Raw genomic sequence first — 56,407 nt, forward strand, 5'->3', positions numbered from 1 at the left:
AAAAAACGGGAACGCGCACAAAATAAAGATTTCGCTAAAATTACATATTTCTTTGTGATCTTGTTTATTGCATTGATGGGGTACCTCGTTTATTTCACAACTGTAAAAGCCAAGACGTTTGTCAATAGTCCTTATAATCAAAGGCAGGATTCTTTTGCACAAAGCGTTGTCAGAGGAGATATTACAGATAGAAATGGCAATGTACTTGCAACAACGGAAGTGGACGAAGACGGAACAGAGACAAGAACGTATCCGTACGGCTCGCTGTTCTCCCATGTTATCGGATATAATGATTCACAGTTTGGAAAAACAGGACTTGAGTCCGCGCAGAATTTTGATCTTCTTACTTCAAATGCATTTTTTATGGAAAAGATTCAAAATGAATTTAAAGGAGAAAAAGATCAGGGAGACACAGTTGTTACAACACTTGATGCAGAACTTCAGCAGGCTGCCTATGATGCGCTCGGAGAGAACAAAGGAGCGGTTATTGTGATGGAGGCAGACACAGGGAAAATACTTACTCTTGTTTCAAAGCCTGATTTTGATCCGAATACGCTTGCTGAAAACTGGGAGATCCTAAATACGGATGAGGAAAACAGTCCGCTTTTGAATCGGGCTACGAACGGGTCTTATGCTCCGGGTTCTGTATTTAAAATTGTGACTGCTCTTGCTTATATGCGGCAGGATACGGATTATAACTCGTATTCTTATGACTGTCAGGGATCCATTACAGAAGACAATGTCACAATTCGCTGTTTTAACGGAACGGTACATGGATACGAAGATTTGAGAAGTTCTTTTGCAAACTCATGTAATGCATCATTTGCAAATATCGGCTTAAGCCTTGACGTGGACGGCTATCGGGAAACGGCGGAAAGCTTATTGTTCAATAAGAAACTTCCAAGCGTTATGGATTATACAAAAAGTTCCTTCGTGCTTGATTCGAAGTCCGGTTCCGCAGAAATTATGATGACGGCAATGGGACAGGGAAAAACAATGGTAAGTCCGTATCATATGGCGCTGATCACGGAGGCGATTGCAAACGGCGGTACATTGATGCAGCCCTATTATGTAGATAAAGTGACCAATTACACCGGTACGGAAGTGAAAAAGAATGTTCCGAAAAGTTATAAACGGATCATGACGTCAGAAGAAGCGGCACAGTTAAAAGAGTACATGGCGGCTGTTGTAAGTGAAGGAACCGGTTCGGTATTAAGCGGAAGGTCATATACGGTCGCGGGAAAAACAGGAACGGCTGAATATAGTATGACAGACGGAGAAAAAACGCATTCATGGTTTACGGGATTTACAAATGTTGACAATCCGGAACTTGTGATCACTGTTATTACAGAAGGTTCCGACGGAAGTGCAGGAGGAAAAGCGGTATCTATCGCAGGAGCTGTTCTGGATTCTTATTATAATCGGTGAAGTTTATGAGTCAGATAGAGTTTTATCATAATCTATATGTTAGTGAATGCTGGCAGAAGAAAAAGGGAAAAATAGTAAAAAGGCTGAAGGAAAATAAACTTCAGCCGCAAGTATATGTTATTACATTATCTCAGGGAGAACAAAATCAACTGGAATTTTTTTCAAGCGTCTTGCTAAAACAATCCATATTTGAACATTCAAAGCTTTTTGTGATCGGAATTGCAGATGGATATGATGAAGCGCTTTTCCTTGTTGAAAAAATTGTTCAAGACGTATATCAAGAAACCAAAAGTGCAAATGCAAGACAGTTTCTTTTAACAGATCAGGCTGAATACGAGAAAAAAGGGCGGTAGGCAAATGTTACATATCATACTCCTTATCTTAAAAATACTTGGATTTTTGATACTTGTTTTAGCAGGACTTATGTTAGTTGCAGTTATAACAGTTCTTTTTGCTCCGGCGGGGTATCGATTCGATTTAACTGCAGAAGAATTCGGGAAAAGTATTTTGGGAAAGCTGCGTTTCTATTGGATAAAACCGTTTATTTCGGGAGAAATCTGTTATGATAATGGGAATTTGACGTGGAATATAAGAGCGGCTTGGAAAAAGTTTGGAAATGCCGAAATACAAGGAAACGATAAAGACAAAAAAAATATAAGAAACGAAACCGATAGTTCAAAAAGAAAAGATCCGGAAAGAGAGAAAGATCAAGAGAAGGAAAAAAATTTTTCAAAGCCAGATGATACAAAGGGCGGGGAAGGCAGCGATACAAAAGTACTTCCCGAATCAAATACAATTGATACAAAAAGTATCCGTGAAATACAGACAGATGAAAAAAATACAGGTTTTGAGAGGGAAGCGGATGAAGTAAAAAAAATTCCGAAAAATAGAAAAAGTTCTTCGAAGTCATTTGGAGAGAAGATTAAATACACATTTCGGAAATTATGTGATAATATAAAAACATTAATAAAGAAAAAAGAAGTTCTTGAACAGTTCTTGAAAAATGAGATTCACAAAAATGCATTTTCAAAACTTATTAAAGAAACAAAACAATTCGCAATAAAATTACGTCCCCGAAAAGCCGCAATAAAAGCGAAGTTTGGATTTGAAGATCCGTCAGTTACAGGCTATATTCTCGCGTTAATAAGTATTATTTATCCTTTCTTGGAGGGGCAGACCGAGATTATACCGGATTTTGAACATAAAGTCTTTGAGATGGATCTGCATATTGAAGGAAAGATAAGACTTCTTTATTTGTTTTTATTTGCTTTTCATATGCTTATGGATAAGAATGTGAGAATAACGGTCACGCATTTGAAAAAATTAAAGTTATGATATTTGGAAGTTCAAACAGGAGGAATGAAAAAAATGGCAGACAGTAATAACAATTTTAAATCAACGGTAGAGGCTCTTTTTAAAGGTATGGATGCGGTCGTATCTTCAAAAACAGTTGTCGGAGATGCGATTCATATTAATGATACAATTATCCTTCCCCTTGTAGACGTTTCTTTTGGAATCGGTGCAGGTTCTTCTTCGGCAGATAAAAAAGAAAAAGGAATGGGGGGAATCGGAGGTAAAATGTCTCCGAGCGCCGTGATCGTTATACAGGGAGGGAAGACAAAGCTCGTAAATGTGAAAAACCAGGATACAATCACAAAAATTCTTGATATGGTTCCTGATGTTGTCGATCGTTTTACGGGAAAAGATGAACGTATGACAGAGAAGGAAGTAAACGATATTCTTGATGCCGAAATAGAAAAATAAAAAAGAAAAGTAAGCGGTATATTATTTTGAATGATATAATATAGTTCTGGATTTATAGGAATGTGCATAGGGTAGAATAAGAAGCTTCCCGAAAGTGAATACGATATATGAAAAAAATATGTGGCTTTGCATTATTTTGGATGGCGATCGGAATGTTTATAATGATGATGCTTCCAAACGTTATTTGGGGAGTTATTTTGATTATTTTGTTTCTGCTTGTCGGATATCGGCTTTTTTGCTGTTGTTAAAAAGAAAAATAAAGAAGCGGTATTATGTTTTTTCTTGAAACGTAAAAACAATGACATAAAAAACGGATCTGAATTTACAGATCCGCTTTTTCCGTGTCATTGTTTCCGATGATGTGTGTCTGATTAAGCGCGCTCAACGCGTCCGGACTTCAGACAAGATGTACAAACATACATTTTTTTGGAACCGCCTTCTGTTTTGACTCTGACGGATTTTACATTTGATTTCCACATTTTCGGTGTTTTTCTATGAGAGTGGCTTACATTGTTACCAAAATGAGCACCCTTTTCACAAATAGCACATTTAGCCATGACTGCACCTCCTAACAATCTGAACTCGTCATATAGACTCATAACACTGATATTCTATCAGAAACATTTCAGTATTGCAAGTATTTTTTAAAAAAAACGAATGTATATTGTAAAATGTTAGAAGTGATAGTATAATAAACATGTTATTTATGGCAAAATTGTGTGAAAGAACCGGAGGTATATATTATGAAAGGAAGTATGAGCACAGATCTTGGCATTATCACGGTCAATCCGGAAGTGATCGCCAAATATGCGGGTTCCGTTGCTGTTGAGTGTTTCGGAATTGTCGGAATGGCGGCTGTAAATATGAAGGACGGACTTGTGCGTCTTCTGAAAAAAGATAGTCTGACACATGGAATTCAAGTGACGATTTCTGATAATAATGAAATTACATTGAATTTTCATGTAATCGTTGCATATGGCGTGAATATCCTTTCTGTTTCTGACAATCTTATGAGCAATGTAAAGTATAAGGTTGAGGAGTTTACCGGAATGGCGGTAGAAAAGATCAACATCTTTGTTGAAGGTGTAAGAGTGATTGATTAAGGAGGATATTTTCGTGGCAGTGAAAACGATAAATACAGAGCTGTTCCGCAAGATGTTTCTTGCAGGTGCGGCCAATCTGGAAGCAAAAAAAGAATTTATAAATGAACTGAACGTATTCCCGGTTCCCGACGGCGATACGGGAACAAATATGACACTTACTATTATGTCTGCGGCAAAAGAAGTACAATCTCTTGAAAATGCGGATATGTTGACAATCGCAAAGGCAATTTCTTCAGGATCTCTTAGAGGAGCTCGCGGTAATTCGGGAGTAATTTTATCACAGCTGCTCAGAGGGTTTACAAAAGAGATCAGAGAACATAAAGAGATCGATGCGGTGATTTTGGCAAAGGCATGTGAACGTGCAACAGCAACAGCTTATAAGGCGGTTATGAAACCGAAAGAAGGAACGATCCTTACTGTTGCAAAAGGAATCTCAAGGAAAGCGGAAGAACTTGCGGAGACGACGGAAGATTTGGAAGTTTTCATTCCTGAAGTGATCAAATATGCGGAAGAAGTTTTGGCTCAGACACCGGAGATGCTCCCGGTATTAAAGGAAGCGGGAGTTGTAGATTCCGGAGGACAGGGATTGCTTGAAGTGATTCATGGGGCGTATGATGCATTTCTTGGAAAAGAAATAGATTATGCGGCAATCGAAGCAAGCGGCGGAACAAAAATGGTAAAACCTTCCCAGCAGGCGGAAGCGGATATTAAGTTTGGCTATTGTACAGAATTTATTATCATGACAGAAAAAGAATTTACAGATAAGAATGAAGCAGAGTTTAAAGCTTATCTTGAATCGATCGGCGATTCGATCGTTTGTGTTGCCGATGATGATATTGTGAAAATTCATGTACACACGAACGATCCGGGACTTGCGATTCAAAAAGCGCTCACATACGGTCAGCTTTCCAGAATGAAGATTGATAACATGAGGGAAGAGCATCAGGAAAAACTGATCAAAGACGCAGAAAAAGCGGCAGCTCAACAGGCATCTGAGAAGAAGAAAAAAGAACCGAGAAAGCCGGTTGGTTTTATAGCCGTATCTATCGGTGAAGGAATGAATGAGATTTTCAGAGAGCTCGGTGCAGATTATATCATTGAAGGCGGACAGACAATGAATCCGAGTACAGATGATATGCTCAGTGCGATCGATGAAGTGAATGCAGACCATATCTTTATTCTTCCGAACAATAAAAACATTATCCTTGCGGCGAATCAGGCACAGTCATTAACAGATGACAAAGATATTATTGTTATTCCGACAAAGACTGTTCCACAGGGAATTACCGCAATTATCAGTTACATGCCGGAAGCGGACGTAGATACAAATATTGAAGCGTTAGAAGAAGCAATCAAAAACGTAAAGACCGGACAGGTCACATATGCAGTCCGTGATACGCACATTGATGACAAAGAAATACATGAAGGCGATATAATGGGAATCGGAGATCGGGGAATTCTCGCAGTCGGACAGTCTGTTGAAGAGACGACAAAAGAGATGCTTGCACAACTCGTCGATGAAGAATCCGAATTGATCAGCCTGTATTTCGGACAGGACGTTTTGGAAGAAGATGCGGAAAATTTTGCGCAGGAAGTGGAAGAGTTGTATCCTGATGTAGATGTGGATGTACACATGGGAGGACAGCCGATTTATTATTATGTGCTCTCCGTAGAATAACAGAACAAAATTTTTATAACTAAGCAGTAATATATGATATAAAGAGGCGCTCTTCCATAAGGGGGAACGCCTCAAAATATATCAGATCACATAGGCAGATAGAAAAATAGGCGGGAATGAAAGTGGAAAAAAGAAAGATCAGTTCCTTAAAAGGAATCGGAGAAAAGACAGAAAAATTGTTTCAAAAAATCGGAGTAGATACAGTTGAAGATCTGATTCGTTATTATCCGAAAGGATTTGAGATTTTTGAAGATCCGATTTCTGTCGGTGAAGTAGAAGAAGGAAAAGTTTGTACAGTAGCAGGTATGGTTTTCGGCAGAATTCAAGTATCGACAAATTCTAAAATGCAGATAACAACATTACATTTAAAAGATGTGACCGGTACTTTAAAAGTTATATGGTATCGAATGCCGTTTTTGAGGAATACACTCGCAAAAGGCGGGACACTTGTTCTGCGCGGTCGTATCGTAAGAAAGAAAAATGAAATCGTAATGGAACATCCTGAAATATTCTATCCGTCATCAAAGTATGAGGAAAAAAGAGATACAATGCAGCCGGTATATAGCCTGACAGCCGGCTTGACGAATAATTCTGTCATTAAAGCTGTAAAACAAGCACTGTCTTTTTTGGATGATGAACAGGATATTCTTCCGGAAGAGCTTCGGCTTAAATACTCTTTTCCGAAATATGAAGAAGCAATTTACGCGATGCATTTTCCGAGAGAAAAAGAGGATTTTGTCCGGGCACGAAAACGGTTTGTGTTTGAAGAATTTCTTCTTTTTATTTTATCACTGCGTAGAATGAAGGAGTCCGAAAATCGCAGCGAAAATCCATTTCATTTTGCAGATCGTCCGGAGATAGAACAATTTTTAGGAGCTCTTCCATATCATCTTACAAATGCTCAGGAGAAAGTTTGGACGGAGATTAAAAGTGACATGCAAAGTGAAAACGTCATGTCGCGGCTTGTTCAAGGAGATGTCGGATCCGGAAAAACGATCATTGCATTTTTGGCGCTTTTGCTGTCAGCATTAAACGGATATCAAGGTGCGCTTATGGCGCCGACGGAAGTATTGGCGGTTCAGCACTATGAAAACATATCTGAAATGTTGGAAAAATATAAAATCCCGCTTCAAGCAGAACTTTTGACAGGGTCAATGACAATGAGTCAGAAAAAGAAAGCTTATGCCCGAATTGAATCAGGAGAAGCCGCTATTATAATCGGAACCCACGCGCTTATACAGGAGAAGGTTTTATATCGTAATCTTGCGTTAGTTGTTACGGATGAGCAGCATCGATTCGGGGTAAGACAAAGGGAAACACTGGCGCAAAAAGGGAAGACACCTCATATTCTTGTAATGAGCGCGACTCCGATCCCGCGGACGCTTGCAATTATCTTATATGGCGATCTTGACATTTCTATTATCAATGAAATGCCAAAAAACAGATTGCCGATAAAAAATTGTGTCGTAAATACTGAATATCGGGAAAAAGCATATCGTTTTATGAGAAAACAGGTTTTAGAGGGACGACAATGCTATGTGATCTGTCCGATGGTAGAGGAAAGTGAAAGTCTGGATGCCGAAAATGTTATCGACTACTCGCAAATGCTCGCAGAAGAATTGGGGGATGGTATTCATGTAGGCTGCCTTCACGGAAAAATGAAGCAGAAGGAAAAAGATGAGATAATGTCTGCATTTGGGAAAAATGAAATTCAGATACTTGTATCTACAACTGTTGTTGAAGTTGGGATCGATGTGCCAAATGCAACAGTTATGCTTATTGAAAATGCGGAGCGTTTCGGACTTGCCCAACTTCATCAGCTTCGCGGGCGTGTCGGAAGAGGCGGATATCAATCTTATTGTATTTTTATGTCTGCGTCTAAATCGGACGAGACAAAAGAAAGACTTGAAATCTTGAACCGCTCGAACGACGGTTTCTTTATCGCCGGGGAAGATCTGCGTCTTAGAGGACCGGGAGATCTGTTCGGAATACGTCAAAGCGGGATTCTTGACTTTAAGATTGCAGATGTGTTTCAGGATGCAGAAGTGTTAAAAATCGCCGGCGAAGAAGCAAATAAAATTTTAAAAAGAGATCCTGAATTAAAAGACCCTTCTTATAAAAAAATAAAAAATCATATCGATCATAAGATTCAACAGATTATGTTAGAAACGACGTTGTAATGGATGAAAGGTGTAAAAAATTGCCAGTTTAAAAATTGTTGTCCTCCATATACTATGAGCGTAACAAAACAAACGGAAGCAAATGTATCGTAACCGGCTGCATAGAAAGCAGATTACATACATGTGCAGCCGGAAGAATTGTTACAACAAACGAAAACGATAAATGTCGTTAAAATGCAAAAGGAGGAAATTGATCATGGCAAATCGTTCATCTAACAGAGCAGCAGTACCGGAGGCAAAGGGCGCTCTGGACAAATTCAAGTATGAAGTGGCAAGTGAGTTAGGAGTACCGTTGACAGACGGTTATAACGGAGACCTCACATCGAAACAGAACGGATCTGTTGGCGGATATATGGTCAAGAAAATGATCGAGCAGCAGGAAAAACAGATGGCAGGCAAATAACATCGTTTTTTCGATAAAAAAGCTCGTCCCTATTACAAAGAAAAAGACGTCCGGGATTGACCCGGACGTCTTTTTCTGATAAAATTTTGCGTAGTTGTTAAAGAAAACGAGGTGTCATTTTATGCGTGTAATTGCAGGAAGTGCAAGAAGTCTCAGATTAAAAACTTTAGACGGGATGGACACAAGACCAACGACTGACCGTATCAAAGAAACACTGTTCAATATGATCGGTCCGTCAATGTTTGACTGTGTATTTCTTGATCTCTTTGCGGGAAGCGGCGGGATCGGAATTGAAGCGCTCAGCAGAGGAGCTCGCGAAGCTGTTTTTGTAGAGAATAATCCGAAGGCAATGATGTGTGTTAAAGACAATCTGAAGTTTACCAAATTAGAAGGCAAGGCGGTTACATTGACTACAGATGTTATGAATGCGCTTTACAAGCTGGAAGGTGAAAAGGTATTTGATTATATTTTTTTGGATCCTCCGTATGACAGAGGATTCGAAAAGAGGGTATTAGAATATTTATCGGATTCAAGTCTTGTCTATGAAGATACCCAGATCATTGTGGAAGCGTCAAAAGAAACTGATTTTTCGTATTTACAGGATTTGGGATTTGAAATTATCAGAGAAAAAACGTATAAAACGAATAAGCACCTGTTTATCGAGAAGGCGGGGAAAGAGGAAGTATGTTAAGAGCAATTTATCCGGGCAGTTTTGATCCGGTTACTTACGGTCATATAGATATTATGCGAAGATCATGCAAAATTGTTGACGAATTAATTGTCGGCGTATTGAGCAATAAAGCAAAAATCCCGTTGTTTTCTGTAGAAGAACGTGTTAAAATGTTAAAAGAAGTGACAAAAGATCTTGATAATATCCGAATCGTTCCGTTTGATGGACTTTTAGTGGAGTTCGCTTCGCGTATGAATGCCGGACTTGTGATAAGAGGACTGCGGGCAATCACAGATTTTGAATATGAACTTCAGATGTCACAGACAAATCAAAAACTGGATCCGAATATTGAGACGATGTTTTTGACGACGAGTATTGAATATTCTTATTTAAGTTCTACAACAGTAAGAGAGATTGCTGCTTTTGGGGGAGATTTAACACAATTCGTGCCGGAGGCGGTAGCTTTGGAACTTGAAAAAAAGATGAATACAAAAGGAGAGTGTAACAAATGAGCAGCCGTATTGAGCAGATTATCGAAGAGATTGAAGAGTATATTGACCGAGACTGTAAATTCCAGCCGCTGTCAACTACCAAGATTATTGTGAATAAAGAACATTTAGAAGAGCTTTTGAGAGAACTTCGTCTGAAAACTCCTGACGAGATTAAACGTTATCAGAAGATTATCGCAAACAGAGATGCGATTCTTGCGGATGCACAGGCAAAGGCGGATGCGATGATTGAAGAAGCGCAGGTACAGACGACAGAGCTTGTCAGCGAGCATGAGATCATGCAGCAGGCTTATGCGCAGGCAAATGAGATTGTAACGCAGGCTACGGCACAGGCTCAGGAGATTATAGATAACGCAACGAGTGATGCAAATGCAATCAGGATCGGAGCAATCCAGTATACAGATGATCTTATGGCAAATGCCGAAAGTATTATCGGACATACACTTGATAGTTATACAACAAAATACGATGGTCTGATCAGCTCCCTCCAGGAATGTTATGAAACCGTTCGCGCAAATCGCGCAGAACTTGATATCCCAACAGAAGAAGAGTCCGGAATATATAATTCTCAGGACGATTTATTCTAGGGTGACGGATATTTCGACTATTTTTAATTATATATGATACAATAAAAGCAGACGCTTTTAAGAAAAAAGAGATGCCTTTCAAGCAAGATTGTTTGGAAGGCATCTTTTGTACCGGAAAGCAGCGGTATTGAAAGCCGATGTGCACATGTTCGACTTCCGGAGGACATCTTTTCGAAATGTGACAGATCTAGTGTCGGAAAGTGTTCAAAAATGGGAACTTTTGCAGTTATCTGGATGTAGCGTCCATTCATCTGAAATACATTTTCAAGAAGTATTAAAAATAGAAGAACTCTGTTCATTTGTCTGAAAAAGCGTTACAATCGTTTCAGAAGGACGGGGAGGTGTTCCAGAGATCAGAAAGAACAAACAGAGTGCATGGGTTTAGGTTTAGATGGAATGCAGAAAATGAACGGCGCGATTAATGTTGATTTCATGACTGAGGAAGAGATTCATCAGAAGCTAGAAGCGGGATATAAGGATATGGAAAGCGGAAAAGTTCGGGAGGCATCGATTGTATGATACAAAGCAAACGATAGAACAAGTAACAGACTTTGCAAAAAAAGCAACCGCTTTGGGATTTTATAAGCAATATCGGGTATCTGCGGAATTGGGTTCTCAGATTGCTGGCATGATGGAGAAAGAATTCATAGACTATTTAGAAGAGAATGGTGTTTCCGTATGGAAATAGAAAAAAGATATAAAATGCTGGCAGATACATAAAAAATGAGGGAAGCACATAGAATAAAACCGGTATGAGTTGTCCTTGACAAAGGAGTTTGTTGAGGATATCACTATACCTAGTGATCGCACTACGGAAACTTGAGAAGCCCGTAGTCCGGAAGGCCCCTGCGGGGGCCTTTCGTTATTGTATCAAGAAAACCACGCGATAGTCGCGTGGTTCCGTGAAAGCTTTAGCGGTGTATTCAGAAATAAAAACTCCTAATGTGTATAATAAAAACGTGACCTGCCAGTTACGTAAATAAAAACACATTAGGAGGACCGTATAATGTCAGAACAAAATACAGACGTAAAAAGCTTAGCACATACAAAATGGAATTGCAAATATCATGTAGTGTTTGCACCTAAATATCGAAGGAAAGTATTTTATAACGAAAAGAAAGAAGCAATTCGTGAAATAATCCGAACACTGTGCCAATGGAAAGGTGTTGAAATCATCGAAGGAGAAGTATGTCCGGATCATATTCATTTACTTCTGAGTATCCCGCCCAAAATGAGCGTTTCGGGATTCATGGGATACTTAAAAGGAAAGAGTAGCCTAATGATATTTCAGAGATTCGGAAATATGAAATTTGCATACCGAAACCGCGAGTTTTGGTGTAAGGGATACTATGTTGATACAGTAGGGAAGAACACGGCAGCAATAAAAAGTTACATAGCCAACCAGCTAAAACAAGATAAGGAAATGGATCAGATTAGTCTATTCGATCCGCGAGACCCGTTTACGGGTAGCAAGTAATCCTGCGCGTGGCTGGCAGGCCAATAAAAGACGCACTTGTGCGTGGCTAGTAATATTAGGGCTATGCCCGAAAATGAAAAACCACCCGCTAGGCGGGTGGATGTTTATTTTCGGGGAAGTACAAAGGCGGCGGGGAAATGAAGAAAAAAGGATTTTTAACATAATGTTAGCAGTTATGACAAAGTTCAGAAATGTGTGTGCTCATAGTGATCGTCTGTTTGACTTTCGTACCAAGGATGCTTTATGTGATATGAAAATTCATGAAAGACTTTTCTTACCAAGAGAGCAAGGAAGATATGTGTATGGAAAAATGACTTGTTCGCACAGTTGATTATCTTGAAACTTTTATTGCCGGAAGATGAGTTTAAAACACTTTTCCACGAATTAAAAATTTGAGTGTATGAAGAAAAGTCTGTAATTAAGATTTTCTATGATAATGATAGGGGGGGGAAGCTCGTTCCGGAGCTTTCAACCCTTGTTTTGGAACTTTATGGTTTTGTGGACATTAACACCACAACAGGTTAGATAATAAGTCGGACTCCTTTCGTAAAAGGTTTCATTATATTGTAAAGCCATTGAAAGTAGATATTATAAAAAAAGCAGTACATAACCATACGCTGCAGCGGCCGAAATTACAGCTGTTATTATTTTCTGGATTAAATATGGAATGAAAGGAATTCCGGAAGAATGAATCATACTTTTTGTCTGTGCGAGCGCGCATAATCCCCCGAATGAAGTTAATGCAATAATGAGCGGATATGAAACAGCAATATTCTCGAATCTCTCAAAAAGAATGATAATTCCGTTTGTCAGTTCCAAAACAGGAAGAAGATAAAAAAACGCAGGAATATCCGTGGAAAATTTTGTGAGAAGGCGTATAAAAACAGAAAAGATAATGATATAGCCGCCTACCTTTACAATGTTTTCAAAACTATCCATCATACATTCGTCGAATGTGCGGAAGGAAAACGGATTGTTTTTACATTCTGTCTGGCGCAAGGATTCTCCGTATGATTCACTATGTTTGAAATAAAATCTTCTGAAAAAGAAACTAAGAAAAATCGGAACCGCAATTAATATGATAAGCGTTGGAACAAGTAACGTCCGATCACGCAAAATCTTGTGTATAATAAAATTAACGATAAAAACAGGACTTGTATTATTACAGAAAGATAACAGATAAGCAGCCTCAGAGCGTTCGATCTTTTTTGTACACACAAGATCTGCGGTAACTTTTGCACCCATCGGATAACCGCATAAAAATCCGGCAATAACAGAAAATGCCCCTGCGGCAGATACGGAAAATATTTTTCCGAGAGGTTTTCCAAGTACATTTGCTATTATATTTAGTCCTCCGCTTTTTAAAAGAATAGCAGTAATAAACATAAATGGAAAAAGTGTAGGAAAATTGTGTTAAACCAGAGTAAAAGTCCGTCTGCAGCACCTGTAAAAACGATATCAGGAGAAACGAGCATTGCAAGAAAAAGAAAAACAGTCAGACTTCCGGCATTGAGAAAACCTATTTTTTTTAATAAGTTTTTACTAGATGAGCATTTCACAATTTTTACTCCTTTTTTCCAGAAACAAAATCATATAGTAATGCTTATGATGCACACATCTTTTGTATGAAAATATCATATAGTGAAAGACAGAATAAAATGTGTTTTTTATATTGACAAAAAACGGAAGGGGCAGAGTGTGAGAAAGTTTCAAAAAGGGAAAAGAGACTTTTTTAAAAATTTTACAATTTTGTCTTCCGTACTGTTTTTCTGCGTATTGCATTCGGCTATATGGATTCCGAAACTTCAATATCAAAGCGAGAAAAGCCGATTGTCGGAAGATATTGTGTATTCCAATTTTTTTCGCAGACAGCCTGTATCTGATGAAGTGTTAAAAAAATTGAAAGAAAGTGAAGATCCGGGAAAGTTTCTCGGTTTGTACTGGCTGGAAAGTGATTTTGAAAGGGAAAAAACAGTCGGAGATATTACAAAATCAGAAAACAGATGGAAAAAAGCAGAGAGGTGGAACTCGTATGTCAGTGTCTGTCGGGCAATCTGGAATGACCTGGAATATTTTCCTGTAGCGGAAACTAATTTTGGGAAAGCGAACGTTTCTTTTTCAGATTCGTGGATGTTGGATCGGACTTACAAAGGAGATAGAAAACATGAAGGGACAGATATTATGCCGTTTGTCAATAAGCGGGATTACTTTCCTGTCGTAAGTATGACTGACGGGATTGTAACGTCGGTCGGTTGGTTAGAATTAGGTGGGTATCGTGTTGGAATCACTTCACCGGGAGGCGCTTACTTTTATTATGCACACTTAAGTTCTTATGCCGGAATAAAAGAAGGAGATCCTATATCAGCGGGCGATGTGATCGGATTTATGGGAGATACGGGATACAGTAAAAGAGAAGGGACAACAGGAAAGTTTCCTGTGCACTTACATCTTGGAATTTATATTTATAAAGACGGAAAAGAAATCAGTGTCAATCCATATGCAGCGTTAAAATATGTTGAAAACAGAAAAATCAAAGCATACTCAGACAGGTAGAATAATCATCGGAAAGTCTTTTATGAAGAGGCAAAACATGATATGATAGATAACACATGAAAAAAGAGTTGTGAAAAGCAACAGAAAACAGAGGAAATATTATGAATCTACCGATTGAATTTGAAGAAAAAATGCAAGATCTGCTTGGCGGGGAATATAACGATTATTTAAAATGTTATGAAGAACCCCGCCATTATGGACTCCGTGTAAATACATCCAAAATATCAATAGATCGTTTTTTAGAGATTGCTCCATGGCCGCTTCGTCCGATTCCGTGGATTGAAAACGGTTTTTATTATGATGGAGAAAAATATCAGCCTGCAAAGCACCCGTATTATTTTGCGGGATTGTACTATTTGCAGGAACCAAGCGCAATGACGCCTGCAAACAGACTCCCTATCGAAGCCGGAGACCGAGTGCTTGATGTGTGCGCAGCGCCGGGAGGAAAAGCGACAGAGTTAGGGGCAAAGTTAAACGGATCGGGAGTTTTGATCGCGAACGACCTGAGTAATTCAAGGGCAAGAGGACTTTTGAAAAATATTGAACTTTTCGGAATCGGAAACGTTCTTGTTTTAAGTGAAGAACCCGGAAAGCTTGTGAATTATTTTCCGGAGTATTTTGATAAGATCTTGATCGATGCGCCGTGCTCCGGAGAAGGCATGTTTCGCAAGGACAGAAAAATGGTAAAGGCATGGGAAGAACATGGTCCGGAATTTTTTGTAAAAATTCAAAGAAGCATTATTACACAAGCGGCGCAGATGCTGAAACCGGGCGGAATGCTACTTTATTCTACATGTACTTTTTCACCGGAAGAAAATGAACAGACGATTGAATTTCTGTTACAAGAATACCCTCAATTTAAGATTTGTGATATCAAAGGATACGAAGGGTTTTCAGATGGGATTTTAAAAGCTTCTTTGAGCGGCAATGAACAGTTAAAGAAAACAATCCGCATTTTTCCTCATAAAATGGAAGGAGAAGGACATTTTATCGCGCTTTTAAAAAAAGAAGAAGAGGCAGTTTCAGAAAACTTAAAGGAAAAAGAAAAAAACAATCGAAATAAAAATGAAAAAGAAAAAAGATTACCGGACGAACTTACGGAATTTTTGAAAAATGTAAAAAGAAAATTCGATTCATCCAGAATTGATATGCGGGGAGAAAATGTATATTATATGCCGGAAGGTCTTCCAAAGTTAAACGGAGTGCGGTTTTTACGGTCCGGGCTACTCTTGGGAGAATTGAAAAAAAGGCGTTTTGAGCCAAGTCAGGCGCTGGCTATGAATTTGAAAAAAGAAGAATATGAAAATGTACTAGATTTTTCGGTTGATGATGAACGGATTATAAAGTATTTAAAGGGAGAGACATTGGAAGTTGAAGATCTCGTTTCCTCAAAAGAGAAGGGGTGGTATCTCGTATGCGTAGACGGTTATCCTCTCGGTTTTGGCAAGCTGTCAGGACAGATGTTGAAGAATAAGTATCTGCCGGGATGGCGGTGGCAGTCATCATGAAATTGCGGTTAGATAAATATTTGACGGAAATGGGATGCGGCACAAGAAGTCAGGTGAAAAAAGAGATCTTAAAAGGAAGCGTTTCCGTCAATGGAGAGATAGCAAAGAAAGCTGAGCGGAAAGTTGATACAGAAAAAGATGAGATTATATTTAAAGGAGAAAAGATCTTTTATGCAGGGTATGAATATTTTATGTTGAATAAGCCTGCCGGAGTTGTGTCTGCAACGGAAGATAAAAAAGAGCGTACAGTCATAGACCTGATCAAAGAAAGCAAAAGAAAAGACTTATTTCCCGCGGGGCGGCTTGACAAAGATACAGAAGGTCTTCTTTTAATTACAAATGACGGGCAGCTTGCGCACCGCCTTCTTTCCCCGAAAAAGCATGTGGATAAAATTTATTATGCAAAAATCAAAGGAATTGTGACAGAAGAAGATGTACGATTGTTTGAGAAAGGCGTACATATCGGAGATGAAAAACCTACGATGCCGGCGGCGCTTGAAATTCTTTCTGTACAAAAAGAACGGCGGAAAGAAAAGATAAAAGAGCAGAAAATATTGCCTGAAACAAAAAATGAAACAGATGAAAAGGAAGACGGATATTCGGAAATCTATCTTACAATCAAAGAAGGTCGTTTCCATCAGGTGAAGCGTATGTTTCGTGCGGTAGGAAAAGAAGTTGTTTATTTAAAAAGGATTCAGTTTGGAACATTGACATTGGATCCGTCTTTAAAACCCGGACAATATAGAAAATTAACAGAAGAAGAGGTAGAACAATTATGTTGACAGGAAAAAAAGCGGTCATTTTTGATATGGATGGATCACTTGTAGATTCGATGTGGATCTGGCCGGAAGTTGACCGTATTTATATGGATAAATATCACTTGACTGCACCGGATACATTTCACAGAGATATAGAGGGGATGAGTTATGTAGAGACCGCACAATATTTTGTCGATACCTTTACAACATTAAATCAAACAGTAGAAGACGTAATGCAGGAATGGCGGGATATGACAGTTGAGCTGTATGCAACGAAAGTATTTCCAAAGGCCGGCGCAGTTGAGTTTCTGGATTTGATGAAACAAAACGGTATCCGTCTCGGTATTGCCACAAGCAATGATCGGGAAATTGCAGAAGCTGCGCTGAACGGACGGGGACTGACGAAATATTTTGATTCTGTACGTACTTCTTCGGAAGTTGCGGCAGGGAAACCTGCGCCGGATGTCTATTTAAAAGTCGCAGACGACATGAATGTAGACCCGAAAAACTGTCTTGTATTTGAAGATGTTATCAATGGAATTCTGGCAGGAAAGAACGCGGGCATGGAAGTGTGCGCTGTAGCAGATGATTTTACAAAAGCAGACGAAGCGGAGAAAAAGGCTGCCGCGGATTATTTTATCCGAGATTTTTTTGACGTTTTAAAAAACACTTACGAAAGGTGCTGAATTGAAAAATATGAACCATGATTTTTTACCTGTATGCAGGGAAGATATGGAAAAACGCGGGTGGAAGAGCGTTGATTTTGCCTATATTATCGGAGACGGATATGTGGATCATCCGTCTTTTGGTCATGCGATCATCAGCCGTCTTTTAGAATCAAGAGGATATCGTGTCGGAATTATTTCTCAACCGGATTGGAAAGATCCGGAAAGTATTTGTATTTACGGAGAACCGCGACTGGGATTTCTTGTTTCTGCCGGAAATATGGATTCGATGGTAAATCATTATTCTGTATCGAAAAAACGAAGAAGAACAGATGCTTATACCCCAGGCGGAGAGATGGGAAAACGCCCGGACCATGCCTGTGTTGTGTATGGAAATCTGATACGACAGAAATATAAAAAGACCGCAGTAATTATGGGCGGTATCGAAGCAAGTTTAAGACGTATGGCACATTATGACTATTGGTCGGATAAATTAAAACGGTCAATCCTTCTTGATTCCGGTGCGGATATTGTTTCTTACGGAATGGGAGAACGCTCGATCCTGGAGATTGCCGAAGCTTTAGAGGCGGGAATACCAATCGAAGAAATTACTTATATTGATGGTACTGTCGTTAAAATAAAAGAGAAAGAAAAAATATATGACGCCCAGTTTCTGCCTTCTTATGAGGAGCTAAAAGCAGATCGGAAAATGTATGCAAAAAGCTTCTATACACAATATTTAAATACGGATGCATTTAGCGGGAAACGACTTGCAGAACCTTATTCGGAACATTTATATGTCGTTCAGAATCCGCCGTCAAAACCGTTAAGTGTTACAGAAATGGATGATATTTATGATCTGCCGTATATGAGGACTTATCATCCGTCTTATAAAGCGAAAGGAGGAATCCCGGCAATTTCGGAGATCCGCTTCAGCCTGATCAGCAACAGGGGATGTTTCGGAGGATGCAGTTTCTGTGCGCTTACATTTCACCAGGGGCGTATTGTACAGGTCAGAAGTCATGAATCGCTTATAAAAGAAGCGGAACAAATGGTTGAAGAAAAAGATTTTAAGGGATACATCCATGATGTAGGAGGTCCGACCGCAAATTTTCGTCATCCATCTTGTGAAAAACAGCTTCGGCACGGTGTATGCGCGACAAAGCAGTGTCTCTTTCCTGCTCCTTGCAAAAATATAGATGCAGATCATAGTGATTATGTTGCACTATTACGAAAATTAAGAAAGATCCCGAAAGTAAAAAAAGTATTTATCCGTTCGGGAATCCGATTTGATTATTTGCTGGCAGATAAAAAGAATACATTTTTAAAAGAACTATGTCAGTATCATGTAAGCGGACAACTGAAAGTGGCGCCTGAACATATCAGCGCTCCCGTGCTTTCTTTGATGGGAAAACCGGAACATCGAATATATGAAGAGTTTACACGACAGTTTAAGAAAATGAATGAAAGACTCGGAATGGATCAGTATCTTGTCCCGTACCTTATGTCTTCTCATCCGGGATCAACGTTAAAAGAAGCTGTTGAACTGGCAGAATACTGCCGTGACCTCGGATATATGCCGGAGCAGGTGCAGGATTTTTATCCGACACCTTCTACGCTTTCAACTTGCATGTATTATACGGGAATCGATCCGCGCACCGGTCAGTCTGTTTATGTTCCGAAATCCCCGCATGAAAAAGCGATGCAGCGCGCTTTGATTCAGTATCGTGATCCGAAACATTATGACCTTGTTTTGGAAGCTTTGAGAAAAACGGGAAGAATGGATCTTGTCGGCTACGGACCAAAGTGTCTGATCCGTCCCGGACGTGAAAAAGACAGTACAAATACAGGACGTGAAAAACAAGTAAATACAAGTAAAAAGCCAGCTTATAAAAAGATAGATAAGAAAACAAACTATAAGAAAAAGACAATCAGAAATGTGCATAGAAAGAAATGAGGATAAATGAAAATGAGAGTTGCAGTTGTCACCGGAGCGTCATCAGGTATAGGAAGAGAGTTTGTTCGTCAATTGGAATATTTTTATAAGGATCTCGACGAAATATGGGTAATTGCACGAAGGGAAGAACGGTTGGAGCAGCTTAGGAAAGAAGTTAATGTTCCGCTTCGCATTTTTGCGGGAGACTTACAGAAAAAACATGTATACAGACAATTTTATACAGAGCTTTGTCAATGGCACCCTAATATAAGAATGCTTGTCAATGCAGCCGGTTTTGGCAAAAGCGGAACTTTTTCGGAAATTGCCGAAAAAGGAAAACGGATTCATACGGATATGATCGATCTGAATTGCACTGCGCTTATCCGCATAACGCAAATGACGCTTCCTTATATGAAGATGGGAAGCCGTATTATAAACATGGCAAGTGCGGCGGCGTTTTGTCCGCAGCCTTCTTTTGCTGTTTATGCGGCGTCTAAAGCATGTGTTTTAAGTTTTTCACGTGCTCTGGGACAAGAATTAAGAGAAAAAAGCATTTATGTGACGGCAGTTTGTCCGGGACCTGTGGAAACAGAATTTTTCGAGGTGAGCGGAGAATTAAAAAATCCCCTCAAAAAGCTGAATATGGCGGCGGCAAATAAAGTTGTTCATAGAGCTCTTATTGACAGCAGAAAGAAGAAATCTGTTTCTGTATATGGAGCAGGAATAAAAGCGGCAGAAATTATGACAAAACTGCTGCCGGTAAGTCTTATTTTGAAAGCGGAGGAACTATTTGTATCATGAAAAAGACAGAAAAAGGAATGCCGGGATATTTAAATTATAAAAGAAAAATAGAAATCATAAGAACGCTTGCCTATTTTGGCATCGTGATCGCAATATTGCTTCTCGGATATTTTCAGACAGGAACAAAATTAAATCTTCTTACAGTAGTAGCTATTGTCGGATGTCTTCCGGCATCGAAAGCGCTTGTAGGAGTTATTACACGCTTTCCTTATCGTTCGATCGATGGAGAACGAGCGAAAGAAATCGCGTCAAAAACTGATCTTCTGACTGTTTGTTATGATATGGTGATCACGAGCAGAGATCATATAATGCCTGTTGACTGCATTGTGATATCCGGACATAATATTTTCGGATATACCCATTATAATAAAGTAAACACGACAGAACTTGCCGATCATATAAAAACAATTTTAGCACAAAACGGTTACAAAGGATTTCAAATTCGTATATTAAATGAGTATAAGCCGTTTATTACAAGAGCGGAAGGTTTAAATAATATTGCGGCTGTCGAACAGGAAGATACAAAAACAAAAGAAGAAACGGTACGTGGTCTTATTCTAAACATCTCTATGTAAATAAAAAGGAATTAAGTCAAATGAAAGAGATAGAAATCAACTCAAATGAAGCGGGACAGCGATTTGATAAATTTTTAGGAAAATATCTGGATCAGGCTCCGAAAAGTTTTCTCTATAAAATGCTTCGTAAAAAGAATATTACATTAAACGGGAAAAAGGCTGCGGGAAATGAAATTTTAGCTCTCGGCGATAATGTGAAGTTGTTTTTTTCGGATGAAACAATTAAAAAATTTTCAAAAACTTCAGAAGAAGTTTTTCGGCCGGTACAGAAAAATACCGCTAAAAGCAAAGTAAAACTGAATGTATTATATGAGGATGAAAATGTGATCTTTCTGAACAAACCGGTCGGAATGCTTTCCCAGAAAGCAAATCGGGAAGATACTTCTCTTGTAGAATATTTAATAGAGTATCTTTTGGATTCAGGGCAGGTAACAAGAGAGGAACTAAAGACTTTTCATCCCGCGGTATGTAACCGGCTCGATCGAAATACGAGCGGGATCGTTGCGGGAGGAAAGACACTGAGCGCGCTTCAGATATTAAATGAGATGTTCCGAACAAGATCATTGGAAAAATATTATTTGTGCCTTGTTTCGGGAAAGATAAAGGACGGACAGAGGATTTGCGGATATTTGAAAAAAAATACAAAAACAAATAAGGTATCTGTCACAAAAGAAAAGAGGGAAACAAAAGAAGCGCTTCCGATTGAAACAGAATATACCCCTCTTTTTGTTTCTGATCATGTAACACTTTTAAAAGTACACCTAATTACGGGAAAAACACATCAGATCCGTGCACATCTGGCAGCGATCGGTCATCCGATCATAGGAGATTATAAATATGGAGATTTTAAAATAAATGAAGCCTATAAGAAAAAATATGGGTTGAAAACACAGCTTCTTCATGCTTATCAGCTTTGTTTTCCGGATGTGGAACTAGTAAAAAATCTGCCAAACAGGCAGATCATTGCGCCTGTTCCCGATTTATTTAAAAAGATCTGTATTGATAAAGGAGTGAACAATAATGGCTGCATGGAATTCAAGAGGTCTTCGGGGTTCGACCTTTGAAGAACTTATCAATCAGACAAATGAACAATATGAACAGATGAACCTTGCCTTAATACAGAAAATACCGACGCCTATTACTCCTGTAAAAATTGATCAGGGAAGCAGACATATTACGCTTGCATACTTTGATAAAGTAAGTACAGTTGATTACATAGGAGCAGTACAGGGAATTCCCGTATGTTTTGACGCAAAGGAATGTAAGACAGATACGTTTCCTCTTGCAAATGTCCATGAACATCAGATTGAGTTTATGCAAAAGTTTGAAGAACAGGGAGGAATTGCTTTTCTGTTGATTTATTATACGACAAGGGATGAGTTATACTATATGCGGTACAGGCAAATACAAAAATTTTGGGATCGTGCGAAAAACGGCGGCAGAAAAAGTATTCGATTTGATGAATTGGAGTCAAATTGGTTTATGGAACTGAAAAGAGGATATTTTGTCCCTTATCTGGATTGTATACAAAAAGACCTTGACAGAAGGGATTGACAGATTGAACGAAACTTCGTATAATATCCGAAAGAGTTTAACGAATTAGCATAGTAAAGTGAAGGGGGTTTTATTTGCGATGGAACAAAAATTACATACGCCTGAAGGAGTAAGGGATATTTACAGCAGGGAATGTGAAATAAAACTCACACTACAGAAAAAATTAAATCAAGTTCTCCATTTATATGGATATCGCGATATTCAGACTCCGACGTTTGAATATTACGATGTATTTAGAGAAGAGATCGGTTCTACTTCTACACAGGAGTTATACAAATTTTTCGATCGTGAAGGAAATATATTGGCTCTTCGTCCGGACATTACTCCATCGGTTGCAAGGGCGGCGGCTACACTTTTTGATACTGAAGATTTTCCGCTTCGTTTTTGTTATGTCGGAAACACTTTTATCAATCATACAAGCTATCGCGGCAAGTTAAAGGAAAATACACAATTCGGCGCGGAACTAATCGGGCTTGATTCTGTTGAGGCAGATGCGGAGATGATAGCAATGGTTGCAGACGCATTGAAAAAGACGGGACTGGAAGAATTTCAGATTAGTATCGGTCATGTCGATTTTCTCCAAAGTATTTTATCTGCAGCGGAGTTAGACGAGGAAACTGTGGAACGTATACGGGAATTGATCGGAAATCGCAACTTTTTCGGAGCAGAAGAGCTTCTTGAAGAAAAGGATGTAAAAAAAGAAATCAAAGAGGCGTTTGCGATCCTCCCGGAATTAATGGGAACAGAGGATGTTCTGGACAAGGCGCAGCAATTTGCAATCAGCGACAAAGCAAAAGCCGCCATTGAACGACTTCGTCAGATCAATCATCTTCTTTGCCTGTATAATGCTTCGGATCATGTAACTTTTGATCTGAGTATGAGCGGAGGTTATGGTTATTACACCGGAATCGTATTTCGGGCATATACATACGGAACAGGTGATGCGGTTGTAAGAGGCGGAAGATACGATCATCTTCTTGAAAAATTCGGAAAAGAGACTCCGTCTATTGGATTTGCGATCATTGTAGATGAATTGATGAACGCTCTTTCAAGACAGAAAATTTCGGTAGACACGATAAGGCGGAACATCATTGTATATAACGAAGAGACTGAAAGCAATGCGATCATCCTTGCCGGTAATTTTCGGGAAAAGGGACGCTGTATCGAATTGATCAGGCAAAAAGAAGGACAGGATAAATCGCTGTATGAATCATATGCAAAAAGAAAAAATGCTGCGGCTTTAATCTATCTTTGCGACGATAAAAAGTTGGAAATGACCAATTTGATTACAGGAGAAAAGAAAACGGCAAACATTGCAGAATAATTGCCGTCAGTATAAAAGGAGCAGAATATGAGATATTTGACATTTGCCCTTACAAAAGGAAGGCTCGCAGGAAAAACGATGAAAATGCTTGAGAGTCTTGGTATTACTTGTGAGGAGATGAAAGAAAAAGATTCACGAAAACTGATTTTTACAAATGAAGAATTAAAACTGAAATTCTTTCTTGCAAAAGGCCCGGACGTACCGACATATGTAGAATACGGAGCGGCTGATATAGGAGTTGTCGGAAGGGATACGATTATTGAAGAAGGACGAAAAGTCCACGAAGTCTTAGATCTCGGTTTCGGAAAATGCAAAATGTGCGTCTGCGGACGTCAGGAGACAAAAGAACTTCTGAATCGTCATGAATTAATCCGGGTTGCGACAAAATACCCTAAAATTGCAAAGGATTATTTTTATAATAAGAAGCATCAGACAGTCGAACTGATCAAAATGAATGGTTCTATCGAACTTGCTCCGATTGTTGGTTTGTCAGAGGTGATTGTTGATATTGTAGAAACAGGAACGACTTTGAACGAGAACGGTCTGGTTGTTCTGGAAGAAGTATGTCCGCTTTCAGCAAGAATGATCGTTAATCCGGTGAGCATGCGTATGGAGAACGATCGGATAAAGAAAATAGTCACAGATTTAAGAGAACTTTTACGAGAGGAGCAATGCGGCCATGCGAATTGAAAAACTGAATCAAACTACGAAAAAAAATCTTTTGGAAGATTTACTCAAAAGAAGTCCGAATAGCTATGAGATGTATGAAGAACAGGTAAAAGCAATCTTAGATAATGTGAAAAAAAGAGGAGATGAAGCCCTTTTTGAATATACAGAAAAATTCGACGGCTTCTGTCTTGATCAGCAGTCTGTTCTTGTAAAAGAAGAAGAAATTGAAGAAGCTTATACTCAAGTCGACAGAGGATTGATTGAGATAATCAGAAAGGCTTTGAAAAATATTGAGACGTATCATGAAAAACAGAGACAGTACAGTTGGTTTGACAGTAAACCTGACGGAACGATCCTTGGTCAGAAAGTGACGGCTCTCGATCGGGTAGGCGTATATGTGCCGGGAGGGAAAGCTGCATACCCTTCTTCGGTTCTTATGAATATCGTTCCGGCAAAAACAGCGGGAGTAAGAGAAATCATAATGGTTACTCCGCCCGGAAAAGACGGAAAAGTAACTCCCACCACACTTGTTGCGGCAAAAGAAGCCGGAGCGGATAAAATCTATAAAGTCGGAGGCGCGCAGGCGATTGCCGCTCTTGCTTACGGAACGGAAAGCATATCGAAAGTAGATAAGATCGTCGGCCCGGGGAATATTTATGTCGCACTGGCAAAAAAGGCGGTATATGGTCATGTTAGTATTGACTCTATCGCAGGTCCGAGTGAAATACTCGTGCTTGCAGATGAAACGGCGAACCCGCGTTATGTTGCCGCAGATCTTTTGTCTCAGGCGGAACATGATGAAATGGCAAGCGCGATTTTAGTGACAGTAAGTATGGAATTGGCAGAGAAAGTTTCCGAGCAGACAGAACTTTTTATCAGTCAATTATCACGGGGAGAGATTATCAGAAAATCTCTCGATAATTACGGACATATTCTTGTGGCGGATACAATGGATGAGGCGATTGACGCCGCAAATGAAATTGCATCAGAGCACCTTGAAATCATGACTGCATCCCCATTTGAAGTGATGACAAAGATCCGAAATGCAGGCGCTATATTTATCGGGGAAAATTCAAGCGAACCGCTTGGCGATTATTTTGCGGGACCGAATCACGTTCTTCCGACAAACGGAACTGCAAAATTTTTCTCTCCTCTTTCTGTAGATGATTTTATTAAAAAATCAAGTATTATTTCCTACTCAAGGGAAGCACTTGAAAAAATTCATTCGGATATCGAACGGTTTGCCGAAGCTGAACATTTGACAGCTCATGCAAATTCGATAAAGGTTCGTTTTGAATCAGAACGAGGAGAGTAATATTATGAGTGAAAAAAACAAACGTATAGCGGTTTGCACGCGAAAAACAAAAGAGACAGATATCACCTTGTCTGTTAATTTAGACGGTCAGGGGAAAAATAAAATAGATACGGGGATTGCTTTTTTTGATCACATGCTTGACGGATTTGCCAGACATGGACTGTTTGATCTTGAGGTAAAAGTAGACGGAGATCTTGAAGTGGACAGTCATCATACAATAGAAGATGTGGGAATTGTCCTTGGAACAGCAATTAAAAAAGCGCTCGGAGATAAGGCCGGAATTAAAAGATATGGTTATTTTATTCTTCCGATGGATGAAGTGCTTGCTCTTTGTGCAGCAGATCTTTCGGGACGTCCTTATTTTAAGTTTGACGCCGGATTTACAACAGACAAATTAGGGACAATGGATACAGAAATGGTGAAAGAATTTTTCTATGCCGTTTCTTATAGTGCACAGATGAATCTGCATTTGAAAATTTTAGACGGAGGAAATAACCATCATATGGCAGAAGCGCTTTTTAAAGCGTTTGGAAAAGCGCTTGATATGGCAGTGTCTCCGGAGCCTAGAATGACAGAAATATGGTCTACAAAAGGGGCTTTATAACAAACGGCTGACTCAATGCCGTTTCGTACAAATAAAAAATTAGGAGAATAATCATGAGTTATAAAAGACTGACTCCCTGCATTTTTATTGCGGGAGGTAAGGCGGTAAGATGGTTTGACGACCGCACTGTATTGACAGAGGATGTAATTGCGCTTGCTAAGCAATATAATGCAAACGGAGCAGATGAACTGCTTGTATTTGATCTTTCAGATTCTGATGAAGATCATGAAGAATCCATCGATCTGATCAAAAAAATAAACCGGATCATCAGTATTCCGATGGTTGCGGGAGGAAATATACGAAGAGCAGAGGATGTTAAAAAACTTCTTTATGCGGGTGTAAAACGTGCGATGTTGAATTTTTCAAAAAAAGTTTCCATCGATTTAATTAAAGAAGTTTCCTTACGTTTCGGAAAAGAAAAAATAGCAGTATCTTTAAATGATTTTGACACGCTTTTTAAACAACAGCATTTAATAGAACAATATAGTTCTGAGATCGTGTTCATGCACCGTCTTGATCTGAATTCTGTTGTAAATGTAACGGAAATCCCGTGCGTTGTTGTAACAGATACAATGGATGAAAGCGAAATATTGCGGATTTTAAAAAGCAACGGTGTAAAGGGCGTATCCGGAATGTTTATCAGCAGTGTCGATATGGATTTTAACGACTTTAAAGAAGTGTGTATGCGAGCCGGAATTAAAATGACTTCGTTTGAAAGCATGATGGATTTTTCCGAGTTTAAGTTAAATTCTGACGGTCTGATCCCGGTAATCGTACAGGATTACAAGACAAACGAAGTTCTGATGATGGCATATATGAATGAAGAGGCGTTTGATCATACAGTAAAAACAGGTCGTATGACATATTACAGTCGAAGCAGGAATGCACAGTGGGTAAAGGGTGAGACGTCCGGACATTTTCAATATGTGAAGTCATTATCTGTCGATTGTGATAAAGATACTTTACTTGCAAAAGTCGATCAAGTCGGCGCTGCCTGCCATACAGGCAACAGATCCTGCTTTTATACAACGATCGTCGGCACTGATTATGATGCAAAAAATCCTCTTCAAGTATTTGAATCCGTATATAATACGATTGTTGACAGAAAGCAGAATCCAAAAGAGGGTTCCTATACAAATTATCTGTTTGAAAAAGGAATTGATAAAATTTTAAAGAAGGTAGGAGAAGAAGCTACAGAAATCGTTATTGCAGCAAAAAACCCGAATCCCGAAGAAATTAAATATGAAATTTCGGACTTCCTTTATCATGCGATGGTACTCATGGTAGAACGGGGAGTTACGTGGGAAGATATTACAAGTGAACTGGCAGACAGATAAGGCGATTACGTCTTTAGAAACCGGTATAGAAAAGAATCTAAAAGCATAAGATGTTGTAAAAACAATGTCTTATGCTTTTTTGTATGGCGAAAAACCTTGCGTTTCCCGAAATTTTAACAATCGCTTTCAATTCTGGAATGTATCTTTAGGTTTCGGCGGTTTATCTGCTTTGGAATGCAATACAAAAAATCAAAAGAAGAGAGACAGAGGGGAAAAAACAGTATGAATGATGCTCAGTTAAGAAGAAGAGAACTTCTTCGACAAACGAAACAGCTCTATGGTGAACGTGAAACTGTTCCTCCGATTCATCCTCGTTATGGCAATTTATGTAAAGAACAAGACGAAGGCGGTGAAGAAGCAGGCGGAAGCTTTTATATGCGGCTTGTAATCTGTATTCTCTGTTTCATCTTCTTTGTATATATGGATCAAAATCATGCGGAAGTAGCTAATGTAAACAGTACAAAAATCATAAATGAAATTGAACGGGATGTGGAGCTGGAAGCCGTGAAGGAAGTATGGGAAAATTTTGAATGATAACTATTTATTCAGCTGATTTACCTGAAAATTTATATTAAAACGAAAAGAGTTGTATACAATGCTGACTGCGAAATCATATCTTTTACTTTGGAGTTTTTGTCTAAGAACACCAGCACCGATTGATTCCGATTGACGAAAGATATTTGCTTGAAGTTCTTCCCTAAAATGTATATAATGATGTAGATTGGATGATTCAATCACATAGAAGATGTTTCTGTAATGTTGTATCGTCTTGTATAAATACGAAAAACAACATAAAAAATATCGATTTTTCCCTTTGAAAAGTCCAAAATAGGTTCGTAAGAATTTATAAAATATATACAAAAACAGGAAGGAAATATATGAGAAAGCTTGCTTTAGATGATGAAATATTACTAAGTATCGAAAAACCTGCCCGGTATATCGGGAATGAAGTAAACTCGATAATGAAAAATAAAAATGAGGTGGATATCCGTTTCGCCATGTGTTTTCCGGATGTTTACGAGATCGGCATGTCGCATCTCGGCATTCAGATTTTGTATGATATGTTTAACAGAAGAGACGATGTTTGGTGTGAACGCGTCTATTCTCCGTGGACAGATCTTGATACAATTATGCGTAAAGAGGGAATTCCGCTTTTTGCATTAGAGTCACAAGATCCGATCAGAGAATTTGACTTTTTAGGAATTACGATCCAATTTGAAATGTGCTATACAAATATTTTGCAGATTTTAGAGTTGAGCCAAATTCCTCTGCATTCATGTGACCGCGCGGAAAATGATCCGATTGTGATCGGTGGAGGTCCATGTGTCTATAACCCGGAACCTCTTGCGGAATTTTTCGATTTGTTTTATATCGGAGAAGGCGAAACTGTTTATGATGAACTTTTAGATACATATAAAAAATGTCGGGCAGAGGGAAGTACGAGAACAGAGTTTCTTGAACAGGCGGCCCGCATCGAAGGAATCTATGTGCCGTCATTTTATGATGCCGAATACAACGAGGATGGTACACTTCGATCATTTATACCGAATAATATATGTGCCCCTGCAAGTGTGAAAAAGCAGGTTGTTATGGATGTAACAGATACGGTATATCCGATGAAGCCGGTCGTTCCGTTTATAAAAGCAACTCAAGATCGCGTTGTACTTGAGATTCAAAGGGGATGCACCCGGGGATGCCGTTTTTGCCAGGCGGGAATGATTTATCGTCCCACAAGAGGGCGTAATGTAAAACGTCTGAAAGAGTATGCCAAAACGATGTTGACAAATACAGGACATGAAGAAATCTCACTTAGTTCCTTGAGTTCAAGTGATTATTCTGATTTGAAAGAACTTGTAATGTTTTTGATTGATGAATTCAAAGAAAAAGCAATCAATATTTCATTACCGTCTTTGAGAATCGACGCCTTTTCTTTAGATGTAATGAGTAAGGTTCAGGATATCAGAAAAAGCAGCCTTACATTTGCGCCCGAAGCCGGATCACAGAGAATGAGAAATGTAATCAATAAAGGACTTACCGAAGAAGATATTATGGGTGGCGCAAGTCAGGCTTTTGAAGGAGGATGGACAAAAGTAAAACTGTATTTCATGCTCGGACTTCCTACGGAAACCGAAGAAGATATGAAGGAGATCGCCCATTTATGTGAAAAGGTTGCCCGCAAATATTATGAAATCCCGAAAGATCAAAGAAACGGAAAATGTCAGATTACTGCAAGTTCCTCATTTTTTGTTCCGAAACCGTTTACTCCGTTTCAGTGGGCGCCAATGTGTACCGCTGAAGAATATACGAGACGTGCTCACCTTGTCAATGATGAATTTAAAGCGCAGTTAAATCGGAAAAGCTTAAAATATAATTGGCATGATGCAAATGTAACTGTTTTGGAAGGTATTATGGCAAGAGGTGACAGAAGAATCGGAAAAGTGATTGAAGAAGCTTACAGACTCGGATGCTTATTTGACTCATGGACCGAAAGTTTTCGAGATGATTTATGGGAGAAAGCTTTTTTGAACACGGGAATCGAAAAAGAGTTTTATACGCTTCGTACAAGAGATAAAAACGAACTTTTCCCATGGGATTTTATCGATACCGGGGTCAGTCGAAAATTTCTCAGAAAGGAATGGGAACGGGCAATGAATGCTGAGGTGACACCGAATTGTCGGGAACACTGTTCAGGATGCGGCGCATCAAAATTCGGAGGAGGTGTCTGTTATGAAGGCAAGAATTAAATTCAGAAAATACGGAGCGCTTCGTTTTATCGGACATCTTGATGTAATGCGCTTCTTCCAAAAAGTAATGCGCAGGGCTGAAATACCGATCGCCTTTACAGGAGGGTACAGTCCGCATATGATCATGTCGTTTGCGAGTCCTCTTGGAATCGGTCTCACAAGTGACGGGGAATATTTTGATATTGAACTGACTGAAGCGATCGACAGTAAAACGGCTGTAAAACGTATGAATGAAGTCAGTATAGAAGGAATTGAAATAATTAGTTTCAGAAAAATTCCGGATGATAAAAAACAGACGGGAATGACGATCCTTGCAGGGGCAGATTATCTCGTCTCTGTCAGAAAAGGAGCACTGCCTTCTGACTGGAAAGAACAGTTTTCCAAGTTTATGTCTCAACCGGAAATTCAAGTTATCAAACAGACGAAAAGAAGCGAGAGAATGGTTGACATACGTGCCCTTATCGATTCATGGGAGATTCGTGATGAACAGATCTATCTTCTTCTTGCAGCGGGAAGTTCGGAAAATTTAAAACCGGATCTTGTGATGGAAACATTTTTAAAATATGCAAATATTTCAGATGATGTACGATTTTTTTATCATCGCCTTGAGATGTATGCAGATGAAAGCGGCAACGGAGAAAGGAAGCTCATTCCTCTTGAAAATCTCGGAGAAGAAATCTGTATGAATTCAAAGACAGACCTGTAGTAAATCTGTAATGACATGGGAAGGATTTTGGTTTGAAACGAAAAATACTAATAGAAAAAAGCAAAAATAAAATACGGACATACCTTATTGAAGATGATGATATTGTTGAAATACATACCAGTATCAATGAAGAGCAAGTACCTCCGGGGAAACTAGGGGATATTTACATCGGGAAAGTGCAGAATATTGTCCAAAATATCGGTGCGGCATTTATAGAAATTACAAAAGGAGTAAACTGTTATTTTGATTTGAAAGATGCAGAAAACGCATATTTTACCCATAAATCCGGGAAAAAACCACTTTGTATCGGCGATGAACTTGTCGTACAGATCAGCCGGGAAGCGGTAAAAACGAAAGCGCCTACTGTAACTTCTCATTTAAGCTTCACGGGAAGATATGCCGTCTTAACTCATGGAAACACCCGGATCGGCGTATCTTCAAAAATTCCACGGGCGCTTCGGGATGAATTCAAAGACCGCCTGTCACGTATGAAAAATGAACAGTTCGGCATCATTATACGGACAAATGCAAAAGGCGTACCGTTTCAGGAGGTCGAAGACGAAATTGAACGTCTGAAAGAAGAATATAAAAAGTTGTTAAATACAGCATTGTCAAGAGTTGCTTTTTCACGTTTGAAATCGGCTCCTCCGACGTATATATCAGACTTAAAAAACGTATACATGGAAGGAATGGAAGAAATCGTCATAGAAGGAAAAGACTTGTATACGGAAATACAAGAATACTTTCTTACAGAATTTCCTGAAAAAGTAAAACTTCTCAGACTTTATGAGAATCCTGATTTTCCACTTTGCAAATTGTATTCTACAGAAACCGCATTGGAAAAGGCGTTGAAAGAGTTTGTATGGTTGAAAAACGGCGGATATCTTATTATCCAGCCAACGGAAGCTTTGACAGTCATTGACGTAAATTCCGGGAAGATGGCAGTAAAATCGAAAAACAGCGCCGGAGCGATGAAAGTAAACATGGAGGCTGCTCAAGAAGCGGCGAAGCAGATTCGTCTGCGTAATCTGTCAGGAATCATTATTGTAGATTTTGTAAATCTTGAATCAAAAGAAGATACCGGGATATTATTAAAAGAATTCCGAAACTTTTTGTCGAAAGATCCGATTCCGACTACTTTGGTTGACATGACGATGCTCGGACTTGTAGAAATCACAAGAAAAAAAGTAAGAAAACCGCTTTATGAACAGGAAAATTATTTACAAGCAGAGATCGAGGCGTTATAATATTTTACCGAAAGCGCGCTGAAAATTGCGCTTACAAAAATTTTTCTCATTATTCATGAGAAGAGAAATGGATCGATAAATAAAAGCAGCGAAAAAGCGCTGCGTGAGTTCTACATTTGGAGGAAAGAAGATTGAAAAAAGTAGTAAAATTCGGGGGAAGTTCTCTGGCAAATGCAGATCAGTTCAAAAAGGTCGGAGCGATCATTACAGCAGATGATACAAGACGGTATGTTGTTCCGTCTGCGCCGGGAAAACGATTTCCAAAAGATACAAAAGTAACAGATATGCTCTATGCCTGTTATGAAAGTGCAGCCAACGGAGAAGATTTTTCAGAACAGCTTGATAATATTCACGCAAGATATCAGGAGATTATTGATGGATTGAATCTCGATTTTTCTCTTGATCTTGATTTTGTACAAATTAAAGAAAATTTCAGTAACAAGGCGGGAGCTGACTATGCCGCTTCCAGAGGAGAATGTTTAAACGGAAAGATCATGGCTGCTTACCTCGGCTTTGAGTTTGTGGATGCTGCCGAAGTTGTCCGTTTTAATGATGACGGTTCTTTCAATGATGAAGTTACGAATACTCTTTTATCCGAGCGGCTTCAGGATTGTAAAACAGCTGTAATTCCGGGATTTTACGGAGCAAAAAAAGATGGAACGATCGTAACTTTTTCAAGAGGCGGATCAGATATTACGGGATCTCTTGTAGCTTTGGCAGTACAGGCGGATCTGTATGAAAACTGGACGGATGTTTCCGGATTTTTGATCGCGGATCCCCGCATTGTAAAAAATCCGAAATCAATCGAAACAATTACTTATAAAGAACTTCGTGAACTTTCATATATGGGAGCGAGCGTGCTCCACGAGGATGCGATCTTTCCTGTAAGAAAAGCGGGGATTCCGATCAATATCCGGAACACAAATGCACCGCAGGATAAAGGAACATTAATTGTTGAAGGAACATGTCGTCAGCCGAAATATACGATTACCGGAATTGCAGGAACAGATGGATTTGTAGCAATCACAGTCGAAAAAGCAATGATGAATTCGGAAGTCGGATTTTGTCGGAAAGTTCTGCAGGTATTTGAAGATAACGGAGTTTCTATCGAACATATGCCATCGGGTATTGATACAATGTCGATTTTCGTAAACAAAGATGTCTTTGAGGAAAAAGAACAGAAAATCTTAGCGGATATCCATAAAGCGGTAAATCCGGATCATATCGAACTGGAGTCTAATCTTGCGCTTATTGCCGTAGTAGGACGCGGTATGAAATCAACAAGAGGAACTGCCGGCCGCATTTTCTCCGCACTTGCCCACGCACATATCAATGTCAAAATGATCGATCAGGGATCAAGTGAATTGAATATCATTATCGGAGTCAGACATGATGATTTTAAAAATGCGATCCGTGCGTTATATGAAATTTTTGTCCTTACCCAGATATAAAAATCTATATCCGTTTGTTTTTATTGGATTACCATTATAGGAAGAATATATCAAGAAAAATTTGTTAAAAAACCGCATAAGATCTATACTCAATAAACGCATCATTTTGATGCGTTTATGTGTGGAAAGGGAAATATACAATGAATATCTTATTCTTTTTAAAACCAAAAAGCGAAGTGGCTTATGTTCACGACTATGGCACTTTAAGACAGGTTCTTGAGACAATGGAGTATCATAAATATGCATCTATCCCAATGCTGAATAAATCGGGCGAATATGTCGGAACAATTACGGAAGGAGATCTTCTTTGGGGAATCAAAAGATATACGAATCTGAATTTGAAAGAGGCGGAAAATATATTTATACAAGATTTTCCACGAAAAGTAGATTATGTAGCCGTATCAATTAATTCAGATATGGAAGATCTTCTGCAAAAAGCAATGAATCAGAATTTTGTTCCTGTCGTAGACGACCAGAAGAAATTTATCGGAATTGTTACAAGAAAGAGTATTATGGAATATTGTTACGAAAAATTAAAAAATTTACCGGAAGACTATTGACTTGTTCCAGAATGATATGTTATATTCTAACAGTATGCCGCACAATGAGGTTCAAGTTCTGTAAAACAGACACCGTAATTGGCGAGTAATGATAATAGGAGGTGCTATATGTACGCGATTATAGCAACAGGTGGTAAACAGTACAAAGTAGCTGAAGGCGATATCATTAAAGTAGAAAAACTTGGTGTTGAGGCCGGAGAAACTTATACATTCGACCAGGTGCTCGCAGTAAACAGCGATAAGCTTGTCGTAGGTAATCCTACAGTAGAAGGAGCTACAGTTACAGCATCCGTAATCGGTGACGGAAAAGCGAAAAAAGTTGTTGTTTACAAGTATAAGAGAAAAACAGGATACCACAAGAAAAACGGACATAGACAGCAGTATACAGCTGTTAAGATCGACAAGATCAACGCATAATAACTTTTGTTATGATTGAGGTAACCGTTTATAAGACCATGCGGCATGAATATGCAGGGTTTGATATGTCCGGACATGCTGGATATGACGATATCGGAAAAGATATCGTATGCGCAGCGGTTTCGGTACTTGTCATTAATACACTGAATTCAATCGAGCGTTTTACGGATGATAAGACAAGTTGTGTTTCTGATGAAAACAGCGGAACTGTTGAATTTCGTTTCAAAGATCATCCATCGCATGACGCCGCACTATTGCTGGATTCCATGATTCTTGGTCTGGAAGATATAGAAGACAGTGAAGAGTATGAATCATACATTGACATTATTTTCAAGGAGGTGTAAGTACCATGATGAAAATGAATCTTCAGTTTTTTGCTCATAAAAAAGGAGTAGGTTCTACAAAGAACGGACGTGATTCCGAGTCTAAGAGACTGGGCGCCAAAAGAGCAGACGGACAGTTTGTAAAAGCTGGAAACATCCTTTACAGACAGCGTGGAACTAAGATCCATCCGGGTCTGAACGTAGGACGCGGAGGAGATGACACTTTGTTCGCTCTCGTAGACGGTGTAGTAAGATATGAAAGAAAAGGAAGAGATAAGAAACAGGTTTCTATCTATCCGGTAGCTGAATAATCGGACTTGACGAAAAGTCTTGCCGGAACTTTTCACTCGTATAACAGGCAGTATAAGCCCCAGACTTTTTGTCTGGGGCTTTTGTTTCTATACATGAGATAAACTTTTAATGAAGTTTTTCGGTAACAATTATCATTTGATTCTTCCTGATATACAAAGCAGGAAAGATAAAGGAGAAATTATGTTTGCAGACAGAGCGAAAATATATATCCGTTCCGGCAAGGGCGGAGACGGACATTGCAGTTTCAGAAGAGAACTCTATGTACCGAACGGCGGACCCGACGGCGGAGACGGAGGACGCGGAGGAGATTTAATCTTTGCAATCGATGAAGGATTAAATACGCTTGTAGATTACCGCCATAAACGAAAATATGCGGCAGGAGACGGAGAACCGGGCGGAAAACGGCGATGCCACGGAAAAGACGGGAAAGATCTTATCCTTTATGTTCCGGAGGGAACAGTGATCAAAGAAGCTGTGACAGGGAAAGTTATTGCCGATATGTCCGGCGATAACCGCAGACAGATTGTATTAAAAGGCGGAAAAGGAGGACTTGGAAACCAACATTTCGCCACATCGACAATGCAGGTTCCGAAATATGCACAGCCGGGACAACCTGCAAGGGAATTGGAAGTAAAACTTGAATTGAAAGTAATCGCAGATGTGGGACTGATCGGATTCCCGAATGTAGGAAAGTCTACTTTACTTTCCCGTGTGACAAACGCGGAACCCAAAATTGCCAATTACCATTTTACAACATTAAGTCCGAATCTGGGTGTAGTAGATCTTGAAGGTGCAAAAGGTTTTGTGATGGCAGACATTCCGGGACTGATCGAAGGAGCGTCTGAAGGCGTCGGATTAGGTCATGAGTTTTTACGTCACATCGAAAGAACAAAATTGATGATCCATGTTGTTGATGCCGCAGGCACAGAAGGCAGAGATCCGATTGATGACATTTATAAGATTAATGCGGAATTGGAAGCGTATAATCCCGAAATCGCAAAACGTCCTCAAGTGATCGCCGCAAATAAGACTGATCTTATTTTTGAGGCTGATGAAGATCCTACAGAACGTTTGAAAAAGGAATTTGAGCCGAAGGGCATCAAAGTTTTTCCTATTTCGGGAGTTACGGGAAAAGGTATCTCCGAACTGCTTTATTATGTCAGCGCTCAGTTAGAAACGATGGATCGCAAGACTGTTGTTTTTGAGCAGGAATATTTCCCTGAAGACGAACTTATCTACGAGGAACTTCCGTATACTGTAGAACTGGAAGACGGTATGTATATAGTCGAAGGTCCCAAAATCGAAAAAATGCTTGGATATACAAATCTTGATTCTGAAAAAGGATTTGCTTTCTTCCAGAAGTTTTTGAAAGAAACGGGAATCCTTGATGAGTTAGAAGCAAAAGGAATACAAGAAGGTGATACGGTGAAAATGTATGGTCTTCAATTTGATTATTACAAATGATTTTTTTAAACAAGAGTGTTCACGAAAAAATATTCTTAAAAGGAAGGAGATAAATATGACTACAAAACAAAGAGCTTATCTGAAAAGTCTCGCGATGAAAATCGAACCTATTTTTCAGATTGGAAAATCAAGTATGAGTCCGGGACTGACAGAGGCTGTTTCAGAAGCTTTAGAAGCGCGTGAACTCATTAAGATCAGCGTGCTTAATAACTGCGGGGATGATCCGAGAGAATTGGCTGAGATCATCGCAGGAAGAACACGTTCTCAAGTTGTACAGGTGATCGGTAAAAAAATCGTTTTATACCGTGAAGGAAAAGATGATAAGAAAAAGATCATCCTGCCATTATGAGAATAGGAGTCATGGGCGGAACATTTGATCCGATTCATATCGGACACTTGCTTCTCGCAGAGTTTGCTTATGAAGATTTTAAGTTAGATGAAATCTGGTTTCTTCCGAATGGAAATCCGCCCCACAAGAAAACGGACGAAAGTAAAAAAGCTCTTGCACATCGAATTAAAATGATCGAACTTGCGATCAGTGATATGCCTCATTTTAAAATAGATCTTTCCGAAGCCGAAACAGATGTACATTCGTATACTTACAGTACTATGCAGAAATTTAATCGCATGTATCCCGAATGTGAATTCTATTTTATTTTGGGCGCAGATTCACTCTTTGCAATCGAAGAGTGGAGATATTTTAAGGAGATTTTTCCGACATGTACAATTCTTGCCGCTATGAGAGATGATAAGGATGTTCGTACAATGCAGGAACAGATCTCTTATCTCAAAGAGCGCTATGGCGCAAAAATCGAATTGCTCAGAGCGCCTCTTTTGGAAATCTCATCAACGACTATAAGAAAGCGAGCGGCAATGAGACGCGGCATACGTTATATCGTTCCCGATTCTGTTTCAAATTATATAAAAGAACATGAACTTTATCAAACAAACGAATTCTTATAACGGATATATCTGTATCCCTCCTCAATCGAATACAGATAAGCAGTACGCATAATAAGAAGGGGTAGGAATAAAAATGAAAGAAGAACTGCTTCATATAAAAAAGGAATTATCAAAAAAGTTAAAAAAAGAACGTTTCGAGCATACAGTCGGCGTTATGTATACATCTGCTTCGTTAGCTATGCGTTACGGGGCAAACATCGAAAAGGCAATGACTGCCGGACTGCTTCATGATTGCGGAAAATATTGTTCCGCAAAAGAGCAGTTAAAATTGTGTGAAAAATATAAAATAACGCTGACTGATTTAGAACACTCCATGCCTGCGCTGATCCATGCAAAACTGGGCGCTTATCTGGCTGAAAATGAATATGGCATTAAAGATAGGGAAGTGCTCGATGCTATCACTTATCATACGACCGGAAGACCGGAAATGACAATGTTGGAAAAAATTCTTTATATTGCAGATTATATTGAACCCAATCGGAGGGAAATTCCGGGACTTTCTAAAATTCGACAAATAGTATTTCAAAATATCGATCAGGCAATCTGTTTGTCTTCCGAACGAACTATACGTTATCTGGAAGATAACGGGAATAAAATTGATCCTATGACAATAAAAACTTATGAGTTTTACGGAGGAAAGTTATGACTCAGTCAAAAAAAATGGTACGTATCGCCTATGATGCATTGAATGAAAAAAAAGGTGAAGATATTAAAATCATAGATATTGCAGAAGTATCTACTCTTGGCGATTACTTTGTAATTGCTAACGGAAACAGCTCAAGTCAGGTGACAGCTCTTGTCGACAACGTGGAAGAAGAAATGCATAAAGCAGGATTCTCTCTTCGTCAGAGAGAAGGGCGCGCATCGGGAAGTTGGATACTGCTTGATTTCGGAGATGTGATCATTCACGTGTTTGATAAAGAAAGCAGAGATTTTTATAACATTGAACGTGCATGGAAAGACGGAAAAGAAATCACGGTAAAAGATCTCGATTAATTCAGCAGATTTCTGAAAATCTTAAAATGAAATCCTAAATACGCAGATTTTCTTGACAAGTAAACTTGGTATGATATAATTAAATCAACAAGTAAACTTGGCAAGATGGGAGGTATTATTATGGATAAAGAATCTGTTTTACAAAAAAGAAATCGTGCAGAGCACAGTTCGCTTCTCATCGTTTCAGCCGGGTTTTTGCTTTTGTGCACTTGTGAAGTGTTCGGAATTATTACCGGCAAACTCTGGATCGGACAAAGGGAAATTGTTTTTGGCGGAACACTCTTTTTCATCATGTTTTTAAGTCAGTTTGCTTTGAATTTAAAGTATTATTTGATTGATAAAAAGAAATGGCGGATTGCCGAGGGGATTTTACTGATCTTTTGTATCGGACTTACGATTTTCAGAATTTTGAATCCCGGACACTATCTTATGGAATTTCTTTAAGGTGAATTATGGAAAATGAATTAGTTTTAAAAAATAACTTAAAAGAGGCGCGTGCCAAGAAACAGATTTCACAAAGAGAGCTTGCAGAAATGGTAGGAGTATCCCGCAATACGATCAGCTCGATTGAAACAGGACAGTTTAATCCGACTGCAAAACTGGCGCTGATTATATGTATTGCATTGGATAAAAAATTTGAAGAATTATTTTATTTCTGATTGTTTTCAGATAAGAGTCGATTTCTTTTGGAAACCGGCTCTTTTTGTAACGGTGATAAACAGAAGTCCGGGTGACGGATCCGCAACTTCGATGACCGCTTACAATCCCGGAATGCGCCTTTGAACACTTCCGGTGACGTATTGATACAATTAATCATATAGCAATAATGGAGGTAAAAGATGCTAAGAATCAGTCAGCTAAAGCTCCCTGTGGAGCATACAGAAGCACAATTAAAAAAGAAACTTCTGAAAACAGCTCATATAAAAGAGCAGGATCTGAAGCAGTTTTTTATTAGAAAACGATCTGTTGACGGCCGGAAAAAACCGGAACTTTACTACGTATACACAGTTGATCTTATCGTTGCAAATGAAGAGCATGTAAAAAAAATTTCCAAAGGGAAATTACAAACTGTTCAGGAAAAAAACTATCATATTCCCGAACACGGCGCCAAAAAGCTCCGGAAAAGACCTGTTGTTATAGGAAGTGGACCGGCGGGCCTGTTTTGCGCGTATTTACTTGCCTTTGAAGGATACGAACCTCTTGTGATCGAGCGGGGCGCGCCTGTGAGAGAACGCCAAAAGGTTGTAGAACAATTTTGGAAAGACGGCATATTAAATACTGCCTCAAACGTACAGTTTGGAGAGGGTGGTGCAGGCACTTTTTCAGACGGGAAATTAAATACTCTTGTCAAAGATAAATTCGGACGAAATCGTTTCGTACTAGAAACATTTGTAAAATTCGGAGCCCCGGAAGAAATTTTATGGGAAAGCAAGCCTCATATAGGAACAGATATTTTAATCGAAGTGGTAGAAAGAATGCGAGAAGAAATTATCCGACTCGGTGGGGAATTCCTTTTTCATTCGCAGGTAACAGATATCCTTCCTAAAGAAAACTGTCTGATCGTAAACGGATGCCATCGGATAGAAACCGACGCTGCTGTCTTTGCCGTCGGACACAGTGCAAGAGATACATTTCAAATGCTTTTTGACCGGAATGTTGCAATGAAATCTAAATCATTTGCCATAGGTGTCCGCGCGGAACACAGACAGGATATGATAGATGAGGCGATGTATGGCAGAAAAGAAAGAGGCCCGCTTGGTGCCGCAGCATATAAACTGACAGCACAGCTTGAAAACGGAAGAGGAGTATACACGTTTTGTATGTGTCCCGGCGGATATGTTGTCAATGCGTCGTCCGAGCAAGGACGTCTAGCCGTTAACGGCATGAGTTATCATGACAGAGCCGGAGAAAATGCAAACAGCGCTGTGATCGTTACCGTAACAAAAGACGATTATGGATCTGATCATCCTCTTGCCGGGATGGAATTTCAAAGACGGCTCGAAAAAAAGGCATGGGAAGAAGGCGGCGGCAATGTTCCGATACAACGATTTGCCGATTTCTGCACAGGGACAATATCAGTAAAGACAGGAAATGTTACTCCGAACATAAAAGGGAAATATGTATTTGGCAATGTGCGCAATATATTTCCTCCGGAACTTGCAGAATCGATTGAATCGGGGATTCGTGCGATGGGGAAAAAGATCAAAGACTTCGATCATGATGACGTCATACTTTCCGGTGTAGAAAGCAGAACATCTTCACCTGTAAAAATATTCAGAAAAGAAGACTTTACTTCTTCTTTTCCCTGGATTTACCCGTGCGGTGAAGGAGCCGGATATGCAGGCGGCATTACTTCTGCGGCTATGGACGGCATGAAAGTTGCGGAAGCGATTATAAAAACCTTCTCTGCTCCCGATAGTGTCTGAATCTTCACAGAATTTTAAGGAACAATCTCTATACACATTTTTTAAATTGTGCTAAAATATATCGTTGTATTGTATCATCGCACTGATTATAAAGTGAGAAAATGGAAAAAATCAATACGATCAAAGAAATGTACAAAGAAGATCGTCCCTATGAAAAATGTGAAAAATTCGGAGCAGAGAATCTGACAGACACAGAACTTCTCGCAATTTTGATACGCACAGGGACAAAAGGGGAAAATTCATTAGAACTTTCACGAAAGCTTCTCTACAAAAACGGCTTTCATAATGGACTGGCAGGGATACACAAATGGTCTCTCGACGAATTGATACAGATTAAGGGGATCGGGAAAGTAAAAGCAATCCAGCTTGTATGTCTGTCAGAACTTTCAAAACGGCTGGCACGTACAAGCACAGTCGGAAAACTTGATTTTTCATCCCCGCGCACGATCGCCGATTATTACATGGAAGATATGCGTCACAGGACGAGAGAAATATTAAAATTAATCTTTTTAAATACACGCTGCAGATTAATAGGGGAGTGTAATGTTTCGGAAGGAACGATAGACAGTGCACTTGTATCTCCGAGGGAATTGTTTATCGAAGCATTCAAAAGAAACGCCTACGGAATCATACTGCTTCATAATCATCCCGGCGGAGATCCCACTCCGAGCAGAGAAGATGTAATGATAACAAGAAGAATTTATGAAGCCGGGGAACTGCTTGGCATCCGCCTTTTCGATCATATCGTTATCGGTGATAACTGTTTTGTAAGTATGAAAGAAAAAGGGTTTTTCGGAAAATAGCATACTGCGCAATATAAGATTGAAGTATACAGTTTTTATTAAGGGAGAGTATTTTATTTAAAGTAAGGGTTGGTTAATATGTTTGGAAATATATACGGACTTGATCTCGGCACATATGAGATCAAAGTATTTGATAAAAAGCAGGATAAGATTTGTCGGGAGAGAGACGTTATTGCAATTAAAAATAAAAAAAATATTTTTGCGATCGGTGACAAAGCATATGAAATGTACGAGAAGGCTCCTGATGATATCGAAGTTGTCTTTCCGATGAAAAGCGGTGTGATCGCCCGTTTTGATAATATGCAGACATTGCTCGGTACTTTGTTAAGAACAAAAAAACGTTCAGTCTGGGGATCGGAATACGTTGTTGCCGTTCCTACAGATGTTACGGAAGTTGAAAAAAAAGCTTTTTGCGACTTGGTTCTGCATTCAGAGGCAAAAGCAAAATCAGTCCGTATTGTCGAAAGAGGACTGGCTGATGCAGTCGGTTTAGGCATTGATATTTTTAGAGAAAAGGGAATTTTTATTGCAAACTTCGGTGGCGGTATTACAGAATTATCAGTTCTTTCATCCGGCGGACTTGTCTTAAACCGTCTTTTAAAAATAGGCGGTGATGATTTCGATTCTGCGATCACAGGACTTGTACGTCATAATAAAGAATTTCTCATAGGAAAGACAACTGCTGAAATGCTTCGTAAAAAATTCGGGGTTTTTGAGCAAAGCACAAACAGTACGATTACCGTGTCAGGAAGAGATCTTGTGACCGGTGTTCCTTCGCAGACCGATGTATCTATAGGAATTGTCCGCGCTGCAATAAAAGACCCCCTTGATGAATGCGTCCGTGCGATTAAACTAATGTTAGATAGAACGCCTCCGGATGTAAGAAGGGCAATCGAAGAAAAAGGAATTTATCTTACCGGAGGACTGACAAATTTAAAAGGACTTCCTACATACATAAGAGAACGTGTCGGTCTTCCTGTTACAACTGTTGACGAACCCGAATTATGTGCTGTGAAAGGACTTCAAAAGATCATTTTGGACAAGGAGTATTATAAAAAGCTCACTTATTCGATGTTAGACGAAGATTATAGGTGGTTAAGGTAATGAAAAAGAAAAATCAAATGTCTCATACAAACAGATATATCCTGCTTGGGCTTTCCATATTTTGTGTGCTTATGATGGTGCTTTCCTCTTTCTCTGACAAAGTCGGCGGTCCGTTTAAGACGGTTGCAAATGTTACGGTAATCCCACTCCAACAAGGGATGAATCAGATCGGTGGCTGGATGGGAGATATGAAAGACAATTTCTCAACGATGAAACAACTAAAATCAGAAAATAAAAAACTGAGGGAACAAGTTGATGCTTTGACAACAGAAAATAACTATTTACAGGAAGAGCGTTATGAATTTGAACGTCTTCAGGAATTATATAAACTGGATCAGAATTATGCCGAATATGAGAAAACAGCCGCCCATGTGATCGGGAAAGACGCCGGAAACTGGTTCGGTACATTTACAATAGACAAAGGAAGTAAAGACGGTATTGAAGTCAACATGAATGTCCTTGCAGGAAGCGGACTTGTCGGGATCGTAACAGATGTAGGTCCTACCTGGGCAAAAGTACGCTCGATCATCGACGATTCTTCCAATATAAGCGCAATGGCGATTTCTACTTCGGATACATGTATCGTAAGCGGAGATATGGCGCTTATGGGAACAGGTCAGATCGCTTTTTCCCAGATGGAAAACAATGACAATGTAGTCGCTGTAGGCGATCAGATTGTGACGTCTTATATCAGCGATAAGTATCTTCAAGGTATTTTGATCGGTTCGGTCAGTGAAGTAAATGTAGACTCAAATAATCTGACGCGTTCGGGATACATTACACCGGCAGTCGATTTTAAAAATATTCAGGAAGTGCTTGTTATTACGACAACAAAAGCAGAACTTACAGGTGAAAACAAGACAGAATGAGTTTCTTTACAGACGGACATATAAAGAAAGGAATGAAGATTAAAATATGAAAAGAATGAAGGTCAAACGCATTTTTATAACGGCGCTTGTCATTCTCGTGGCATATGTACTTCAGTGTACGGTATTTCCGGTACTTGATATTGCCGGAATCAAGCCGAATCTTCTATTAATCGTCACTGCGTCATTTGGATTTATGAGAGGTTCAAAATCCGGAATGCTCGTCGGATTTTTATCGGGACTTTTGATTGATATACAATTTGGAAAGATGATCGGATTTTACGCTTTGATCTATCTTGTAGTTGGTTTCCTAAATGGCTTGTTTGAGCAGATGTTCTATGACGAAGATATTAAACTTCCCCTGTTTCTTATAGCGGTCAGTGACTTCCTTTATGGAATCACTATATATTTCTTCACATTTCTGCTAAACAGCGATTTTCGTTTTACCTACTATTTAAACCGGATCATCGTTCCTGAGATGATTTACACGATTGTAATAACGCTTGGAGTTTATCCGCTTCTTTTGTTTATCAATCATAAACTTGAAGCCGAAGAAAAAAGGAGTGCAAGTAAATTTGTTTAGAAGAATTATAGATCGAATAAAAGAAGCTGTTGAATATTTGATGAGTTCAAGGTTGATCGTTCTCATTATTGTCTTTTGCCTTACATCTTCGATATTGATCGGACGACTTTTTTATCTTCAGATCGTGCGCGGAGAAGATTACTTGGAAAATTATGAGCTGCAAATAAGAAAGACAAGAACTGTACCCGGAACCAGAGGCAATATTTTTGATCGTAACGGAGAAGTGATTGCTTACAATGAATTGGCTTATTCCGTGACGATCGAGGATATCATCCCTACAGACACTAAAACCGAAGATAAAAACAAAATATTAAATGATACGCTTGACAGTGTGCTTTCGATCGTTGAAGAAAACGGAGACAGTGTGATCGACAATTTCGGAATCATTCTTGATTCATCGGGTAGTTATCAATTCGCCGAGACAAACGAAACATCCAGACTTCGTTTTGTGGCGGATGTGCATGGAAAAAGTTTTATTGATGATCTTACAGAAAAAGAAAAAAATAAGACAGCCGAGCAGATCGTACATTATTTATGCAAACGATACGGATTGGATTATTCCGAACATGACGCCGCATATATTCTGAAAATGGTCAATATGCGTTATGCTATGGGACTGAATAGTTATCAGCAATGGCTTACAACCGTACTTGCTTCCGATGTCAGTGATGCTACGGCAGCGGCTATTATGGAAAATCAGGATTCCCTTCAGGGAGTAGATATTTCTGAGGATTCCCTGCGGCGTTATCCTGACGGTCAATATTTTGCATCGATTATCGGATATACGGGTCAGATATCGCAGGAAGAATATGATGATCTAAGCGATGATGAAAAAAAGAGATATTCTTTGTCGGATATTGTTGGAAAATCAGGCATTGAGCACACGTTCGATAGCGTTCTTCAGGGCGAAAAAGGTAAAACGACATTCTATGTAGATAATCTCGGGAAAGTAACCGATACTGTAAGTATGACAGATCCGAAAGCAGGAAATGACGTCTACCTTACGATCGATAAAAATTTACAGATTTCTGCTTATAAACTTCTGGAAGAAAAACTTGCCGGAATCGTTTTAAGCAAATTAAGCAATGTATTAGACTATGATCCTTCTGCGGAAAAAGATACGAAATATATTAAAATTCCCGTAGGAGATGCATATAATTCATTTATTGCAAATGAGATTATCGATATGAAAAAATTCGGAAGAACAGACGCAAAACCTGCCGAACAGGCTGTCTATAATACGTTTACTCAGAAAAAAGCCGAGATACTTTCCGAATTAATGGCACAGCTTCAGAACGAAAATGCTCCGGCATATAAAGATCTTTCAAAAGAAATGAAAGCTTATATGGACTATATATGCGATACTCTTCTAAAACAAACGACAGGAATCCTGATGTCAGACAAGATCGAAGCAGAAGATGAAACACAAATTGCCTGGGCAACGCAAGAGACAATTAGTTTGAACCGGTATTTAAATTATGCAATCTCCAAAAACTGGATCGATACCTCAAAGTTGGGAGACAGCGCTTATTCGAGTTCTGAAGAGATTTATAGCGGTGTTTTGGCATACCTTGAAGAATATTTAAAGGAAGACAGTAATTTCGACAAACTTCTCTACAAATATCTTATAAAATCAGGAAGTGTCACCGGCGCACAGATCTGTGCGATCGTTTATGAACAAGGCGTACTGCCAATGGATGAGAATGCGTATAACGGTCTTTTAAACGGAACGACAGACGCTTATGGCTGGCTATATGATAAGATTAAAACATTGCAGATTACGCCCGGGCAGCTCGCTTTAGAGCCGTGTTCCGGCGGAATTGTAGTTACAGATCCAAATAGCGGAGATGTTCTGGCATGTGTATCTTATCCGGGATATGATAATAACCGTCTGGCAAATACAATGGATTCCGCTTACTACAATCAGCTTAATACCGGACGTGCAAATATTTTCTATAACCGTGCCACACAGGAAAAAACAGCTCCGGGATCAACTTTTAAAATGATCTCGGCCACAGCCGGACTGGAAGAAGGGTATATTGACGCTTACACAACAACATATTGCAGCGGTTCATTTAATACGGTTACTCCGAGTCCGAAATGTTGGATCTATCCGGGAGGTCACGGAGCGTTGAATGTTGTTCAATCATTGCAGCATTCCTGCAACGTCTTTTATTATCAACTGGGATACAATATGGGAATCAATTCCAATGGAAACTATGACAGTGATCTTGGAACAGACAAGTTGAGAAAATATGCGGCTATGTATGGCTTAGACAGGAAATCCGGCGTAGAAATACCGGAAGCTGCACCGCAGATATCTGATGAATATTCGATTCAATCTGCAATCGGACAAGGTACGAACAACTTTACGGTAAGTCAACTGAACCGTTATGTAACCGCAGTTGCAAACAGCGGAACTGTTTATGATCTGACGCTTATCGATAAAACGACAGATGCGGCGGGAAATCTTATTAAAGATTATTCTGCAGAAGTAGACAGTACAATGGATGAAATCAATTCCAGCACATGGGATCTTATTCACCAGGGAATGGAACAGATGGTTGCAAGCTCAACCACTTTTACAGGCCTTGATTTTTCTATGGCGGGAAAAACCGGTACTGCCCAACATAACGAATTGCATGCCGACCATGTATTATTTGTAGGATATGCTCCGGCCGAACAGCCTCAATTATCGATTGCAGTCCGCATTACTTATGGCTATAATTCGGGATATGCATCAGAGATCGGCAGAGATATTGCAAAAGTCTATTTTAATCCTGAAACAGCCGGTGAATTAATTACCGGAAGCGCAGCTAATCTCGGAGAAGGAATTGCAGGAGACTAAAAGACGGGGGAATGACAATGAACAAACTTGTGACCATCAGAAGTAATCGATACGGATTAGATATTGAATTTGATTCCGAAACAGAATTCGATCAACTTCTTGAAGTTCTCGGACAAAAATTCAAACAATCCGGGCGCTTTTTTAAAGATGCACAGATGGCGCTTAGTTTCAGCGGACGCGAACTGACGCGAGCAGAGGAAGATCGTGTTCTTGCCGTCATAAGAGAAAATACACAAATTGAAATTTTGTGTATTATCGAACCAAATGATAAAAATGAGATGATGTACAGAAGCGTAGTAGAACAAAGTCTTTCAGATATCTATAAAAAAGAAGGAATTTTCTACAAGGGGACTTTAAGAAAAAGGCAGATATTAGAGGCAGAAGAAAGTATTGTCATACTAGGTGATGTAGAACTTGGTGCAAAAGTAATTGCAAAAGGCAGTGTAATCATAATCGGTACGTTATATGGATCTGTCTGTGCCGGAGCATCCGGCGATACGTCGGCGTATGTCGTAGCACTTTCTATGCAGCCTAAATATCTCAGCATCGGAGATATCGTAGCAAAACGTCAGATCATTTATCAGGAGAGCTTAAATATTAAAGGCCCCAAAATCGCCGTGATCGACGGAAACCGTATCTATCTTGATCCCCTTACGGATTGAGACAGGACATATGTAGGAGGAAAAGCATCATGGGAGAAGTAATTGTCATTACATCAGGAAAAGGCGGAGTCGGTAAAACGACAACGACAGCAAATATCGGAATCGGTCTAGCAAAACTCGGGAAAAAAGTTATAGTGATTGACACAGACCTCGGCCTTAGAAATCTGGATGTCGTATTAGGGCTGGAGAATAGGATCATTTATAATATCGTGGATGTCATAAACGGCAACTGCCGGTTAAAACAGGCATTGATAAAAGATACTCAGTTTCCGGAGCTTTGCCTGCTTCCATCTGCCCAAACGAAAGATAAGTCTGCGGTTTCCCCGGAACAGATGAAAAAACTTATCGAAGATATTCGGAGTGATTTTGATTTTGTTTTACTGGATTGCCCAGCGGGGATCGAACAAGGATTCCAAAATGCAATAGCAGGCGCTGAACATGCTGTTGTTGTCACGACCCCGGAAGTTTCTGCCATTCGGGATGCCGACCGCATTATCGGACTTCTGGAAGCGTCGGGTATTCGCAAAACAGATCTTTTGATTAATCGGCTGCGGATCGATATGGTCAAGAGAGGCGATATGATGTCCGTAGACGATGTCACCGAAATCCTTGCCGTAAATCTCCTCGGAGTAATTCCCGACGATGAACAAGTCGTTATTGCAACTAACAGAGGAGAAGCCGTTGCCGGAGAAGAATGTCTGGCCGGAAGATCCTACATGGATATCTGCCGCAGACTGACAGGAGAAGACGTTCCGGTCAACGACTATTCAAAATCAGAAGGTTTCTTCGGAAAAATAGCGCAATTTTTTCATAGAAATCAGGAGGAAAACCGATGAGTGTTCATTCAGTTTCGATCGCCAAATACCGGCTGAAGAATCTGCTTGCCGCAGACAGAATGCACTGTACGGCAGATTTGACGGAACAAATGAAAAATGACTTATATCATGCGGTTTCAAAATATACGGAAATCAATCCCGCATATTTTTCAATCGATATTACACGCAGCGATATACATATAAAATACATGGGAGAAGATCGTTGAAATTTTTAATCAATCATATTAAACAGCAATATCATATAAAAGATTATAAATTCGGACTTATTATTTCAGTAGTTGCAATTTCTGTCATCGGTATCATGATGGTCGGAAGCGCTAAACCGGATTTTATGACAAAACAGATCATGGGGGTGATCCTTGGGTTCGGAGCAATGGTTGTTGTCTCTTTGATCGACTATAAATGGATCATGAATTTTTATTGGATACTTTATGTTATAAATTTGATTCTTTTGATCGCAGTAAAAATTCCAGGATTAGGTCATTCGGCAAACGGGGCGCAAAGATGGATCAACCTCGGGTTTATGCAGCTTCAGCCTTCCGACTTGACAAAAATACTTCTTATTATTTTTTTTGCCAGATTTTTTTCTGACAGAGAGCTTAAGATCAGCAGCCCCAAAGTAATCATTCAGTCTGTTGCGCTGCTTATTCCGTCGCTCATCCTTATTGTGACACAGCCGAATCTTTCCACTACAATCTGTATCGCAGCGCTTTTTTGTGCTCTCATTTTTCTGGCAGGATTAAATTACAAATTTGTCGGAACAGTTCTTGCGATTACGATTCCTGCCGTTGCGATCTTTCTTGCCGTTGCGGTGCAGCCGAATCAGCCTTTTTTGCATGACTACCAGCAGGATCGTATTCTTGCCTGGTTAGAGCCGGAAAAATATGCGGATGATGAATCATATCAACAGTTAAACTCTGTTATGGCAATCGGTTCGGGTCAGCTTTCGGGAAAAGGATACAATAACGATGCCACAACTTCAGTTAAAAACGGAAATTTTGTTTCCGAACCGCAAACAGATTTTATTTTTGCAATTATCGGAGAAGAATTAGGATTTGTGGGTTGTTGCGGAGTCATATTTTTGTTATTATTAATTGTAATACAATGTATCTTAATAGGTTTAAAAGCGAAAGATACGGGAGGACGCATTATCTGCGGCGGCGTAGCCGCACTGATTGGCATTCAAAGTTTCATCAATATCAGTGTGGCAACTTTGATTCTTCCGAACACAGGTCTTTCGCTTCCCTTTGTCAGCTACGGACTTACATCCGTCGTATGTTTCTTTATGGGAATCGGACTCGTTTTAAATGTCGGATTACAGCCTAATAAGTATCAATAAGGAGAATGACAGCTATGAATATCGGATTGATCGCGCATGACGCAAAGAAAAAATTAATGCAGAATTTTTGTATCGCTTATCGTGGAATACTCAGCAAACACAGTTTGTATGCAACGGAAACTACAGGAGCACTGATCGAGAGCGTAACAAACCTTAATATCCATAAATTTCTTCCGGGACATCTCGGTGGAATCCAACAGCTTTCCTCTCAGATTGAAAGCAATCAAATTGATTTGTTTATCTTTTTCAGAGATCCGCTTACTCCACGCTCTCACGAGCCGAGCGTAAGTGATATTGTAAAAATGTGTGATATGTACAATATTCCGGCAGCTACAAATATCGCAACTGCCGAAGCTCTTATACTGGCACTTGACAGAGGAGACTTAGATTGGCGTGAAATGTACAAATAATACATCTAATACATCAAAAAATAAATGGTAGGAATAAAATGAAGGGAAATCATTATTCAGATAACAGGCGCAGACGCCGAAAACCTATTTACGTAAAAAAAAGACGGCGCCGAAAACGAACTTCTACAGTAATTGCGGTTCTTCTGATCTGTCTTATACTAATTGCAGGCGCAGGCGCTGTCGGATTTTTCATATTGCAGGAATATTCAAAAGATCATATCCGGCAATATGAGTTTGCATCATATAATAAAAAGCAATACACAGGAGAACTTTTCGCTGAAGATCTCTGTGTTGCTTCAGAAGATGTATCTCTTGACGGCGTTGAAGCAGATCCGGGATTTCACGGTGAAGGACTATTCAATATAGCAGATTCTCAGATCAAATACGGATACAAACTGTTTGACAAATTATATCCTGCAAGTACAACGAAAGTTATGACTGCTTATCTTGCTTTAAAATATGGAAATTTGGATGACGTTGTAACGATGAGCGCCACTTCCACGAATTTTAATTGGGATGAGTCTACCTGTGGTCTTTCTGCCGGAGATTCCCTGACTTTGTACGATCTCATATGCGGTCTGCTCTTACAATCCGGAAATGACTGTGCGGCCGCTATTGCGGAGCATATATCGGGAAGCCAGGAAGCTTTTGCCGAATTAATGAATACAGAAGCAAAACAACTTGGAGCGACAGGAACTCACTTTGTAAATCCTCACGGACTTCATGACGAAAATCATTACACAACAACATATGATTTGTATTTAATGTTTAATGAAGCATTAAAGGATCAAGCTTTTCTCGATATTATTTCTATGAACTCATATACGGCAAAAGTTACCTCGGCAGACGGAACTTCGTATACTCCTACATGGCAGGCGACGAATTATTACTCAGCCGGAGAAGCGACGCCGCCTGACGGGATACACGTATACGGAGGAAAAACCGGAACAACCGATCAGGCAGGAAACTGTGTAATTTTATATGAAAAAAACACCGCAGGAGAACCGTATATTTCCGTTATCATGGGCGCTTCTGACAAACCGCTTCTTTACGAAGAAATGAACGAACTGCTTGATGCAGGAATGAAATAGATCCCCGAAAGTGTCAAAAGACATCTTTCGGAATCGCAAACGATGCAAGTTTTCGGACAAATCTGAACTTTGATCTGCCGCCGTTATAAAAAATACAACACCCCGTAAAAATGAAATTTCCGATAAATAATTCGATCATATCATTTTACGAGGTGTTTTTCTTTTATTCTGACATTGATTTGATTCTGCCAAAAAGACTGATCAAGTATAAGCCGCACAAACCTACTAGCGTATAAATGATCCTGGAAAGCCAGCTCATATTCCCGCATATAAATGCCACCAGATCAAATCTGAACACCCCTATAAGAAGCCAGTTTACGGCGCCTATAATAACGAGTGTCAGAGCTGTATTGTCAAACCATTTCATGTTATTTCCTCCTTTATCATCTCAATATTTGTAACAATTCAGCTACCAATATTTTTTATTATGTCCATAAAAAGTGGAAATATACTAAAAAAAATGATATACTAGCAACGCCAGAAAAAAGCAGGAGGTGTATACTGAATTGTCATCCAAAAAAAATAATTCAGTCAATATAAAAAAATATAAAACAAAAAGAGAATTCAATCTCGGTATCTTTCTTTTTGCAATCGTGTTTATTTATTTGGTTGTAACAATTATTTTGTATTTTACTGGAGACCGGATCTCTGTTTATGAAGTACGGGAAGGCAGCATTGTGAAAGATAATTCTTATACCGGACTTATTATTCGTAAAGAGACGGCTGTAACTGCCGAATCATCCGGTTATATAAGCTATTATCAGGCCGAAAACAGTAAGATCAAGCGCGGAATGAATATTTATGCCCTTTCCCCTGAAAAGCTTGATACAAGCAGCAAAACAGACTCCACACAGGGAGAACACACAGAAGGTCAGTCCATAACAGTAAATCCTGAAGTCAGTTCTGCGATTACCCTTCAAATACAAAATTTTATCGAAGGGTATCGTGCAAATGATTTCGGTTCGGTATATTCGCTGAAATCTGAAATCACTACAATGCTTCAAAACGAATTCAGCGCGACCCGAACAGAACAACTTGGAGCAGTGATTGCCGCAAGCGGTCTGGATGTGTTGTCTTATCAGGCACAGCAGGATGGCATTGTAGCCTTCACAGTCGATGGATATGAAGGATTGACTACTGAAACATTTACTGAATCTGCTTTTGATAAAACAAAATATGAAGTTTCTTCTTTATCCGATGAAACGAAAGTTAAAGCAGGAGATCCTGTTTACCGGATGATCACAAGTGAAGATTGGTCGGTTATCGTTCCTCTTTCAAAAGAAACAGCTATAAAGTTAAAACATGAAGATGTATCCGGAATAAAAGTACGGATGGACAAAGACAGCGAAACTCTTTGGGGAAAACTTACTGTTATCGAACGGCAAGGAAAATATTACGGTCAGCTTGATTTTGATAATTCAATGATAAGATATGCCGAGGAAAGATTTTTAAATATAGAATTGATCATGGAAGATGAAAGCGGATTAAAAATCCCGAAATCTTCTGTAGTTAACGAGAAATTTTTTATCATTCCGAAAGAATACATTACGACAGGCGGAAACAGCAGCGCAAGCGGTGTAATGCTTGCAAAAGAGAATGGGAGCGCCGTATTTCACGCCGTAAATATTTATGACATTTCTGAAAATGGAGACGTTTTTGTCAGCAAGCAGGATTTAGAAGATGGAAGCGTACTCGTTAAACCGGAGTCATCCGATACATTTGTAGTCGGAAAAACAAAAAATCTGCAAGGTGTATATAATATCAATAAAGGATATGCCGTATTCAGAAAAGTAAGTGTTCTCTGTGAAAACGACGAATATTATATCGTGCAGGAAAACGAACCGTATGGTCTTTCTAATTATGACCATATCGTGCAGGAAGGTTCAAGCGTAAATTCAAATGATGTCGTATTTCAATAAAATCTAAAAAATAAAACTTTTAACTATTCGGAAAGAGGAGAAATAAAAATGCTTAAAGAAAATCTAAAGACGGTGGAAGAACGAATACAATCGGCATGTAAAAAAGCCGGAAGAAAACGAGAAGAAATTACTCTGATCGCCGTAAGCAAAACGAAGCCTCCTCATATGCTTCAAGAAGCTTACGATCTCGGAGTGCGAATCTTCGGCGAGAACAAAGTTCAGGAAATTCGTGAAAAGTATGAAGTCTTGCCAAAAGACATTGATTGGCATATGATCGGACATCTTCAGACAAATAAGGTAAAGTATATTGTCGATAAAGTAAAATTGATCCACTCTGTCGATTCTTTTAAGTTAGGAGAAGTAATCGAAAAAGAAGCTGCCAAACAAAATCGCATAATCGATATTTTACTTGAAGTGAATGTTGCTCAGGAGAGCAGTAAATTTGGATTAAAGACAGAAGAAGTTATTCCATTAATGGAAAAATTTTCGCAATTACCACATATACGTGTAAAAGGGCTTATGACAATAGCTCCATTTGTCGAAAATCCAGAAGAAAACCGTGCAATTTTTGCAGATTTACATAAATTATATGTTGACATTAAGCAAAAAAACATTGATAATGGTACTGTGAGCATACTTTCAATGGGGATGACCAATGATTATGAAGTTGCAATCGAAGAAGGAGCAACTATGGTCCGTATCGGAACAGGAATCTTTGGTGCCAGAAATTACAATATCTGATGTAAGATCTGGGATGAAAGTATAACATGGCAGAAGACTTGTCCGACAGAATAGCTGTAGTCTTAGAGCCGTGAAAATAATAAAATTGCGCGAGCATATGCAGCGCAAGATAGGAGTGTAAAAAATGGGTGTATTTGATAAATTTCTGGACATTATGAAACTGAACGACGATGATTATGATGATGATTTTTATGATGAAGAAGATGAATATTTCGACGATGAGGAATTTGATGAAAAACCTGCCCGTCGTTCTTTGTTCGGAAAGAAAAATACGAAGGAAGAATCTTTTGATGATTTTGATATGGAAGAGGAAAAGAAATTTCAGCCTGCTTCCTCAAGCAAGGTGACTCCGATGAGACATCCTGCATCCAGAAAGGGTGGAAATATGGAAGTTTGTGTTGTAAAACCAAGTTCTGTTGACGATTCCCGCGAAATAACAGAGACATTGCTTTCAGGACGCACTGTTATCCTGAATCTTGAAGGTATGGATCTTGAACTTGCTCAGCGCATCATTGATTTTATTTCAGGCGCCACATTTGCAATTAACGGTAATCTTCAGAAAATTTCAAATTACATATTCCTTGTAACACCGACAAATGTTGATATTTCCGGTGATTTACAAGATCTTCTCGGCGGTTCGATGGAAACACCGAGTGTGAAAGGAAGATATTAATTCAGATATGGGAAGCGGCAATCTTGAGAAAGATCAGTATCTTCTGGAAAAGCGTTTTATTGAATTATCCAGAAATGCATATCAAAGAGATTTTATCACATACTCTGATTTTCTGAATCTAAATGAACAAAATATACTGCATACGCTGCCGAAAGAAAATTTGTTTACACAAATACTTACTTTCGGCGGATATGGCATGGCAGAGCGTCAGATGGCTGCATTTATCCCTGATGCTCTTTATTTGCGTTGCGGAAAAAAGGAGCTCGATCCTGCTTTGATAAGATATCCTTTCAAAGCTCTTCAGGTCCTTCCGTTAAACCGAAAATTTTCAGAAGATCTCACACATAGAGACTATCTGGGATCAATTCTTAATTTGGGTATTGACCGGTCAAAAACCGGAGACATTCTTATTGAAAATAATACAGCGATTTTATTTGCACATGATGATATTGTATCTTTTTTATGCAGTGAGCTGACACGGATTCGGCACACATCGGTCAAAACAGAAGAACTTCCTTCATTTGACATTCAATATACGCCCAAATATGAAGAACTCACGGGAACCGTTGCGTCAGTTCGACTTGATAGTTTATTATCACTTGCATTTTCATCTTCCCGGACAAAACTTAGCGGATTGATTGAAGGCGGAAGAGTCTTTGTTAACGGGAAACTTATTACAAGTAATGGCTACCAGCCAAATGAAGGTGATCTTATCTCTGTTCGCAAAATGGGAAAATTTCGTTTTGCAGGAATCGGAAATAAAACCAGAAAACACAGAATATACGTCAGGATACAGAAATATATTTAGAGATGGAGAAACACAATGGCTTTGCAAAAAGAAAATCCGAAATTTCGTTTATTTAAAAGCTATATTATAGCATTTTTTTGGATAGGAACAGCAATTTTTATAGATCAGATTACAAAATATTTTGCAGTGGCGTATCTGAAAAATAATCATGCAAAAGTTTTGATAGACGGTGTTTTTGAGCTTCAATATCTTGAAAACCGAGGTATGGCTTTTGGAATACTTCAAAATAAACAGTTTTTATTTGTCGTTGGCGCTCTGGTTATATGTGGAGCGATTCTCCTCATATACGGGAGAATTCCATATACAAAAAAGTATATGCCTCTTCGTATCTGTTCGATCCTTTTGATCGCCGGGGCTGTCGGAAATCTGATCGATCGGGTAAGACTAAATTATGTTATCGATTTCTTTTATTTTAAATTAATCGATTTCCCGATTTTCAATGTGGCAGACTGCTATGTTGTCGTGGCATGCATTATTTTCGCTTTTTTGATTTTATTTTATTATAAAGAAGACTCTGATTTTGATTTTCTGCGCAAACAAAAAAATCGGATTTGATCAGATAAAATCAGTCTGCACTGCAATTTAACCTATAAAACAGAAAGGTTCGTATATTATGGAACAGATTAAATTTACAGCCGATCGCAGCGGGGAAAGGATTGATAGATTTTTGAGTGAAAATCTTGAGAACCTTTCCCGTTCTTATATTCAAAAACTGCT

At 39.2% G+C, this 56,407-nt stretch carries 68 protein-coding genes (2 of these 68 cut by a window edge); 64 read left to right on the top strand and 4 right to left on the bottom strand.

Annotated elements, in window-relative coordinates; translation table 11 throughout:
• The 6 genes from RUMTOR_RS00670 to RUMTOR_RS13070 all read left to right on the top strand — a co-directional run.
• Positions 1-26, top strand: partial view of an FtsW/RodA/SpoVE family cell cycle protein gene (locus RUMTOR_RS00670; RefSeq protein ID WP_009242686.1) — the 3' portion only. The gene continues 1,447 nt to the left of window position 1, outside the view; the window shows 26 of its 1,473 coding nt (coding positions 1,448-1,473); its start codon lies beyond the left edge, outside the window; it ends in the stop codon at positions 24-26.
• A gap of 49 nt (positions 27-75) precedes the next feature.
• Positions 76-1,428 carry a peptidoglycan D,D-transpeptidase FtsI family protein gene (locus RUMTOR_RS00675; protein ID WP_004845061.1) on the top strand — a complete coding sequence of 451 codons (1,353 nt, stop codon included), beginning with the start codon at positions 76-78 and terminating at the stop codon, positions 1,426-1,428.
• A gap of 5 nt (positions 1,429-1,433) precedes the next feature.
• Positions 1,434-1,781 carry a hypothetical protein gene (locus RUMTOR_RS00680; RefSeq protein ID WP_004845062.1) on the top strand — a complete coding sequence of 116 codons (348 nt, stop codon included), beginning with the start codon at positions 1,434-1,436 and terminating at the stop codon, positions 1,779-1,781.
• 4 nt (positions 1,782-1,785) lie between these two features.
• A complete protein-coding gene (locus tag RUMTOR_RS00685) occupies positions 1,786-2,763 on the top strand; it encodes a DUF2953 domain-containing protein (protein ID WP_004845063.1) in 978 nt (325 codons plus the stop codon).
• A 33-nt stretch (positions 2,764-2,796) separates the two neighbouring features.
• Positions 2,797-3,192 (top strand): GerW family sporulation protein, encoded by a 396-nt coding sequence (locus tag RUMTOR_RS00690; protein WP_009242681.1) that lies wholly within the window; start codon positions 2,797-2,799, stop codon positions 3,190-3,192.
• A 107-nt stretch (positions 3,193-3,299) separates the two neighbouring features.
• The gene (locus RUMTOR_RS13070) at positions 3,300-3,440 is read left to right on the top strand and encodes a hypothetical protein (RefSeq protein ID WP_167528104.1); all 141 of its coding nucleotides are present in this window, start codon (positions 3,300-3,302) and stop codon (positions 3,438-3,440) included.
• 123 nt (positions 3,441-3,563) lie between these two features.
• On the opposite strand, the gene rpmB is transcribed toward RUMTOR_RS13070, so the two are convergent.
• Entirely contained in the window at positions 3,564-3,749 is a 186-nt protein-coding gene (gene rpmB, locus RUMTOR_RS00695) for a 50S ribosomal protein L28 (protein ID WP_009320597.1), read from the bottom strand.
• A gap of 186 nt (positions 3,750-3,935) precedes the next feature.
• Between rpmB and RUMTOR_RS00700 the strand changes: the two genes are divergently transcribed.
• The 10 genes from RUMTOR_RS00700 to tnpA all read left to right on the top strand — a co-directional run bounded on the left by RUMTOR_RS00700 (position 3,936) and on the right by tnpA (position 11,799).
• Positions 3,936-4,295 carry an Asp23/Gls24 family envelope stress response protein gene (locus RUMTOR_RS00700; RefSeq protein ID WP_004845068.1) on the top strand — a complete coding sequence of 120 codons (360 nt, stop codon included), beginning with the start codon at positions 3,936-3,938 and terminating at the stop codon, positions 4,293-4,295.
• Between the two features lie 13 nt (positions 4,296-4,308).
• On the top strand, positions 4,309-5,973 hold the full coding sequence (locus tag RUMTOR_RS00705; protein ID WP_009320596.1) for a DAK2 domain-containing protein: 1,665 nt from the start codon (positions 4,309-4,311) through the stop codon (positions 5,971-5,973).
• A gap of 116 nt (positions 5,974-6,089) precedes the next feature.
• Positions 6,090-8,153, top strand: coding sequence for an ATP-dependent DNA helicase RecG (gene recG, locus RUMTOR_RS00710; protein WP_004845070.1), 2,064 nt, complete (start codon positions 6,090-6,092; stop codon positions 8,151-8,153).
• Between the two features lie 196 nt (positions 8,154-8,349).
• Entirely contained in the window at positions 8,350-8,556 is a 207-nt protein-coding gene (locus RUMTOR_RS00715; protein ID WP_009242677.1) for an alpha/beta-type small acid-soluble spore protein, read from the top strand.
• 121 nt (positions 8,557-8,677) lie between these two features.
• A complete protein-coding gene (rsmD, locus tag RUMTOR_RS00720; protein WP_004845073.1) occupies positions 8,678-9,247 on the top strand; it encodes a 16S rRNA (guanine(966)-N(2))-methyltransferase RsmD in 570 nt (189 codons plus the stop codon).
• Positions 9,241-9,738 carry a pantetheine-phosphate adenylyltransferase gene (gene coaD, locus RUMTOR_RS00725; RefSeq protein WP_004845074.1) on the top strand — a complete coding sequence of 166 codons (498 nt, stop codon included), beginning with the start codon at positions 9,241-9,243 and terminating at the stop codon, positions 9,736-9,738. Before rsmD ends, coaD begins: the two co-directional genes overlap by 7 nt.
• Positions 9,735-10,322, top strand: a complete 588-nt coding sequence (locus RUMTOR_RS00730; RefSeq protein ID WP_004845075.1) for an ATP synthase subunit B family protein — start codon at positions 9,735-9,737, stop codon at positions 10,320-10,322. The genes coaD and RUMTOR_RS00730 overlap by 4 nt, the downstream gene beginning before the upstream one ends.
• 375 nt (positions 10,323-10,697) lie before the next feature.
• Complete coding sequence (locus RUMTOR_RS12975) at positions 10,698-10,841, top strand: hypothetical protein (protein ID WP_004845076.1); 144 nt, start codon at positions 10,698-10,700, stop codon at positions 10,839-10,841.
• The gene (locus RUMTOR_RS12580; RefSeq protein WP_004845077.1) at positions 10,834-11,010 is read left to right on the top strand and encodes a UPF0175 family protein; all 177 of its coding nucleotides are present in this window, start codon (positions 10,834-10,836) and stop codon (positions 11,008-11,010) included. The genes RUMTOR_RS12975 and RUMTOR_RS12580 overlap by 8 nt, the downstream gene beginning before the upstream one ends.
• A gap of 318 nt (positions 11,011-11,328) precedes the next feature.
• Entirely contained in the window at positions 11,329-11,799 is a 471-nt protein-coding gene (tnpA, locus tag RUMTOR_RS00735; protein ID WP_004845078.1) for an IS200/IS605 family transposase, read from the top strand.
• Between the two features lie 588 nt (positions 11,800-12,387).
• Here the strand turns inward: tnpA and RUMTOR_RS00745 are convergent.
• Complete coding sequence (locus RUMTOR_RS00745) at positions 12,388-13,185, bottom strand: hypothetical protein (RefSeq protein ID WP_004845082.1); 798 nt, start codon at positions 13,183-13,185, stop codon at positions 12,388-12,390.
• Between the two features lie 312 nt (positions 13,186-13,497).
• Here RUMTOR_RS00745 and RUMTOR_RS00750 point away from each other — a divergent pair, with 312 nt between their 5' ends.
• From RUMTOR_RS00750 to RUMTOR_RS00955, 42 genes are all read left to right on the top strand, one after another.
• Positions 13,498-14,352, top strand: a complete 855-nt coding sequence (locus tag RUMTOR_RS00750) for a M23 family metallopeptidase (protein WP_009320593.1) — start codon at positions 13,498-13,500, stop codon at positions 14,350-14,352.
• Between the two features lie 101 nt (positions 14,353-14,453).
• On the top strand, positions 14,454-15,860 hold the full coding sequence (locus tag RUMTOR_RS00755; protein WP_004845084.1) for an RsmF rRNA methyltransferase first C-terminal domain-containing protein: 1,407 nt from the start codon (positions 14,454-14,456) through the stop codon (positions 15,858-15,860).
• Positions 15,857-16,642 carry a pseudouridine synthase gene (locus RUMTOR_RS00760; protein WP_004845085.1) on the top strand — a complete coding sequence of 262 codons (786 nt, stop codon included), beginning with the start codon at positions 15,857-15,859 and terminating at the stop codon, positions 16,640-16,642. The genes RUMTOR_RS00755 and RUMTOR_RS00760 overlap by 4 nt, the downstream gene beginning before the upstream one ends.
• Positions 16,636-17,304, top strand: coding sequence for an HAD family hydrolase (locus tag RUMTOR_RS00765; protein WP_004845086.1), 669 nt, complete (start codon positions 16,636-16,638; stop codon positions 17,302-17,304). Before RUMTOR_RS00760 ends, RUMTOR_RS00765 begins: the two co-directional genes overlap by 7 nt.
• A 10-nt stretch (positions 17,305-17,314) precedes the next feature.
• Entirely contained in the window at positions 17,315-19,240 is a 1,926-nt protein-coding gene (locus tag RUMTOR_RS00770) for a YgiQ family radical SAM protein (RefSeq protein WP_004845087.1), read from the top strand.
• A gap of 12 nt (positions 19,241-19,252) precedes the next feature.
• Positions 19,253-20,020: an SDR family NAD(P)-dependent oxidoreductase gene (locus tag RUMTOR_RS00775; protein ID WP_009242667.1), complete on the top strand. Its 768-nt coding sequence runs from the start codon at positions 19,253-19,255 to the stop codon at positions 20,018-20,020.
• On the top strand, positions 20,017-20,595 hold the full coding sequence (locus RUMTOR_RS00780; protein ID WP_004845089.1) for a hypothetical protein: 579 nt from the start codon (positions 20,017-20,019) through the stop codon (positions 20,593-20,595). Before RUMTOR_RS00775 ends, RUMTOR_RS00780 begins: the two co-directional genes overlap by 4 nt.
• Positions 20,596-20,615: 20 nt before the next feature.
• Positions 20,616-21,659: an RluA family pseudouridine synthase gene (locus RUMTOR_RS00785; RefSeq protein ID WP_004845090.1), complete on the top strand. Its 1,044-nt coding sequence runs from the start codon at positions 20,616-20,618 to the stop codon at positions 21,657-21,659.
• Positions 21,616-22,149 (top strand): Holliday junction resolvase RecU, encoded by a 534-nt coding sequence (locus tag RUMTOR_RS00790; protein WP_004845091.1) that lies wholly within the window; start codon positions 21,616-21,618, stop codon positions 22,147-22,149. Before RUMTOR_RS00785 ends, RUMTOR_RS00790 begins: the two co-directional genes overlap by 44 nt.
• A gap of 79 nt (positions 22,150-22,228) precedes the next feature.
• A complete protein-coding gene (gene hisZ, locus RUMTOR_RS00795; RefSeq protein ID WP_004845092.1) occupies positions 22,229-23,473 on the top strand; it encodes an ATP phosphoribosyltransferase regulatory subunit in 1,245 nt (414 codons plus the stop codon).
• A 27-nt stretch (positions 23,474-23,500) separates the two neighbouring features.
• Positions 23,501-24,163 carry an ATP phosphoribosyltransferase gene (hisG, locus tag RUMTOR_RS00800; RefSeq protein ID WP_004845093.1) on the top strand — a complete coding sequence of 221 codons (663 nt, stop codon included), beginning with the start codon at positions 23,501-23,503 and terminating at the stop codon, positions 24,161-24,163.
• The gene (gene hisD / locus RUMTOR_RS00805; protein ID WP_004845094.1) at positions 24,153-25,457 is read left to right on the top strand and encodes a histidinol dehydrogenase; all 1,305 of its coding nucleotides are present in this window, start codon (positions 24,153-24,155) and stop codon (positions 25,455-25,457) included. The genes hisG and hisD overlap by 11 nt, the downstream gene beginning before the upstream one ends.
• A 4-nt stretch (positions 25,458-25,461) precedes the next feature.
• A complete protein-coding gene (hisB, locus tag RUMTOR_RS00810; RefSeq protein ID WP_004845095.1) occupies positions 25,462-26,061 on the top strand; it encodes an imidazoleglycerol-phosphate dehydratase HisB in 600 nt (199 codons plus the stop codon).
• Between the two features lie 53 nt (positions 26,062-26,114).
• Positions 26,115-27,398, top strand: coding sequence for a bifunctional phosphoribosyl-AMP cyclohydrolase/phosphoribosyl-ATP diphosphatase HisIE (gene hisIE / locus RUMTOR_RS00815; protein ID WP_004845096.1), 1,284 nt, complete (start codon positions 26,115-26,117; stop codon positions 27,396-27,398).
• Positions 27,399-27,620: 222 nt separating this feature from the next.
• Entirely contained in the window at positions 27,621-27,932 is a 312-nt protein-coding gene (locus RUMTOR_RS00820; protein WP_009242664.1) for a hypothetical protein, read from the top strand.
• 344 nt (positions 27,933-28,276) lie between these two features.
• Positions 28,277-30,142 carry a TIGR03960 family B12-binding radical SAM protein gene (locus RUMTOR_RS00825; protein ID WP_004845100.1) on the top strand — a complete coding sequence of 622 codons (1,866 nt, stop codon included), beginning with the start codon at positions 28,277-28,279 and terminating at the stop codon, positions 30,140-30,142.
• On the top strand, positions 30,126-30,848 hold the full coding sequence (locus RUMTOR_RS00830) for a TIGR03936 family radical SAM-associated protein (protein WP_004845101.1): 723 nt from the start codon (positions 30,126-30,128) through the stop codon (positions 30,846-30,848). The genes RUMTOR_RS00825 and RUMTOR_RS00830 overlap by 17 nt, the downstream gene beginning before the upstream one ends.
• A gap of 32 nt (positions 30,849-30,880) precedes the next feature.
• Positions 30,881-32,095, top strand: coding sequence for a ribonuclease E/G (locus tag RUMTOR_RS00835; RefSeq protein ID WP_009242663.1), 1,215 nt, complete (start codon positions 30,881-30,883; stop codon positions 32,093-32,095).
• Positions 32,096-32,226: 131 nt separating this feature from the next.
• The gene (locus RUMTOR_RS00840; RefSeq protein WP_009242662.1) at positions 32,227-33,546 is read left to right on the top strand and encodes an aspartate kinase; all 1,320 of its coding nucleotides are present in this window, start codon (positions 32,227-32,229) and stop codon (positions 33,544-33,546) included.
• 140 nt (positions 33,547-33,686) lie between these two features.
• Complete coding sequence (locus RUMTOR_RS00845) at positions 33,687-34,106, top strand: CBS domain-containing protein (RefSeq protein WP_004845104.1); 420 nt, start codon at positions 33,687-33,689, stop codon at positions 34,104-34,106.
• Positions 34,107-34,214: 108 nt separating this feature from the next.
• Positions 34,215-34,523 carry a 50S ribosomal protein L21 gene (rplU, locus tag RUMTOR_RS00850; protein ID WP_004845105.1) on the top strand — a complete coding sequence of 103 codons (309 nt, stop codon included), beginning with the start codon at positions 34,215-34,217 and terminating at the stop codon, positions 34,521-34,523.
• Positions 34,524-34,534: 11 nt separating this feature from the next.
• Positions 34,535-34,867 (top strand): ribosomal-processing cysteine protease Prp, encoded by a 333-nt coding sequence (locus RUMTOR_RS00855; RefSeq protein WP_004845106.1) that lies wholly within the window; start codon positions 34,535-34,537, stop codon positions 34,865-34,867.
• A 5-nt stretch (positions 34,868-34,872) separates the two neighbouring features.
• Positions 34,873-35,157 (top strand): 50S ribosomal protein L27, encoded by a 285-nt coding sequence (gene rpmA, locus RUMTOR_RS00860; RefSeq protein ID WP_004845107.1) that lies wholly within the window; start codon positions 34,873-34,875, stop codon positions 35,155-35,157.
• 181 nt (positions 35,158-35,338) lie between these two features.
• On the top strand, positions 35,339-36,622 hold the full coding sequence (gene obgE, locus RUMTOR_RS00865) for a GTPase ObgE (protein ID WP_009320591.1): 1,284 nt from the start codon (positions 35,339-35,341) through the stop codon (positions 36,620-36,622).
• A gap of 55 nt (positions 36,623-36,677) precedes the next feature.
• Positions 36,678-36,971: a ribosome assembly RNA-binding protein YhbY gene (gene yhbY, locus RUMTOR_RS00870; protein ID WP_009242659.1), complete on the top strand. Its 294-nt coding sequence runs from the start codon at positions 36,678-36,680 to the stop codon at positions 36,969-36,971.
• Positions 36,968-37,585 (top strand): nicotinate-nucleotide adenylyltransferase, encoded by a 618-nt coding sequence (nadD, locus tag RUMTOR_RS00875; protein WP_004845110.1) that lies wholly within the window; start codon positions 36,968-36,970, stop codon positions 37,583-37,585. Before yhbY ends, nadD begins: the two co-directional genes overlap by 4 nt.
• 73 nt (positions 37,586-37,658) lie before the next feature.
• A complete protein-coding gene (gene yqeK, locus RUMTOR_RS00880) occupies positions 37,659-38,231 on the top strand; it encodes a bis(5'-nucleosyl)-tetraphosphatase (symmetrical) YqeK (RefSeq protein WP_004845111.1) in 573 nt (190 codons plus the stop codon).
• The gene (gene rsfS / locus RUMTOR_RS00885) at positions 38,228-38,581 is read left to right on the top strand and encodes a ribosome silencing factor (protein ID WP_004845112.1); all 354 of its coding nucleotides are present in this window, start codon (positions 38,228-38,230) and stop codon (positions 38,579-38,581) included. Before yqeK ends, rsfS begins: the two co-directional genes overlap by 4 nt.
• Before the next feature lie 120 nt (positions 38,582-38,701).
• Positions 38,702-39,025 (top strand): hypothetical protein, encoded by a 324-nt coding sequence (locus RUMTOR_RS00890; protein ID WP_009320590.1) that lies wholly within the window; start codon positions 38,702-38,704, stop codon positions 39,023-39,025.
• 8 nt (positions 39,026-39,033) lie between these two features.
• Entirely contained in the window at positions 39,034-39,240 is a 207-nt protein-coding gene (locus tag RUMTOR_RS00895; protein ID WP_004845114.1) for a helix-turn-helix transcriptional regulator, read from the top strand.
• 180 nt (positions 39,241-39,420) lie between these two features.
• On the top strand, positions 39,421-41,007 hold the full coding sequence (locus tag RUMTOR_RS00900; protein ID WP_004845115.1) for an NAD(P)/FAD-dependent oxidoreductase: 1,587 nt from the start codon (positions 39,421-39,423) through the stop codon (positions 41,005-41,007).
• A gap of 101 nt (positions 41,008-41,108) precedes the next feature.
• Positions 41,109-41,810, top strand: a complete 702-nt coding sequence (radC, locus tag RUMTOR_RS00905) for a RadC family protein (protein ID WP_004845116.1) — start codon at positions 41,109-41,111, stop codon at positions 41,808-41,810.
• Positions 41,811-41,888: 78 nt separating this feature from the next.
• Positions 41,889-42,914 (top strand): rod shape-determining protein, encoded by a 1,026-nt coding sequence (locus RUMTOR_RS00910; protein ID WP_004845117.1) that lies wholly within the window; start codon positions 41,889-41,891, stop codon positions 42,912-42,914.
• A complete protein-coding gene (gene mreC / locus RUMTOR_RS00915; RefSeq protein WP_004845118.1) occupies positions 42,914-43,783 on the top strand; it encodes a rod shape-determining protein MreC in 870 nt (289 codons plus the stop codon). Before RUMTOR_RS00910 ends, mreC begins: the two co-directional genes overlap by 1 nt.
• A gap of 46 nt (positions 43,784-43,829) precedes the next feature.
• Entirely contained in the window at positions 43,830-44,363 is a 534-nt protein-coding gene (gene mreD, locus RUMTOR_RS00920; RefSeq protein WP_004845119.1) for a rod shape-determining protein MreD, read from the top strand.
• A 40-nt stretch (positions 44,364-44,403) separates the two neighbouring features.
• A complete protein-coding gene (locus RUMTOR_RS00925) occupies positions 44,404-47,211 on the top strand; it encodes a penicillin-binding transpeptidase domain-containing protein (protein ID WP_004845120.1) in 2,808 nt (935 codons plus the stop codon).
• Positions 47,212-47,228: 17 nt separating this feature from the next.
• Entirely contained in the window at positions 47,229-47,873 is a 645-nt protein-coding gene (locus RUMTOR_RS00930) for a septum site-determining protein MinC (RefSeq protein ID WP_004845121.1), read from the top strand.
• Positions 47,874-47,902: 29 nt separating this feature from the next.
• Entirely contained in the window at positions 47,903-48,709 is an 807-nt protein-coding gene (gene minD / locus RUMTOR_RS00935; RefSeq protein WP_004845122.1) for a septum site-determining protein MinD, read from the top strand.
• Entirely contained in the window at positions 48,706-48,915 is a 210-nt protein-coding gene (locus tag RUMTOR_RS00940) for a cell division topological specificity factor MinE (protein WP_004845123.1), read from the top strand. Before minD ends, RUMTOR_RS00940 begins: the two co-directional genes overlap by 4 nt.
• On the top strand, positions 48,912-50,048 hold the full coding sequence (locus RUMTOR_RS00945; protein WP_009320588.1) for an FtsW/RodA/SpoVE family cell cycle protein: 1,137 nt from the start codon (positions 48,912-48,914) through the stop codon (positions 50,046-50,048). Before RUMTOR_RS00940 ends, RUMTOR_RS00945 begins: the two co-directional genes overlap by 4 nt.
• Positions 50,049-50,062: 14 nt before the next feature.
• On the top strand, positions 50,063-50,458 hold the full coding sequence (locus tag RUMTOR_RS00950; RefSeq protein ID WP_009242652.1) for a methylglyoxal synthase: 396 nt from the start codon (positions 50,063-50,065) through the stop codon (positions 50,456-50,458).
• A 38-nt stretch (positions 50,459-50,496) separates the two neighbouring features.
• Entirely contained in the window at positions 50,497-51,549 is a 1,053-nt protein-coding gene (locus tag RUMTOR_RS00955; RefSeq protein ID WP_004845126.1) for a D-alanyl-D-alanine carboxypeptidase family protein, read from the top strand.
• Positions 51,550-51,562: 13 nt separating this feature from the next.
• Here RUMTOR_RS00955 and RUMTOR_RS13605 read toward each other — a convergent pair whose 3' ends face one another.
• Positions 51,563-51,688, bottom strand: a complete 126-nt coding sequence (locus RUMTOR_RS13605) for a hypothetical protein (protein WP_004845127.1) — start codon at positions 51,686-51,688, stop codon at positions 51,563-51,565.
• Positions 51,689-51,712: 24 nt separating this feature from the next.
• Positions 51,713-51,916, bottom strand: coding sequence for a DUF378 domain-containing protein (locus RUMTOR_RS00960; protein WP_009242651.1), 204 nt, complete (start codon positions 51,914-51,916; stop codon positions 51,713-51,715).
• Between the two features lie 139 nt (positions 51,917-52,055).
• Here RUMTOR_RS00960 and RUMTOR_RS00965 point away from each other — a divergent pair, with 139 nt between their 5' ends.
• The 6 genes from RUMTOR_RS00965 to RUMTOR_RS00990 form a co-directional block, all read left to right on the top strand.
• Positions 52,056-53,468 carry a biotin/lipoyl attachment domain-containing protein gene (locus RUMTOR_RS00965; protein ID WP_009320587.1) on the top strand — a complete coding sequence of 471 codons (1,413 nt, stop codon included), beginning with the start codon at positions 52,056-52,058 and terminating at the stop codon, positions 53,466-53,468.
• A gap of 48 nt (positions 53,469-53,516) precedes the next feature.
• On the top strand, positions 53,517-54,209 hold the full coding sequence (locus RUMTOR_RS00970) for a YggS family pyridoxal phosphate-dependent enzyme (RefSeq protein ID WP_004845129.1): 693 nt from the start codon (positions 53,517-53,519) through the stop codon (positions 54,207-54,209).
• 124 nt (positions 54,210-54,333) lie between these two features.
• On the top strand, positions 54,334-54,882 hold the full coding sequence (locus RUMTOR_RS00975) for a cell division protein SepF (RefSeq protein WP_004845130.1): 549 nt from the start codon (positions 54,334-54,336) through the stop codon (positions 54,880-54,882).
• 7 nt (positions 54,883-54,889) lie between these two features.
• A complete protein-coding gene (locus tag RUMTOR_RS00980; protein WP_004845131.1) occupies positions 54,890-55,690 on the top strand; it encodes a YlmH/Sll1252 family protein in 801 nt (266 codons plus the stop codon).
• A 15-nt stretch (positions 55,691-55,705) separates the two neighbouring features.
• Positions 55,706-56,245: a signal peptidase II gene (gene lspA / locus RUMTOR_RS00985; RefSeq protein ID WP_004845132.1), complete on the top strand. Its 540-nt coding sequence runs from the start codon at positions 55,706-55,708 to the stop codon at positions 56,243-56,245.
• A 58-nt stretch (positions 56,246-56,303) separates the two neighbouring features.
• A protein-coding gene (locus tag RUMTOR_RS00990) for an RluA family pseudouridine synthase (RefSeq protein WP_004845133.1) crosses the window boundary here: on the top strand, positions 56,304-56,407 show its 5' portion. Its footprint extends 808 nt past the window's final position; the window shows 104 of its 912 coding nt (coding positions 1-104); the start codon lies at positions 56,304-56,306; its stop codon lies off the right edge, out of view.

The sequence above is a fragment of the [Ruminococcus] torques ATCC 27756 genome, assembly GCF_000153925.1.
In the GTDB taxonomy this organism is placed as follows: domain Bacteria; phylum Bacillota; class Clostridia; order Lachnospirales; family Lachnospiraceae; genus Mediterraneibacter; species Mediterraneibacter torques.

Excerpts from the sequence above, each read along its gene's own strand:
- RUMTOR_RS00770 (WP_004845087.1), top strand. The coding sequence starts at position 17,315 with ATGAACCATGATTTTTTACCTGTATGCAGGGAAGATATGGAAAAACGC.
- obgE (WP_009320591.1), top strand. The coding sequence starts at position 35,339 with ATGTTTGCAGACAGAGCGAAAATATATATCCGTTCCGGCAAGGGCGGA.
- RUMTOR_RS13070 (WP_167528104.1), top strand. The coding sequence starts at position 3,300 with ATGAAAAAAATATGTGGCTTTGCATTATTTTGGATGGCGATCGGAATG.
- RUMTOR_RS12975 (WP_004845076.1), top strand. The coding sequence starts at position 10,698 with ATGGGTTTAGGTTTAGATGGAATGCAGAAAATGAACGGCGCGATTAAT.
- hisD (WP_004845094.1), top strand. The coding sequence starts at position 24,153 with ATGCGAATTGAAAAACTGAATCAAACTACGAAAAAAAATCTTTTGGAA.
- RUMTOR_RS00755 (WP_004845084.1), top strand. The coding sequence starts at position 14,454 with ATGAATCTACCGATTGAATTTGAAGAAAAAATGCAAGATCTGCTTGGC.
- yhbY (WP_009242659.1), top strand. The coding sequence starts at position 36,678 with ATGACTACAAAACAAAGAGCTTATCTGAAAAGTCTCGCGATGAAAATC.
- coaD (WP_004845074.1), top strand. The coding sequence starts at position 9,241 with ATGTTAAGAGCAATTTATCCGGGCAGTTTTGATCCGGTTACTTACGGT.
- yqeK (WP_004845111.1), top strand. The coding sequence starts at position 37,659 with ATGAAAGAAGAACTGCTTCATATAAAAAAGGAATTATCAAAAAAGTTA.
- RUMTOR_RS00760 (WP_004845085.1), top strand. The coding sequence starts at position 15,857 with ATGAAATTGCGGTTAGATAAATATTTGACGGAAATGGGATGCGGCACA.
- RUMTOR_RS00700 (WP_004845068.1), top strand. The coding sequence starts at position 3,936 with ATGAAAGGAAGTATGAGCACAGATCTTGGCATTATCACGGTCAATCCG.
- RUMTOR_RS00745 (WP_004845082.1), bottom strand. The coding sequence starts at position 13,185 with ATGTTTATTACTGCTATTCTTTTAAAAAGCGGAGGACTAAATATAATA.
- minD (WP_004845122.1), top strand. The coding sequence starts at position 47,903 with ATGGGAGAAGTAATTGTCATTACATCAGGAAAAGGCGGAGTCGGTAAA.
- RUMTOR_RS00775 (WP_009242667.1), top strand. The coding sequence starts at position 19,253 with ATGAGAGTTGCAGTTGTCACCGGAGCGTCATCAGGTATAGGAAGAGAG.
- rplU (WP_004845105.1), top strand. The coding sequence starts at position 34,215 with ATGTACGCGATTATAGCAACAGGTGGTAAACAGTACAAAGTAGCTGAA.
- RUMTOR_RS00970 (WP_004845129.1), top strand. The coding sequence starts at position 53,517 with ATGCTTAAAGAAAATCTAAAGACGGTGGAAGAACGAATACAATCGGCA.
- RUMTOR_RS00925 (WP_004845120.1), top strand. The coding sequence starts at position 44,404 with ATGAGTTCAAGGTTGATCGTTCTCATTATTGTCTTTTGCCTTACATCT.
- RUMTOR_RS00890 (WP_009320590.1), top strand. The coding sequence starts at position 38,702 with ATGGATAAAGAATCTGTTTTACAAAAAAGAAATCGTGCAGAGCACAGT.
- RUMTOR_RS00675 (WP_004845061.1), top strand. The coding sequence starts at position 76 with ATGGGGTACCTCGTTTATTTCACAACTGTAAAAGCCAAGACGTTTGTC.
- RUMTOR_RS00715 (WP_009242677.1), top strand. The coding sequence starts at position 8,350 with ATGGCAAATCGTTCATCTAACAGAGCAGCAGTACCGGAGGCAAAGGGC.
- RUMTOR_RS00950 (WP_009242652.1), top strand. The coding sequence starts at position 50,063 with ATGAATATCGGATTGATCGCGCATGACGCAAAGAAAAAATTAATGCAG.
- RUMTOR_RS00980 (WP_004845131.1), top strand. The coding sequence starts at position 54,890 with ATGGGAAGCGGCAATCTTGAGAAAGATCAGTATCTTCTGGAAAAGCGT.
- RUMTOR_RS00930 (WP_004845121.1), top strand. The coding sequence starts at position 47,229 with ATGAACAAACTTGTGACCATCAGAAGTAATCGATACGGATTAGATATT.
- RUMTOR_RS00845 (WP_004845104.1), top strand. The coding sequence starts at position 33,687 with ATGAATATCTTATTCTTTTTAAAACCAAAAAGCGAAGTGGCTTATGTT.
- RUMTOR_RS00830 (WP_004845101.1), top strand. The coding sequence starts at position 30,126 with ATGAAGGCAAGAATTAAATTCAGAAAATACGGAGCGCTTCGTTTTATC.
- hisB (WP_004845095.1), top strand. The coding sequence starts at position 25,462 with ATGAGTGAAAAAAACAAACGTATAGCGGTTTGCACGCGAAAAACAAAA.
- rsfS (WP_004845112.1), top strand. The coding sequence starts at position 38,228 with ATGACTCAGTCAAAAAAAATGGTACGTATCGCCTATGATGCATTGAAT.
- RUMTOR_RS00960 (WP_009242651.1), bottom strand. The coding sequence starts at position 51,916 with ATGAAATGGTTTGACAATACAGCTCTGACACTCGTTATTATAGGCGCC.
- RUMTOR_RS00855 (WP_004845106.1), top strand. The coding sequence starts at position 34,535 with ATGATTGAGGTAACCGTTTATAAGACCATGCGGCATGAATATGCAGGG.
- RUMTOR_RS00900 (WP_004845115.1), top strand. The coding sequence starts at position 39,421 with ATGCTAAGAATCAGTCAGCTAAAGCTCCCTGTGGAGCATACAGAAGCA.
- RUMTOR_RS00780 (WP_004845089.1), top strand. The coding sequence starts at position 20,017 with ATGAAAAAGACAGAAAAAGGAATGCCGGGATATTTAAATTATAAAAGA.
- RUMTOR_RS00940 (WP_004845123.1), top strand. The coding sequence starts at position 48,706 with ATGAGTGTTCATTCAGTTTCGATCGCCAAATACCGGCTGAAGAATCTG.
- rpmA (WP_004845107.1), top strand. The coding sequence starts at position 34,873 with ATGATGAAAATGAATCTTCAGTTTTTTGCTCATAAAAAAGGAGTAGGT.
- RUMTOR_RS00825 (WP_004845100.1), top strand. The coding sequence starts at position 28,277 with ATGAGAAAGCTTGCTTTAGATGATGAAATATTACTAAGTATCGAAAAA.
- RUMTOR_RS00680 (WP_004845062.1), top strand. The coding sequence starts at position 1,434 with ATGAGTCAGATAGAGTTTTATCATAATCTATATGTTAGTGAATGCTGG.
- RUMTOR_RS00790 (WP_004845091.1), top strand. The coding sequence starts at position 21,616 with ATGGCTGCATGGAATTCAAGAGGTCTTCGGGGTTCGACCTTTGAAGAA.
- hisG (WP_004845093.1), top strand. The coding sequence starts at position 23,501 with ATGAGATATTTGACATTTGCCCTTACAAAAGGAAGGCTCGCAGGAAAA.
- hisZ (WP_004845092.1), top strand. The coding sequence starts at position 22,229 with ATGGAACAAAAATTACATACGCCTGAAGGAGTAAGGGATATTTACAGC.
- RUMTOR_RS00765 (WP_004845086.1), top strand. The coding sequence starts at position 16,636 with ATGTTGACAGGAAAAAAAGCGGTCATTTTTGATATGGATGGATCACTT.
- rpmB (WP_009320597.1), bottom strand. The coding sequence starts at position 3,749 with ATGGCTAAATGTGCTATTTGTGAAAAGGGTGCTCATTTTGGTAACAAT.
- RUMTOR_RS00685 (WP_004845063.1), top strand. The coding sequence starts at position 1,786 with ATGTTACATATCATACTCCTTATCTTAAAAATACTTGGATTTTTGATA.
- recG (WP_004845070.1), top strand. The coding sequence starts at position 6,090 with ATGAAAGTGGAAAAAAGAAAGATCAGTTCCTTAAAAGGAATCGGAGAA.
- RUMTOR_RS13605 (WP_004845127.1), bottom strand. The coding sequence starts at position 51,688 with ATGATCGAATTATTTATCGGAAATTTCATTTTTACGGGGTGTTGTATT.
- RUMTOR_RS00895 (WP_004845114.1), top strand. The coding sequence starts at position 39,034 with ATGGAAAATGAATTAGTTTTAAAAAATAACTTAAAAGAGGCGCGTGCC.
- mreC (WP_004845118.1), top strand. The coding sequence starts at position 42,914 with ATGAAAAAGAAAAATCAAATGTCTCATACAAACAGATATATCCTGCTT.
- mreD (WP_004845119.1), top strand. The coding sequence starts at position 43,830 with ATGAAAAGAATGAAGGTCAAACGCATTTTTATAACGGCGCTTGTCATT.
- tnpA (WP_004845078.1), top strand. The coding sequence starts at position 11,329 with ATGTCAGAACAAAATACAGACGTAAAAAGCTTAGCACATACAAAATGG.
- radC (WP_004845116.1), top strand. The coding sequence starts at position 41,109 with ATGGAAAAAATCAATACGATCAAAGAAATGTACAAAGAAGATCGTCCC.
- RUMTOR_RS00955 (WP_004845126.1), top strand. The coding sequence starts at position 50,497 with ATGAAGGGAAATCATTATTCAGATAACAGGCGCAGACGCCGAAAACCT.
- nadD (WP_004845110.1), top strand. The coding sequence starts at position 36,968 with ATGAGAATAGGAGTCATGGGCGGAACATTTGATCCGATTCATATCGGA.
- RUMTOR_RS00910 (WP_004845117.1), top strand. The coding sequence starts at position 41,889 with ATGTTTGGAAATATATACGGACTTGATCTCGGCACATATGAGATCAAA.
- RUMTOR_RS00690 (WP_009242681.1), top strand. The coding sequence starts at position 2,797 with ATGGCAGACAGTAATAACAATTTTAAATCAACGGTAGAGGCTCTTTTT.
- RUMTOR_RS00975 (WP_004845130.1), top strand. The coding sequence starts at position 54,334 with ATGGGTGTATTTGATAAATTTCTGGACATTATGAAACTGAACGACGAT.
- RUMTOR_RS00785 (WP_004845090.1), top strand. The coding sequence starts at position 20,616 with ATGAAAGAGATAGAAATCAACTCAAATGAAGCGGGACAGCGATTTGAT.
- lspA (WP_004845132.1), top strand. The coding sequence starts at position 55,706 with ATGGCTTTGCAAAAAGAAAATCCGAAATTTCGTTTATTTAAAAGCTAT.
- rsmD (WP_004845073.1), top strand. The coding sequence starts at position 8,678 with ATGCGTGTAATTGCAGGAAGTGCAAGAAGTCTCAGATTAAAAACTTTA.
- RUMTOR_RS00820 (WP_009242664.1), top strand. The coding sequence starts at position 27,621 with ATGAATGATGCTCAGTTAAGAAGAAGAGAACTTCTTCGACAAACGAAA.
- hisIE (WP_004845096.1), top strand. The coding sequence starts at position 26,115 with ATGAGTTATAAAAGACTGACTCCCTGCATTTTTATTGCGGGAGGTAAG.
- RUMTOR_RS00730 (WP_004845075.1), top strand. The coding sequence starts at position 9,735 with ATGAGCAGCCGTATTGAGCAGATTATCGAAGAGATTGAAGAGTATATT.